We start from the raw sequence: 49,624 nt of genomic DNA on the forward strand, positions 1-49,624 counted from the left end.
GGCGCAGGATGCGTTCGCCGAGTCTGTCTAACCTGGCTTCTCGATCATCAACGGCCGCTGCCGTCGCCACCTGCTCCTGAATGCGCGCTTCGGCCTGGCGCTCACGCTCGGCGGCTTCCCGTTCGCGTCGGTAGTCCATTGCGCGCTCATGGATGCACACCGAAATATTCAGCAGCATCTCGGCCAGCTGCACGTCCCCTGCCTCGATCACCGTGCGGCCGGGGTCGCACAACACGACTAGCAGGGCGGCCAAGCGGGCGGTCATCGCCGGCCGGTGGGCATGCATTGGGTCTTCGTCGTCTGCCAGCCCACGGGCGCGGTGCAGTACCTCGGCGCGAACCTGCTGCTGTAGTTCGTCGCTGTACCGCAGTGGCCGCGTGGGCAGCTTCACTTCAAGCTGGCCGGGGTCGACGGGAGCATCGTCAGGGATTGCGGGGTCGGTGGCGGCCAGGTAGAGGAACCTCTGCGGTGTCCCGTATTCCATCTGTTCGGCGGTGGATAACGCGGCCAGGGCTTCGAGCTGGAAACCGGCCACCAGCCCCACGACGTAATCGCGGACCACGCGCCGCCGGTCCGCAGACGCGTTGCCGTCGCCTAGCACACTGCCAGTCCATGCGGCGCGTAGCACAGGACCGATGCGGTTGGCGTTCTTGGTGTCGAGGATGCCGGCGACCAGGCCGGCCCCCTCGTCGGAGTGCAGCAGCAGTTTATGGCCGACCTGCTCACGCCGCTTGATCTTTCCCGTGGGGTCACCGGGATCGACCACGGTGCCCATGAACGCCTCCGCGACACCGGGGCCGGTGCCGACCGGCCTCTCTACCGGCGTCTCGTGCGCGGCAATCAAGTTCGGGGTCAACGGGTCCGGCAGACACAGCTCCAACAGCCGTTCGGCGGCGGCGCACGCCGACGACTTACCGCCACCGGCAGAGCTGACCAGACCGACGAACATGCTCAGCGGCATGGGCGCCTTGATCCCGGTGTCCACGGTGACGGCGGGGTCCACGTGGGCGGCCAAACGCGCCAGGATCGCGCCGAGCACCGCGTCAGCCGAGTTGAGACCACGGTGCGCGGCATCGCGAATGTGGGTCAGCACAGGGTGCGCGGCCCAAAATTCTTCGGGAAGGTTCGCCGGCCCCCGACCCTCATCCCGGCACGTGCGTCCGTCGATGGTTACCGGTTCGTCGTGCAAGTCCAGCGCATCCATCGCGGCGGTGAGGTCACCGCCGTAGTCAATCCGTGTGACGGCCTGTAGCCGCGTCACCGTCGCGCCGAGCCCGGCGAACGGATCAACGTCGTGATCGGTCCAGATGTGCAACGGCGGATCGGGTGAATCGGTCCATTGCGTGCACCCGGGCTCGTGCGCGGTGGCCGACTTCGGGTCGGCGTGCGGACCGGGCGCGGTCCAAATCTCACAGCCACACGAATCGGTGCGGCTCGCTAGCGTCCAGTCAGTGCCGGCCAGAATCTCCGCCCACGTTATCGCCGCGCCCCACATGGCGATCGGCCCATCGGCGCAACCCTCGCTGCGCCCGGCCCGCTGTCGCCGGGCTGCGGCGTGCGTGGCGATCTCATCACGCAGCGTGGCCGGTAACGGGTGGACCTTTCCAACGGCCTTGTATGCGCCTTCGGGCCGGACGCTCGGCGGGATAAGCACGTACTTGCCTGGCCCCCACAGCACCGAATACCCGCCGCCGTCACCGGTGCCCATGGTGGCCGACTCCAAACACTCGGGCAGGTCGACACCATCGGGTACGACAAACCAGAAATGACCGCCGTCGCGGTGAACCATTGTCTCCCCGTCAGCGCCGAGCTGGCCCGGCGTGACGACCGTTGGCGCCGGGTCGTCGAGAGGTAACACCGCGAGGAACTCCGCCTGCTGCTCGGGGGTGTCGCAATCGACCACGACCAACCGGCTGCGCCCCAGCGCTACGGCGATATTGACCGCGCAGTCGGGGCCGAAGGCGGCGATGTAGCGGTCGAGGTAGCCGCCCAGCGCCGCGGCATCCCGGCTTGCCAGGTGGACCCCGGACGGGGACTTCACCTTGCGCCAATTGCGCTGTCCGGCCTTTTTAGCCGCGAGCTGAGCGGTCTTGTCATCGGCCAGTCGTTTGCCCGCGGTGCGCCCGTCGAAGGGCTCTTTGGTGCCCGGCTTGATCAGCAGGACCGACAGCCCAGCGTCGGCCAAGTTGTGCAGGTACTGGCGAACTCGTATGGGGTCGGCGGGGTCGGGCGCATCGTTGAGCAGTCTCGTCAGTAGATCGAGATCGGCCTCTGTGCCCTGGCGCGCGTTAGTCTGGTGCACGTTCTTCATCCTTTCGCGGGGATGGGGTTTCGGATGGATCGCACCGCGCCGAGGCAGAGGCCAATCTCCCGGCGCGGTGCATCTGTTTACGGCCAGAACGTCAGTCCCGCTGCGGCGGTGGTGATCCCGGCGTGACCGTGTTGGCGGCGAGGTAGGCCGCCAAGTCACCGGCCCGGTAGAGAACCCGGCCGCGATCCTTGACGTACGGCGGCCCGTTACCACGGTGCCGCTCGACGGCAAGAGCGTTCTCTGTTTTGCATCGGAGTGCGGCGACGTCCCTTGCTGGGAATAACGCATCGGGGTTGTCAAAGGTCACAGCCATCGGCACGCCGTCCTGTCTGTCGGTTTTCGATGTGTTTCCAGAGGTTACGAAATCGCGGTGCAGACACCGCGAAACGCCGAGCACAATGCCCACCAAAGTTGTTGTTGTGCTCGGCGTTTCGGTCACGGGCTACACGATCGGGTCATCGAGAGCCGCAGCCATCGCGGTGGCACGAATCTCGTCGTCGTCAACAGCGGTGTATCTCTCAGTCGTGGCGACGCTGCTGTGTCCCAACAGGGCTTGCACCGCGCGCAGGTTGCGGCCACCGTGCCGGTAGGCGCGCGTGGCGAAGCGGTGCCGCAGCTTGTGCATTGACCAGCCCGGGCCCAGGGCGGCGGCGACCAACTTGCCGACGTGCATTTCTGTCAGGTGCCCGGCGGCCGGCGCCGCCGGGAACAACCACCCGTCGCAGTCGCCGAAGGCGGCCAGCGTTGGTGTGTGCCCGGCAGCACCACGGCGGACCGCGGCCGCCAAGCTATCGCTGATGGGTACAGCACGGGTCCGTCCGCCCTTGCCGCGCACCATGAGTTGCGGCCCGCCGACGCCCTCGACAACGTCGCGGACGTTGACCCGCGCGACTTCGCCGCGGCGCAACCCGGCCTCGGCCGCGAGACGCATCATCAGCGCCGTCCGCGCGTCGGCGCGGGCGAGCGCTTGTTGCCAAGCGTCATCGGGCACCGGCCGCGGGACCGCCGGCGGCACCTTCACCGTGGGCAGCTCATCGGCAATGTGGTCCGGCACGAGGTGCTTGCGGTATGCCCACCTGAAAAATTCGCGCGCTGCGACTTGGTACGTCTTGCGGGTCTCGGGCTTCCATTGGGTCTGGCGACCGAACCACCCAACGAGGCGTTCGGCGGTCACCTGGGCCGGGGCGCAGCCCAGCTCGCGGCCAAGGCGTACCAACGCCTTACGGCGCGCGTCGACCGTGCGGGGTGACTGCCCTGCCGCCGCCAGGTGAAGGCAGTAGTCCTCGATCGAGTGCCGCCAAGCTGCCGGCACTGGTGCCTGTACCGGTCCCGGCCGGCGACGCACCGCAGCACCGGCCAGGTATGCCGAAATCGCGCTCAGGTCGCCTGAATCGACTACCTGGCCGTCAATGTCGTACAACGTGACTACGTTGCCGCGCTTGACCATCCGCAGGCCTAGCCGTTTGGCCCGCCGGCGTGCCATGCGTACCTGGCTCGCTGAGGCGTTGGTCATTGCCCCACCGGCGCAATGTCCAGCGGCACGACGTTGTCAGCCAGGCCGGCGGGATCGACAATGAAATCGGTTCCAACGCGGGCTAAAAGGTATTCGGGCTCGATGTCAGCGGCGTACACCTGCCCGCACTCGTGACCCCAGGGCCCGCGCCGGGCATACTGGCGTGCGGCACACAAATCGCTTGTCCACGCCATCCCGCGCGAGCTGTGCCACGCGCACGCGATCTCGCCGTAGGGGTCTGCCGGGTGCCCGTTGAAGTCGATGGCCACCAGGTGCCCAACCGCGTCAAAAGCGACGACGGCGGGAACGGTGCCTCGATACAACCGAACCGGCTCGCTCGGCTGCTCTGCGCGCTGGCCGTCGATACTGAAACCGTTGGCGTAGAACAGCTTCACCCAATGGCGACGACACAGCGCCGACTCGGCGAACTCCGAGGCTGCCCACACCTGCGGGACTACTCCGGCCATGTCCGGCCAGGCCAAGTCCAGCGTGCCTTCCGCTGCGAGGTCGTTCAACAACGCCGCGGCGTTGGGGTCAGCATGAAGGCATCGGTTAAGGGTGTGGCGGTCCAAGTGCTCGGCGCCCTCGAAGTGATAGCCGGTGGCGTCCTCGAACATCCCAGGCGGGAAATTCGGCCAGGTCCAGCGGCGGCGCTTGATCATCGGTACCGGGGTTGTTCTGGGCATGGTGAAACACACTCCTATCTCGGTTGAGGGTGGGTTGAGGTCTGGATTAAGAGGACGGAGCGATCGCGGGGAATGCACCGCGTGTGAAAGGTGTTGTGAGCGGCCTATTTCCGCCGCTGGCCAGCGTAAATGGTGTCGGGAATGACCGGCTTGAATAGCGCATCAACGTCTACGCGCCGGACTCGAATTGCTGCACCAGGCTTATCGGAGAATCTGTAGGCACGCAGCTCGCCGCTGGCAATTTTCTCTCGGAGAGTCCATACGGAGATTCCGGTTCGATTCGAGGCGTGCTTTAACGACTCGTATTCAGGAGAGTGAGTCATAGTCCTGCTTTCCTCGCTGTCACTTTGGCAGCGGGTGCAGTCCCAGCGTGACTGCCAAGATAGCTGGCAAGCCAACAGAATGCAACTAAATCCGTTGCATCCCAACGCATAATGCAGACTTAGGTAGGCAATGTGCTCGGCGTCGATGCCAGTGCGGATAGCCGCTCGGCCAATGCGTCGGCCCGCCCGGCGGCGACGTGCTGGTAGCGCATCGCGGCCGTGCTAGTGGTGTGGCCTAACCGGTCCATGACCTCCTTGGTGGTTGCGCCGGCCACCGCCGCCATGACACCGCCGAAGTGCCGCAGATCGTGAAAGTGCAAGTCCTCATGGCCGATTGCTGCGCGGGCGGCGAAGAACGGTGTGCGAAAACGCCCCTCGGTATAGAAGGAACCTGTCACCGGATCGGGGAAAAGCAACGCGGTCTTGGCGGCACCGACGCGCTCGCGCAGGTGCTCAGCGATCAAGGGCCGAAGATGGGTCGGCACCGTCACGGTGCGCCGTGATTCTTTCGTCTTTGTCGGGCCACAAATGTCGCGTCCTTCGCGTCGTGTCACCGCCTTCTCAATTCGTAGGGTTGAGCAGTCTGGGGCAACGTCGGCGCGAGTGAGGGCGAATAGTTCACCGCGGCGCAGTCCGCACCAGCCGGCCAGTAACACGGCGAGCCCGAGTCCGTCCGGCATCTTGTCGGCCAGCGCCGCGAGTTCCTCGGCCGTCAGCAGCACGACAGAACGCTTGGTGCGTTTGACGTTGCTAGCGCCCTTGACGCGGGCGGGGGAGCGGTCGATCAGGCCATCGTCCACGGCCGTGTTGAGCACAGCTGTCAACACCCCGTACGCCCGTGCATTGCGGGTCTCAAGCTGTTTGTCCAGCCCGGCGAACCATACGCGCACGTCCTCTGGGGTGATCCTGTCCAGCACTTTGTCTCCGAGCACCGGCAGGATGTTTTTGTCCAGGTGATAGGCGTAGTTCTCGCGTGTTCGGCGTGCGATGTTGCGTTGTTCTAGCCAGGTTTGCGCGTAAGTGCGCAACGTCATGTTGGCGGTCGCGGCTTTTCGGGCGCGCTCAGCCGGCGGTGTCCAGACACCGAGGTTGCGGCGGTCCAGGTCGATAAGGTCGCGTTCGTCTTCTAGCCATCGCTGCCCTGATGCCTTGGTGGGGAAGGTGGCCGGCGCGCGGTGCAACACGCCGTTGTGCAGATAGGCGGCCGACCACCGCCCCGACCGCTCTTGTCGGATGCGTCCGAACGCCTGTCGTTTGGGTGTTCCGCGCTTGCCGCGTGCCATGTCGCCGCTCCCTACATCTGCACAACATCTGCACAATAGTGAGTCCTACAGAACCCTACAGAATCCACCAGCCGGAACCCAGCCGGATCGCTAAAGATGCTGGTTAATAGTATTTTCTGCGCAATCCGGCGAGGTCAACGTAGATCCTGCAAATGTCTAATAAGGCTGGTTCGATCCCAGCCGGGACCACAACAATTACCGCAGGTCGTCGGCCGGGCTGTGCGGCATGGTCGGACCTGCCCCAGCCACCCTCCAGCCACCTCGGAAGCGTCAGCGCAGCGGGTAATGCCCTATCTGGGCGGAGAAATTCGAGTAACCGCGTACTGAGTACACGTCATCCAGAACTGGCGACGATTCCAGTACGGCGGTAGGGCCGCCAAAGGGCAGACAACCAAGCCGCAGGCTGAACTACCTCGGTTTGGATCCACGGCTATGTGCCGGTCATCGGGAACGCCGAGATCCACGGCGGAGGGACGCAAGATGCTCCACGGGATTGCTCGTCTGGCAATCAGGGCGCCACGACGAATCATCGTTGGAGCCGTCTTGGTCTTCATCGCCGCGGCGGCGTTCGGGATTCCGGTCGCCGAGAGCCTGTCCTCGGGTGGGTTCCAGGATCCGAACTCGGAGTCGGGCCGGGCGATCCGGATATTGACCGACAAGTTCGGGCAGAGCGGTCAGCAGATGCTGATCGTGGTAACCGCGCCAGACGGCGCCAACAGCGAGCAGGCGCGGAGGGTGGGTGCCGACGTCGTCGACCAGGTGCAGCGTTCGTCGTTGGCGTTCAACGTGACCTCGCCGTGGACAGCGCCATCGCAGTCGGCCGCCGATCTGATCAGCGCGGATGGCAAGTCGGGGTTGATCGTGGTCAACCTCAGGGGCGGCGAAAACGACGCGCAGAAAAATGCCCAAACCCTCGCCGGCGAATTCGTCCACGATCGCGACGGAGTCGCTGTTAGGGCCGGGGGTTCGGCGATGCAGTACGCGCAGATCAACAACCAGAACCGGGACGATCTTCTGGTCACGGAGGCAATCGCGATCCCGCTGAGCTTTCTGGTGCTGATCTGGGTGTTCGGTGGTCTGGTGGCGGCGGGGTTGCCGATTGCGCTCGGCGCGTTGGCCGTTGTCGGCTCGATGTCGGTATTGCGGCTGATCGCGTGTACCACCGAGGTGTCGATCTTCGCGCTCAACCTGAGCACCGCGCTGAGCCTGGCGCTGGCCATCGACTACACATTGCTGATCATCGGCCGCTATCGCGACGAGTTGGCCGAGGACGGCGACGCAGATCGGGCGTTGGTACGGACCATGGTCACCTCCGGTCGCACGGTGGTGTTCTCGGCGGTCACCGTGGCGTTGTCGATGTCGGCGACGGCGCTGTTCCCCATGTACTTCTTGAAGTCGTTCGCCTACGCCGGTGTGGCCTCGGTCGCCTTCGTCGCGACCGCGTCCATCGTGGTGACGCCGGCAGCGATCGTCCTGTTGGGCAACCGACTGGACGCGGTCGACGTGCGCCGTTTTCTCCGTCAAGTGGTGTTGCGCCGCCACGACCCGCTGCGCCTGACGGTCGAGGAGCATTTCTGGTACCGGTCGAGCAAGTTCGTTATGCGCCGGTGGGCGCCGGTCGGGTTCGCCGTGATGGCGTTCCTGTTGCTGCTCGGGCTGCCGTTCTTCTCGGTCAAGTGGGGCTTCCCCGACGACCGGGTGCTGCCGACTTCGGTGTCCTCGCATGAGGTCGGTAACCGATTGCGGAGCGGTTTCGCGCATGACTCCGCGACTGCGGTGGCCATCGTGATCCCCGACGCACGCAACTTGAGCATGGGGGAGATCGGCCGATATGCCGCCGACCTGTCACGGGTTCCCGATGTTTCTGCGGTGTCGGCCCCCGATGGGACCTTCGTAAACGGTCATCTCGACGGTCCCCCGGCCGCGGCCGCCGGAATGGCCGAAGGCAGCGCCTTCCTCACCGTGAGTAGTACGGCGCCGTTGTTTTCCGAAGCCTCCGACCTCCAGCTCAAGCGGTTGCACGAGGTCGCGGGGCCCGCCGGCCGATCCGTTGCGATGGCCGGTGTCGCGCAGGTCAATCGCGACAGTGTCGATGCGGTGACCGACCGCCTGCCATTGGTGCTGGCGCTGATCGCCGCCATCACGTTCGTGCTGCTGTTCCTGCTGACCGGCAGCGTGGTGCTGCCGGCAAAGGCGCTGGCGTGCAACGTGTTGTCACTGACCGCGGCGTTCGGTGCTCTGGTTTGGATCTTCCAGGACGGTCATCTCGGTGCGCTGGGCACAACTCCGAGCGGCACACTGGCGGCCAACATGCCAGTTCTGTTGTTCTGCATCGCTTTTGGCTTGTCCATGGACTACGAGGTGTTCCTGATCTCCCGGATCCGCGAGTACTGGCTGGCGTACCGGCCGGCACATCCGACCGCGACGGAGGAACACGCCGCCAACGACGAGGCGGTAGCGCACGGCGTGGCCTGCACCGGCAGGGTGATCACCGCGGCGGCATTGGTGATGTCGATGTCCTTCGCCGCGCTGATCGCGGCCCATGTGTCATTCATGCGGATGTTCGGTCTGGGCCTGACGCTCGCCGTGGCCGCGGATGCCACGCTGGTGCGGATGGTCCTGGTACCCGCCTTCATGCATGTGATGGGCCGCTGGAACTGGTGGGCGCCCAAATCGCTGCTGTGGCTGCACGCAAAGTTCGGCATCAGCGAGGCTGGCGAGGCCAGCGAGGCCAGCGAGGCCCACGCGAAACGATCCGACGAAGGGAGCAGCTTCGCCCAGCCGCTCAAGCGGCAAGCCGAGGTCGCGTCCGTCGTCTCGACTTCCCATAACGGGCGGCCAATCGAGGCCTCGGTGACCCGCGGCGGCTAGCGTCCCGCTGGACTGTCTGATCTGAGGCTCGCGTGCTGTCGCAACGGCAGTTGCTATCAGACGGGTACGGCTGCGCCGATCGCCTGCGCGAGCTGTTGGGGAAGGAATTGCAACAGGCCGGGAAGCAGACCCCCAAATGTCGCGCCGCTCAGCGTCAGTGAGCCCGGCCCAAGGATCGGAATTTCGAGAGCTGCGAAATCGAGCGGCGTGAGAATCCCGCCCAGGGGGATGTCGGTGAGCGTTTCGAGCCCAGAGAGTGAAACCGGTAACTGTAGCGTTGCGTGGCCATTGAGGAAGCCGTTCGCGACGACCGCGGGAGCGTTGATCAGTGCCGCGGCCGCCCCGAGCGCGTCGCCGGTTTGAATCGCGCCGACAAAAGCATTCGCGCTGGATCCCAGCGCTTGCAGTGTGGTGACCGGCGGCCCTATCGCGTCAAGTGCGAGCACTAACGGCAAGCCGACATGAAGAACACCCGTATTCAAGTCCAGGGTTTGCGACATATCCGTCAGCGCCGTGATTACGTTGGTCGCGTTCTGCGCCACCATCGCCGGAACGGATCCGGCGGGCAGCAGATCGGTGAAGTTCTGCGCCATCTGGCCCGGAATGCTGAAGATGGGCAACAAATCTCCGAAGGCGCCAAGCGGCGTTATCGAGATGAGGTTGGTAACGGGGTCGATGCTGGCGCCGAACCCCGTGAACAATGGGTTCAGGAGGCCGCCACCGATCTGCAGCAGCCCGCCGGTGACGTCGCCGGCCATGAAGGCTTGGGACGCCGCTTGCAAGCTGGCCGGGAAGGCGTTCAGCCCGGCCATGAAATCGTTGCCGGCGTTCTGCAGTGACGTCGCGATCACCTGGGCGTATCCGATTTGGTTGCTAACCAGCTGCTGCAGGATGGGCACCGGATTCGCGCCCGAGAGGGCCGCGCCGATGGTCGTCGGCAGATTGGCCAACTCGGCAGGCAGGTTCTGCACCGCATTTTGGAACCCGGTCGCGAGGGTCTGGGCGTAAGCCTGCTGATTGCTGAGGACCTGCCGTAGAAACGGTGCCGGATTGGCCGACAGGGCGTCGCGAAGACCCTGCAGGTTGGTGGCCGTATTCGAGACGAGTGCCCCGAAGCTGTCAAACAGCGCAGGTGACGCGGCAGCAGCACTGCCGTTCGATGCCATTCCCAACACAGCCTGTTCCGCGTTAGCGGCTTCAGCGCTCAGGTAGGCACCCGCTCCGGCCCGCACCAGGTTGGCGAACTGCTCGTGGTACGCCTGCGCTTCGGCGCTGACAACTTGGAATTCCCTGCCGAAGCTGCCGAATAGCGAGGAGATGGCGAACGACACCTCGTCTTGAGCCGCAGCCGCTATCGAGGTCGTGGGTCCCGCGACGGTCGCAGTTGCTTCGACCAGTGCCGAACGGATACCCGCCAGATCACGTGCCGCGTCCTGCAGCAACTCCGGCATCACGCTCACAAACGACATGCCCAACTCCTTGACTGTTTGCCCGATGACCAGTTCTTACTGGCAAGTAAGATCCTGTCGACGCCACCGACCAAGAACGTCAGTCACAGGACGTATAAGCGGTGGCAAGGGGTCGTAGATTGCGCACGCCGCGTCGTGACCGCTGCCCGAAACCGCAACGGCCGGTATCGTTTCCTAACGATCTGCAAACCCAAAGGGTGGACCACGATGAGCTTTGTTGAAGGCATCGGCACGCTGAAACTCGAGTGCCCGCAGATGCATCCCGTCGGCAGGATCCTGAGGGAAAGCGCGCATCAGGCCGTCCAGTTCGACCCAGGCGCCCAAGTGGGCCCGCGCCGGTTCTGGCCGAGCGAGGAAGACCAGCCGCGCTTCACGGCGCACTGCCGCTACTGCGACAAGCCGGTGGGGGAGACCACCGCGACGCTCGAGTCCAAATTCGCCGAGCTGCTCGCGCACACCTCCGAGACGGTCCGGACCACAACGCTGCCGTACGTGTAGAGATGCCGAGGCGCTAACCACGCGCTATTGAACACGAGTTAGCTGGGCGTCAACAGATGCGCGCATGTTCATATCGCGGAGTCTTTATTGATTTCGGAACGATCATGAGGAAACGTCTACAAAAGCGCACGAAAGCACGTCCCTACTAGCACGGAGTTCTCATGACGCTAACCCGCAGACACCCACTGGGCGTCCTCGCCGTGATCGTGGCAAGTCTTGCCACGATGGCATCGTTCGTCGTGTTCGCGCCTCGGGCTCAAGCGTTCTACGTCAAGTACCACGAGACGATCACGCGCAATGCCCTGCCGGCAGACCAGGTCAGCCAGCTGGCGGTCAACCAGATCCTCATCGGCCCGCCGCCCGGCGGTGGGGCGATGGGCAGTGACGCATTTGCCACCGACGAGTTCCGTCACCTCGACAACTCGGTGAACCCGGTCGAAATCTGCAACCGGGCGCGGCAGGCATGGGACACCTTCTCGCCCATCATCCTCAGCGGGTCGGTGGTCAACGGCAACACGGAGGTTGACGGCCCGGGTGCCCGAGCAGCGTTCGGCGCTCTGCTGCACACGCAGCAGGACTTGTACGCCCACTCCAACTGGGTCGACGACAACATCGCCATCGGTCAGCTCGACCGCCTGGCCCCGCCGATCTTCCCGGTGTGCAACCCGGCCGATTTTCCCGCTGACCTGCACACCGGCTACTTCAGCATCGACTTCTCGCAGCGGCCGCCCCTCGAGGGCTGCCCGGCGGGTGGTCCGCCGCCCGGCTTCCAGGAATGCCACACGACCTTGAACAAGGACGGCCCGCACACCCCGCGCGGTTCGATGCTCGTGCCGGGAACGAACATGAACGAGTACGACCTCGCGGCCAAGCTCGCCACCCAGGCCAGCACGAACCTGTACTTCCAGATTCGCGACTGGGTCGCCAGCGCCAACGGGGAGAACGCCGCCGTCCAGCTCTTCCAGCAGGGCGGTTCGTTGCCCGACTGGCACAACATCCCCAACCTGCCTGGAGTGCCATACCTGGGCGGCTGACGCACAGCGAGACCGCGAATGCCGATGTCGTCTACAGCGCCCCGCTAGAGCCCCCGGGCGCCGAGCCAGCTGCAGATCCGCTCGGCAACCGCGGGCCAGCCGGGTTCGAGCATCAGCATGTGCCCCATGCCGGTGAACAGTTCCACGTCGGCGCCGTAGACCCGGGCGGTGGTGCGGACCTCCTTCTGGCTGATCAAGCCGTCCTCGGTGCCGCCGAGCACCAGCAGCGGGGTCCGCACACGCTTAGGGTGCGGTAGGCGAAACGTCTGGTCGAGGAAGACCGCGCGCATGCTGTCGTGTTCGACGCGCGCGGCGCACGCGTCGACGATGGGCTGGGGAGTCTGTGGGCTGAAGAAAAAATCCCGCGCTAGGGGCGGGGTGTTGAAGATGTCACGCGCGCCGCCGGACATGTTGGCCCGCATGACTTGCACGGGATGCCGCAGCCACACCCTCACCGACGAAAACCCGATGCCGCGGGTCGGCGTGGAGGCCAACAGCACCCCGGCGGGCGCATCGCGCTCCATGAGGTACTTCTGCACGATGAAGCCACCGGTGGAATGCCCGATCAGCACGGGGTGCCCGCCCAATTGGTCAGCGGCCCAACGCACATCGTCCAGGTAGTCCGCGATGCCGCAGTTGCGCAGCGGAGTCGGGCAATTACTGGCCCCGTGGCCGCGCACGCTCACCGCAGCGGCGCAGAACCCGCGTTCGGCGAAGAAGTCGAGAAAGTGCTCGTCCCAGCACCACGCTGAGAGACAACCGCCATGCACGAACAGCAACGGAGCAGGATGGGATTTGCTGGCAACACCCTTGGTGATCACTTCGAGCACAACCGTCAATGCTGCCAGCCCAGTAGGGTTTTGGGGTGTCGATTTACCACATGCTGTTGATCGGACTGGCCGGGTTGGGTGCCGGTGCGATCAACGCGCTCGTCGGGTCGGGCACCCTGATCACGTTCCCGACGCTGGTGGCGCTGGGCTACCCGCCGGTCACGGCGACCATGTCCAACGCTGTCGGCCTGGTGGCGGGGGGAGTGTCGGCCACCTGGGGCTATCGCAACGAGCTGCAGGGTCAGCGGGACCGACTGCTCTGGCAGATGCCGGCGTCGTTGCTGGGCGCTGCGCTGGGTGCCTACCTGCTGCTGCATCTGCCCGAGAAGGTGTTCATCTCGATCGTTCCGGTGCTGCTGGTGCTGGCCCTGATCCTGGTGGTGATCGGTCCGCGGATGCAGGCGTGGGCACGCCGCCGGGCCGAGGAGGCGGGCCGCTCCGCCGAACACGTCTCGACGACCCGGATGATCGCCCTGGTGTTGGGAACGTTCGCAGTCGGTGTCTACGGCGGATACTTCACCGCTGCGCAAGGCATCTTGCTGGTCGGGGTGATGGGCGCATTGCTGCCGGAATCGGTGCAGCGCATGAACGCAGCCAAGAACCTGCTGTCGCTGTTGGTCAACATCGTTGCGGCCGTTGGCTATACGCTGGTGGCCTGGGATCGCATCAGTTGGCCGGTGGCTGGCGTGATCGCGGTGGGGTCGCTGATCGGGGGAGTGTTCGGTGCGCGGTACGGACGTCGACTGTCGCCAAACGCGTTGCGCGCCACCATCGTTGTGGTCGGGTTGATCGGTCTGTACCGCCTGCTCGCGGTGTAGTTACAAGTCGACGCCGGACAGGGTGGCCGCCGCGGCTTCCTCAAGGACGTCGCGCACATCTTCGCGCTGCCGCCATGCCCGTAGCTGTCGCATCGCTCCATTGCCTTGGGCGGCAATGCGTTCGAGTTCGTCGACGACGACATCGAACTCACCGAGGGCTTCGAGGGCCGGGCGCACCCGGCGCACCAACGCGGACAGCTGCTCGCGCGCCGGCACGGCTTTGCAGTCATCGAACAGATTCAGCGCGCGACCGGGCAATCCGTCATGAGAGGCCATCCAGTACGCCGCCCGTAGAGCCGCCGGCGCCAGCCGTCCGACGTCGTCGCGCTCCTGCAACGCTGTCATCACCGCAGCCCGAATCAAGGTGGCCAGCAACACCGTTTCCGCGACGGTCGCCGGCACATCGGCCACCCGAACCTCCACGGTCGGGAAGGTGGCCGATGCTCGCACGTCCCAATAGATCATGTCCGGATCCAGGATCACTCCGGTGTCGACCAGCATCCGCACCGTGCGCTCGTAGTCGTCGAGCGACGGGAAAAACGGTGGCGCACCGGCGGCGGGCCAGCGCCGCCACAGTACGCTTCGCCAACTCGCATAACCGGTTTCGGCGTTGCGGTAGATCGCCGAGTTGGCCGACAGCGCCAGCAGCGACGGCAGCCACGGCCGCAACCAATTGCTGACGTGGACCGCCGCCGCCCGGTCGGGGACTTGCACGTGGACGTGGCAGCCACTGATGCCCTGCTCGTGCGCAACCATCCCGTAGAGCGCCCCGATCTGCCGATACCGGGGAGTGTCGGTGACCGGAAACTTTTGCGGCGTGACGGGGGGAAGCCCCAGTGCTAACAGGCGAAGGCCGACGGCTTCCGCTGCCTGCGCCGCGGCCCGGCGCAACGCCAGCAGATCGTCGCGGAGCTCCGCGCTGGTGCTGGCCACGCCGGAGGTGGTTTCGACCTGGCAACTGCTGAGCTCGAGTTGCAGTTCGACGCCCCGACGCTTGGCCTGCGCGGCGACCTCGGCACTACGCGGGTCCGGTTCGCCGGATTGTGGATCGATGAGGAGAAACTCTTCTTCCACACCGACGGTCGGCAGCTCGCTCACCGGGCACCGGCTCTCATACCAGCAAAGTTACGCCGAGAATTGCCGAACTCTGGTCAAGCCGGCCGGCGAAAAGGTCTACGCGCGCGAGCGCGAAGCTGACAGGGCCTCATCCACGGTTTCGAAGATCGGCAGCAGCTCAGTCAAGCCGCATGCGTCGACGATTCGCCTGACGATCGCGTGCCCACTCACCACGCGTAGTTCGATACCACGACGGCGGCAGCGGTCGGCCTCGTCGGCCAACACCGCGAACGCGCAGCAGCCCATGAAGTCGACGTCGTTGACGTCAACCACGAACGGGCCGGGGACGCTGATCCCGGCGGCCGCTTCGCTGACCAGCTGTTGCCAGGTGTGCTCATTGCACGCGTCGATCTCGCCGCCTGCGTGAATGATCACCGCGTCGCCGCTGCGGTCGGTGGTCGCGCGCAGTGTGCTGCGCGGGTCGCCGAGCTCGTAAACCAGCCTCGGGCTCAGCTTCAAGCGGGTGGCGAAGGATTCGGCAATGACCAGGCTCATCGTGCGCTCCTAATCGGCTGGCGTTGGGCAACGCCGCGATGGAATGCCCGTCCTGCAAGTCTGAAGACAGACAGATGTGTTGCGTCGTAGATCTCATTTCTATAACAAGACAGGGCGGTCTGTCTACATAACTGACCTGTGAGTAGGTTAAGTATTGCGATGGCAACCCGTGATCTGGCGACGCCCGCTGTGCCGGCTCGTGAACGTATCCTTTTGGCCGCTTACGACCTGTTCAGCCGGCGTGGTATCCGCGCCGTAGGCACTGACGAGGTGATCGTGCGGGCCGGCGTCGCCAGGGCGACGCTCTACCGTCATTTCGCGACGAAAAACGAACTGGTTTTGGCGGTGTTAGAGCGTCGCGAGCAACTGTGGACGCATGGGCTGATCGAGCGCGAGTCCGAGCGCATGGGCGACACTCCCGAGGCGCAACTGCTGGCGATCTTCGACGTGATGGACCACTGGTTCCACAACCGCGATGGTTACGAAGGCTGCTCGTTCATCAACGTGCTGCTCGAACTCGGACCCGATCACCCGGCCGGACGCGCCAGCATTGCCCATATCGACCGGGTCCGCGAGATCGTCCGACAGCGTGCGATCGCGGCCGGACTGCACGACATCGAGGACTTCGCTCAGTCCTGGCACATCCTGATGAAAGGCGCCATCATCATGGCGGCCGTCGGTGACCTGAATGCCGCTCGGCGTGCGAAAAAGATGGCCCGTTCGCTCATCGAGGTGCATCGGGCGCCGGCGGCAGCCGTGGAGGGCGCCGCGCCAGACTAGTCAGGCGGCCGTGGTGCCCGTTTTTCGGTAGTGCTCTTCCTCCAGTTCGGCGATAGCGCGAGAGGTGCGCTCGCGTAACAAGATCGCCGCAGTGACGCCACAAGCTATGGCGATGACGAGCGCGATCCAGGAGAAGCGCGACAGCCACCGTTCGGCGGCGATGCCGGCGAAGTAGATGACCGCGGTGGTGCCGCCCGCCCAACAGATGCCGCCGGAAACGTTGGCCGCCAAGAAACGCGGGTACGGCATCTTCAGTGCCCCGGCCAGCGGCCCGGCGAAGATCCGCAGCAGTGCGATGAAGCGACCGAAGAACACCGCCCGCACGCCCCACCGGTTGAACGTTCGCTCGGCCAGTGCGACGTGTCCGGGACCGAAGTGCTTCGGGAAGCGCCTGCCCAGCCGGTCGAAAAGCGGCATACCAAACCGGCGTCCGATCGAATAGCCGATCGAGTCGCCGACCACCGCACCGACGACGGCGGCTGCGCCGACCCCGACCGGGTTGACGGCAAGCTCGTGATGCGACGACATCAACGCCGCACTCACCAGGACGATTTCCCCGGGCAGGGGAATGCCCAGGCTCTCGAGCCCGACCACCCCGCCGACCACCAGGTACACCGCCAAGGGCGGGATCGACTGCAGCAGGGCCTCGATATCCATGCGTAAAGAATGCCTGACGTGCAAGGCAGGCGCGCCGAGATCTATCGCCGAGTTTTGCGAGTCGCGTGATTGCTAGCGTCGACGGGACTCGAGGAGGCTGTGTTTCGTGGAGTTCAATCTCGCCCAGGTGTTCTCGGCGGTGGCCGCCGCAAACCCCGACCGGGACTGCATCGTTTTCGGTGATCTCCGTCTGACCTTCGCGCAGATCGACCGGCGCACCAACCGATTTGCCCAGGTGTTGAACGCCTGGGGGCTCGGTGCCCGCAAGGAACGTTCGGAATTGGCGCCGCACGAATCCGGGCAGAGCCACCTCGGCCTGTACATGGCCAACTGCAACGAGTTCATCGAAGCGATGATCGGTGCGTACAAGGCCAGGGTGGCGCCCTTCAACGTCAACTACCGCTACGTTGCCGACGAACTGGTGTACCTGCTCGACAACGCCGCCGCCGACGCCCTCATCTATCACGCCCGGTTCGGCCCCACGCTGGCACAGACATTGCCACGCCTGGGCCGGCAGCCGCGACTGATCCACGTCGACGACGACTCGGGCAACGATCCGCTGCCCGGCGCGACGCGTTACGAGGATCTGTTGGGCTCGGCTTCGGACGAGCCGCCCGCCGTCACACCGTCGCCCGACGACCTGTATGTGCTCTACACCGGCGGCACCACGGGAATGCCCAAAGGGGTGCTGTGGCGTCAGCACGACATCTACGTGAACGCCATGGGCGGACGGGTGTACGGCACGGGCGAGATGGTGACGAGCCTGGCGGAGATCGTCGAGAGGTCACGCGCGGAGGGGCCGGGTTCGATGACGGCCGCGCCGCTGATGCACGGCGCCGCCCAATGGGCCGCGTTCATAAATCTCCTCGCCGGACGGCCTTTCGTGATGGCGCCGACCACGACGCACCTCGATCCGGCCGAAGTGTGGTCGCTGGCCAGCCGTGAACGTGTGGTGACGTTGTCGATCGTCGGCGACGCATTCGGACGACCGCTGCTCGAGGAACTGGAGTCCGGATCCTATGACCTGTCCGGACTTGGCGTCCTGGTCACCGGCGGGGCCGCGCTCAGCGCACCGCTGAAGCAGCGGTTCGTCGAACTGCTGCCTCAGCTGACCATCCTGGACGCGGGTGGGTCGTCGGAGTCCGGATCGCAGATGGGCCAGGTCTCCAGCCGCGCACAAAGTGCGTCTGGCCGGTTCACCCCGAATCCGGGTGCGGTGGTGGTCAACGCGGACTTGACCCGAATCCTGACACCCGGCGACCCCGAGATCGGCTGGCTGGCGCAGCAGGGCCTGATTCCGCTGGGCTATCTGGGCGATCCGGACAAGACCGCGCGTACGTTTCCGGTCATCGACGGGATCAGGCATTCGGTGCCGGGTGACCGGGCGCGCTGGCACGCCGACGGCGGGATCGAGCTGCTCGGTCGGGATTCGGTCACCATCAACTCCGGCGGCGAGAAGATCTTCGCCGAGGAGGTCGAGGCCGCGGTGGCCGAGCACCCCGCGGTCTATGACGTGGTGGTCACGGGGCGGCCGAGCGCCCGGTGGGGAAGCGAGGTCGTTGCAATCGTCCAGTTGGCCCCGGGCGAGCAGCCTGATGCCGCGGGCATCATCGCCGAAGCAGCCCGCCACATCGCGCGCTACAAGCTGCCCAAGGACATCATCTTCGTCGACCGGGTGGTGCGTTCCCCGTCCGGCAAGGCCGACTACCGGTGGGCCAATACTCAAGTGGCACAGACTAATTGAAGAAACCAGCGTGCTCGTCGCCCTTGTTGTAGCCGCCGGAGTCGTACGAGCCCGAATTACCCATACCCGAGCTGGCGTAGCCGCTGTTCCAAATTCCGGAGTTGTATTCGCCGGCATTGTTGAAACCCGACAAGGCGAAACCGGAGTTGTAGAAGCCGACGTTTCCTCGACCGTTCTCGTTATGAATTCCTGAGGTGTAGCCGTAGGCGAATTCGGTTGAATTCTGGAAGCCCGAGCTATCGCTGCCGATGTTGTTGAAGCCGGAAAGATTGGTGCCGACATTGCCAAACCCGGAATTAACGACACCGACAGGAGTCTCCGAGCTGCCGATGCCCGTGTTCAGGCTGCCTGAATCAAACAGGCCGGTGTTGGTGCTCCCCGAACTGAAGAAGCCGGTATTCCAATAACCCGAGTTGAAGGCTCCCGTGTTCGTCCCGTAGTCGGCCGAGTTGAACAGGCCGGTGTTGCCCGAGCCGGCGTTGCCGAAGCCTACGTTGTAATAGAAGGCGTTGCCGCTGCCCGTGTTGCCATAGCCGGCGTTTCCCGAACCGAAGTTGGTGCCCCCCGCGTTCCCGAAACCGGTGTTGTCGTAGCCGCCGTTCCACATGCCGGTGTTGGTGATGCCCGCGTTCGCAAATCCGAAGTTGCCACTCCCAGAGTTGAACAAGCCGACGTTGTTGTCGCCCGCGTTGAACAGGCCGATGTTGTTGTTACCGGAGTTGCCGAAACCAAGGTTCCCGATGCCGGTGTTCAGCGCCCCGATGCCGACCTGGTGGTCGCCGGTGAGCCCGATCCCGATGTTGTAGTCGCCGGTATTGCCAAAACCGACGTTGAACTGCCCGTGGTTGGCGAAGCCGATGTTGTAGGACCCAAGGTTGCCTACACCCCGGTTGAAGGAGCCGAGATTGCCGCTGCCGTAGTTGGCGTCGCCGATGTTCCCACCGCCCCGATTGGCATTGCCGACGTTGCCAGAACCGAAGTTGAAGGCGCCTTGGTTTCCGCTGCCCAAGTTGCTATTGCCGACATTGCCGTTGCCGAGGTTGCTGTTGCCCCAGTTGCCGTTACCCGGATTTCCGTCTCCGCTGTTCCCGCTGCCCAGGTTGGAATTGCCCCAGTTGCCGCTGCCTAGGTTGCCGATGCCCAGGTTCCCGCTGCCCGCATTGGCGTCGCCGGTGTTGCCGCTGCCGAAGTTGTCATTGCCAGTGTTGCCGATGCCCAGGTTCCATACACCGTTGTTGCCGATGCTGGTGTTCCACGACCCTAGCTGCTCGACCGCGGCCGCAGCTGCTGAATGGTAGGCGGCCATCGCCGTTACGTCGGCGGCCCACATCTGTTCGTAAATTCCTTCAGCGGCAGCGATGGCTGGGGCGTTCTGACCGAACAGATTCGACACGACCAGCTGAACGAACGCACTGCGATTCGCGGCGACTTCCAGCGGATGAACCATTGCCGTGCGCGCGGCTTCGAATGCACTCGCCACAGTGTTGGCCCGCGTCGCGGCATCAACGGCCCGAGCCGACGCGGCGCTCAGCCAGCCGGCGTACGGTGTCGCCGCCGCAGCCATCGCCGTCGCCGCCGGACCCTGCCAGGCCTCCGTGGCAAGACCTGAGGTGATCGCTGCGAAAGATTTCGCGGCCGAGGTCAGTTCGTCGGCCAATGCATCCCATGCAACGGCGGCAGTCAACATCGGCGCTGTGCCCGCGCCGGAAATTATGCGCAACGAATTTAACTCCGGCGGCAATATAAAATAGCTCATGATGATGACCGTCCTCTGCTGGTAACCTGCTCGTCCGGCCACCCACCGCGAGACGGTACGCGTAGCTGCGCAATCCGGAAGCGTTTTGCGAATAAATTCGACGTGACGGAGTCGCCGCGTTTGGTGCAGAAATTGCAGGAGAATATTTCGGAGATTTGCCACAATTATTTCGTAAGGAGGATAGTATTCTTGGCCGCGACGCGGTGGCAGCTCTTCGATGTCGTTTGTGCCTGCGGCGCCGGGAAGGGTGACAACCGCGGCACGGTCCGGCGAACCGGATCCGCCGTCGGCGACGGCTGTCGCCGTGGGCGGTGCTGCCTACAACGGTGCGGGTGGTCGGGGCGGGGCAGACGGCAAGTCAGGAGTCATCGTCTGAGTTCGCGCGGTAGCGTCGCTGTCATGCGGAAAAAGTCGGTGCCGGCCGCCGATTCGTCTGCGCCGCAGTACCCCATCGAGTCGGTCGACAACGCGCTCAAGCTGCTCCTGCTGTTCGGCGAACGGCCGCAGGTCCGGTTGAGCGAGGCGACCCGCTATCTGGGGGTGGCGTCCTCCACGGCGCACCGACTGCTGGCGATGCTTACCTACCGAGGCTTCGTCCGGCAGGATCCAGCGTCGAAGGCGTATCTGCCCGGGCCGGCGCTCATGAGTGTGGCGTTCGCGATCTTCGGCCGCATCGACCTACAGCGAACGGCCACCCCGATAATGCGCAGCCTCAGCGAACGCCTGCGGGAAACGGTTCACCTCGGGATGCTGGACGGCACCAGCGTCCGGTTTGTTGCCGCCGTCGAGGGCCCGACCGCGGTCCGGGTGGCCTCGCGGCTGGGCCGCACGATGCCGGCGCACTGCACTTCGACGGGCAAGGCGCTGCTGGCCCAGCTCTCCGAACCCGAACTGCGACAACTACTTCCGCAGGAGAAGTTGGAGCGCATCACTCCGAACTCGATCGGCAGCCGCACCGAACTCGAAGCCGAGCTGCTGCGCGTTCGTGAGCGCGGCTACGCCGTGAACCGCGAGGAGAGCGAGGAGGGCGTCGCCTCGGTGGCAGTGCCGATACCGACCAGGGCGCCCGGCCTGCGTCTTGCCCTCAATGCGGCGGCACCGCAGAACCGGTTGGACAGCTCGCGGTATGGCGAGATGGCGGGTGCACTTAGCAAGGCGGCTAAGGAGATTGGCGATCAGCTGGGTTGACTAATTTGCTTCCGTGTCAATCGGTAATTCCGCATTCCACCCGATGGTGACGGGCATAGAGTGCGCTGATTGAAGGATGGTCGGCCCTCCGGCCCAGGTACGCGTCGCATCGTCCCAGATTGATGGGAGCGCGCCGTGTCCTACGTCATTGCCATGCCCGATTTGATGTCCGCGGCGGTCGCGGATTTGGCCGGTATCGGAACTGCGCTCGGAACGGCCAACGCGACCGCGGCGGCCGCCACGGCGGGCGTCTTGCCTGCGGCTGCGGACGAGGTGTCGGCGGCGATCGCCGCGGCGTTCGGTAGCCATGCCCTGACCTATCAGGAAGTCAGTGCCCAGGCGGCGGCGTTTCATGAGCGGTTCGTGCAACTCCTCGGTGGCGGCGCCGGCGCTTACGCGGCGGCCGAAACAAGCGGCGTCGAGCAGCTTCTGCTGAGCGCGGTCAATGCGCCGGCTCAAGCGTTCCTCGGGCGTCCGCTGATCGGGGACGGTGCAAACGGCGCCACGGGCAGCGGCGCAAACGGTGGTGCCGGCGGGTTGCTGTGGGGCAATGGGGGTGCCGGCGGTTCCGGCGCGGCCGGCCAGGCGGGCGGCATCGGCGGCGACGCGGGACTGTTCGGCACCGGCGGAGCCGGGGGCGCCGGTGGCGTGGGCGCACGCGGCGGCAGCGGCGGGTCCGGAGGCTGGCTCGGCGGCAACGGCGGCAACGGGGGGCTGGGCGGTGCCGCCGCCGCGGGCATCAACGGCGGCCTGCCCGGGCGAGGGGGCGATGGCGGCAACGCCGTGTTGTTCGGCGCGGGCGGCGCCGGCGGCCAAGGCGGCACCGGTCTGCCCGGCGCCAACGGCGTGAACCCGGTCATTACGGGTCAGGCTGCCACCGGCAGCAGCGGCAACGCCATCTTCGACGGGACCACGCGCAATTCCTTCGGCTTCACCGGCGGCGACGGGGCCGACGGCGGTTCCGCCGTCACCGGCGGCACCGGCGGTACCGGCGGAGAGGCGCTCGCGGGAGCGGGCGCCTCTGCGGTCGGCGGTAATGGCGGCGTCGGCGGCGCAGGCGGCAATGGGGGTGCCGGCGGCGCCGGCGGAAATGCGACGGCAGGCGGCGCGTCCGGGAGCTTCGCTTCGGCGAGCGCGGGGGACGGCGGCAACGGGACCAACGCTTCGGCCCCAGGTGGCGTGGGCGGCGCGGGCGGTACCGGCGGGTCAGCCACTGGATTCGGGTCCAGTTCGTTCGCCTTCTCGGGGAACGGCGGCGACGGCGGCGGCGGCGGCACGGGCGCGTCGGGAGGAACGGGTGGCACGGGGGGCGCCGGTGGCAACGGCGGTCATGGCGGAATGCTGGCCGGCACCGGCGGGGCGGGCGGGACCGGCGGCACCGGCGGCATCGGCGGCCTCGGAGCCGATGGCGGCAGCGGCGGTGCGGGCGGCAACGTGGCTTTTGCCGGCACGGCAGTCACTGGCTCCACGGCCCAAGGTGGTGTGGGCGGCGACGGTGGCGCAGGTGCCACCGGTGGCACGGGCGGCACCGGCGGGGCCGGCGGCGCGGGTGGTAACGGCGGCGCCGGAGGGCTGTTTGGCAACGGCGGTGCCGGCGGCAACGCGGGCGTCGGCGGCCACGGCGGCACTGGAGGCAGCGGAGGCCTTGGCGGCATCGGTGGCAATGGTGGTAACGCAAATTCCATCTCCGGCAGCAGCTTTGGCGGTGACGCTGGCAATGGCGGCACTGGAGGCGACGGAGGCGACGGAGGCAACGGTGGCGGCAGTGGCACCGGCGGTATGGGCGGCGGCGGTGGGCTGTTCGGTCAGGCCGGCATCGCCGGCACTGCCGGAGCCGGCGGTAGCGGCGGCGACGGAGGCAGCGGGGTCAGCGGCGGCGCCGCGGGCACGCCCGGCACTGCGCAAACGGGCGGAGGCAGTGGGACTGCCGGCGGGAAGGGTAACGACGGATCAGCCGGTGCTCCCGGTTAATCCCCCAGCCGGGCGACCTCGTGCCGCCAGGCCGCATCGACATTGAAGCCAGATCCCAAGTCGGGCAGGTCATCCCAGTCGGCCTCGTCGATATCGCGTAGGACGCCGCCGGCGGCGTTGACGCGCAACGACATTCGCGCCAGCTCGTTCAGGCTGATCGCCTGCAGCACGGTCTGCTCGACGGTGCTTGCGGCGCTGGTGATTCCGTGACCGCGCAGGATCACCACCGGTCTACCGCGCATCGCCGCCACCATGTCCTTGGCCAGCCGCGAGTTGCGGATCAGCACCGCACGCTCGTAGACGGGGACACCACCGCGGGCCAGCCAGGCGCCGGGAATGTCGTAGGCACCGTAGATCGGCCGGATGTCGATGCCGGCCAGGCTCGCCGCGACGGTGGCCGGCGGGTGCAAGTGCGCGACCGCCCGGTGCCCCGGGTCGGCCAGCAGGGTTTCGGTGTGGATGGGAAGTTCGTTCGGCACGCGATAGCCGTCGAGTTCGCCCGGTGCGCCCTCGTTACCGTCGAAGGTGATCAGCCGGATGTCGCTGGGGCGGGTGAATGCCAGCCCGTTGTCGGAGTCACTGCGGCAGCGAATGAGCAGGTGCTCGTCGTCGACGCGCAGGCTCACGTGTCCGAGGATGCCGTCGACCAGCGCTCGGGCTGCTGCGACCCGGCAGGCTTGGGCGACCAGTGCGCGCTGCTGATCAAACATTTCGACCAAGCCCGAATCCGCCGTCGGGACGCACGGTTTCGCCGGTGATGCCGCGAGACCGATCCGAGGCCAAGAAAACAAAGCTCCAGGCGTGGTCTGCGCCGCTGAGTGCCACGTTGAGCGGTGTGCGCGCGGCCAAGTCGGTTGCCCGGTTGGGAGAATCGTCGAGCCGGATGTCGTCCAGGCCCAGGCTGGCCAGGCCGCGCAAGTCAGTGTTCAGGGTGCCGCCCGGCGCCACCCCGTTGACCCGGATGCCTGGCGCCAACTCGTGCGCCAACGCCGCGACCAGCCCGCGTACGGCGAACTTCGACGACACGTACAGCACGCCGCCGCGTCCTGGGTAGAACGAGGATGCGGATTCGGTGAGCACGATCGAGGACCCGGTTGCGGCTTGCAACGCCGGGATGGCCGCCTTCACCGAATGCAGATGGCTGAGCACATTGGTGCGGAACGTTTCCTCGAACGCCGCATCGAGGTTGTCAGCGTCGATGTCCGCGATGCCCTTATAGAAGTCGAAGATGCCGACGCAGTTGACCAGCGTGTCGAGACCGCCGAACGCCTCCACGGTGGCCGCGACCGCGCGATCGTTGACCGCACGGCTGGTCGCGTCGCCTTCGATCACCGGAACCGCGGGCAGTTGCCGGCGCAGCGTGTCACACTTGCCGCTGTCACGTTCCAGGACAGCGACTTTGGCGCCTTCGGCCGTGAATGCGTCGACAACCGCGCGGCCGATGCCGGATCCGGCGCCCACCACGAGCGCGCGTTTGCCGTCAAGCCAGCCGGTCATCGCCGCCGTCTTGCTCGTCGGGCAGTAGCGGGGCGAACGAGTTGCCGACCATGGCTGCCAGCGTACGAGGGTTCTGCCACGTCAGCGCCTCGACCTCGAGCGCGTCCAGGCTGATCCACCGGCCGGTCCGGGGTGCGCTGATCAGCAGTCGCGACCCGTTGCGGGTGTCGACGCGCTGAACCACGACTTCGGTGAATTCGTTTGCGACGGTGATGGGCTCGCCAACAGGGTTCATAGAAACACCGCCAGGTTCTGCATCCGCAACACCGATTCGTCGGCGATGATGTTGCGCCGGGCCAGCTTCCACGTTTGCGCGTCGTCATCCCAGCGCAGCACGTCCTCGCGTCCGCAGGACAACAGTGCGCTTTCGTTGACGTCGCCACGGCTGCGAAACAGCAACTCGGCCGACTGGACAATCAGGTGTCGGTCGTCGTCGCCGGGGAAGGTCCGGACATTGGTGATGAAATGGCGTAGTCGCGACGGCGGGTCCTCGGTCCATGCGTGTTCGGTGCGAAAGCGCGCGACCCGCTGGGTCAGCGAGTATTTGTCCTCGTCGAAGTGGGCCATCCCGGGGGACATGTCGAAGCCGGACCCGCGTGCGGTGGTGACGCGGACCGGCATCACGTAGCGGATGTCGTCGGTCAATGTGTCCAGCCACGTCCCGTAGTCCTGGGTGTCCAGCAGGTAGGCCTCGTCCACCAGGAACTGATGCGCCTGCAGATGGCGGATGTCGTTGAACGGCAGCGGCTTTCTCGGTCCATTTCTCATGCCAGGTAGTCCGCCCACAGCTTGAGCAACTCGCGCTGGTTGTATTCGTTGTAGCCGACCTGAGCGCGTCCGGGTCCGTGGAACGATTCGGGCGGTAGGGCCTCGATCACCGGACGGTCGTCGTCCAGCAAGCCCATCCGGCTGTTCAGCAGCAGTCGACGTGCCATCGAACCGCCGGCGGTGGTGGTCAGCGAGACCCAGTTCTCCACGTCGTCCTGCTCGAACATGCCGGACGAACCGAAGCACATGAGATAGGCCTTGTACGAGTTCTCCTTGAAGTCCTCGGGTGCGGCCGCGTCCACCGCGAACCACGAGCACACCTCGGTCTCGTTCTCGCTGATCGGCTGCCACTGCCGGATCGAGATGAACGGCAGCACCTGGTCACTGCCGGGCAATTTCGGCCAGTTGTGTACGAAGCTGAGGTTGGGAAAGCAGGTGGCCGCCGAGATCATGAAGCCATCCTCGCTGACCACCTGCTGTTGCCGGGGCGACCAGGACTCTTTGATCCGCCCGATCATCTCGTCGGGATAGCCGACGTAGCGCATGCGCTCGTCGAAGTTTCCGGGCGGGAGCTTGTAGGTGGTGCCGCCCCCGCTGTGCGCCCAGTAGGTGGCGCCGTCCTTGCGCTTTTGGGCTTTCGGCTCGCGGAACAGGCCGATCTCGACGATCGACGCGTGGGTGTGCGGCGTGTGGTACATGTCGCCGGAAAAGTTCTCGGCCCCGATCTTCCAGTTGGCCTTGATCCGCCAGCGCTGCGGTCCCCGCACCTCCAGTCCTTGCGCGCTCTGTTTGGTGTAGTAGTCCAGATAGAACCTGAAGTCACCGAGGAAATCGGCCAGCGGCTGCGCATCCGGGTCCAGGTTGATGAAGATCAGACCGTTGTAGCTCGCCAAATTCGGTGCGGGGAGCAGGCTTTGGTTCTTGGCGAAGCCTTCGTCGCCGCCGTAGGCCTCGCGGTGAAACGGCAAGCCGGTGAGCCGTCCGTCGTTGCGGTAGGTCCAGCCGTGGTAGGGGCAGCGGAAGTTGGAGGCGTTGCCCATCTCAGCCCGACAGACCTGCATGCCGCGGTGCAGACACATATTGAACAGGGCGCGGACTTCGCCGTCCGAATCGCGCGCGATGATGAACGAGTCATCGAGTACGCGGCGCACCACGTAGTCGCCGTCCTGCGGGATCTCGGATTCGTGGGCGACGAACATCCACGCCTTGCTGAATAAGCGCTCCTTTTCCAGCGCGAACACATCTTTGTCGTTGTAGATGTGGGCGGGGATCATCCCGCGGCGGACGTCGGCAAAAACGTCGGTTTGAAGTGTCACTGGCTTCCCGCCGTCGGCTTTTCTGTCATGCAGAAATATATTCTAGTTAACAGAGCGCATTGGCAGAACCCTCCCCGCGAACTCACAGATCGTTCACATCGACGGGTGCTGCGGCGTGCATACGTTGGACTGGTGTCGATCGGATCACGAGTGCTCGCGGTTATCGGGCGCCAGGAGTGGCTGGATCGTCCCAGTTACCGCCTCGAGCACGTACTCACGCTCGTCTTCAATGGCCTGGGTTCGGCCCGCGACCGGGTGATGAACGCGCTGAACGGCGTCTGGCTGGGCCATCCGGTTCATCCGCCGTTGACGTCGTTCGCCAGCGGAGCGCTCGGTACGGCGGTGGCGCTGGATGGCATCAGCATGGTGTCCGGCCGTGCCGGCCGTTCAGGCGAAGCCGCCGACGCCGCGCACTTTGCGTCGCGGGCCCTGGAGCTGGGGATCCTGGCCAGCGTCGGATCCGCCGTCACCGGCGTCGCGGATTGGCAGCACACCCACCAGCAGGAGCGCCGCATCGGGCTGGTGCACGGCGTGGTGAACTCGGCCGCGACGGTCCTGTACGTGCTGTCGTGGTGGGATCGTCGGCGCGGCCGGCGCTTGCGCGGGATGGCGCTCAGTGCGATCGGTTACGGCGTCACGGTGGGTGGCGGTTACCTCGGTGGCGCCTTGGTGTTCGAGTCGGGAATCGGCATCGACCAGTCCGGTGAGCGGTTGCAGACCAACCGGTGGACGCCGGTGCTGCCGGCGAGCGTGCTGAACGGAAAGCCGGTCCGGGTCGAGGTTGACGGCGTCGGGCTGGTGGTGTGTCGGACCGGTCCGGGCGAGGTGTCGGCATTCGGTGAGTTCTGTCCGCATCTGGCCGCGCCGATGGCCGACGGCTGGGTCGACCGCGGTCGGATTGTATGTCCCTGGCACGGTTCGCGTTTCGCGCTGGAGTCAGGAGAGGTGTTGCGGGGACCCGCGGCGAGTGCGTTGCCGTGCTATCAAGCCCGGGTCGTCGATGGAATGGTCGAGGTAACTGGATCTGGAGCAACGAAGTGAACGCATACGACGTTTTGAGAGAACACCATGTAGTGCTCAAGGCGCTGGGCCGCAAGGTCAGCGAGGCGCCGGTGAATAGCGAAGAGCGCCATGCCCTGTTCGACGAGATGCTGATCGAGCTCGACATCCACTTTCGCATCGAGGACGACATCTACTACCCGGCCCTGGCGGCGGCCAGCCGACTGATTGCGATTGCCCACGCCGAGCACCGCCAAGTGGTCGACCAGCTGGGTGTGCTGTTGCGTACCCCGCAGAGTTCGCCGGGGTACCAGGAGGAATGGAACACCTTCAAGACCGTCTTGGAGGCGCACGCCGACGAAGAGGAGCGTGACATGATTCCGGCGCCGCCTCCGGTCGAGCTCAGCGACGAAGAGTTGGAGGAATTAGGCGCCAAGATGGCCGCGCGCATCGAGCAGTTGCGTGGCTCGAGCCTCTACCGACTGCGTACGCGGGGCAAAGCGGCATTGCTGAAGGCGATATAGGGGACGGATGCTGGTCCGGCGCGCTTACGCAGGTCACACCGCCGCCATCGTCGCACTAGTCGCATTCGCCACATTAGCCTCTCCGCCCGGCGGCATGCTTTGTGCCCGCCTTTGAGCGACAATTTCCCGACGGGGACAAGGGATTCCGCTTGGTGTGCAACACTGGCCACCTTCGTCGCACTGTCACATTCGCCATAGCAGGCGCATTCGCCACATCAGCCTCTCCGCTGGGCGGCATGCTTTGTGCCCGCCTTTGAGCGACAGTTTTCCAACGGGGAAACGGATCTGCGTCCCTGCCGAGTTGCGGCTACAAGCCGGGCAGCACGCCTGCCGCCGGCGGGAGAGGCTAGTGGGGCTGGTGTGACTACGGCACCGGCCTTCGGCGATTCTGCCCAGTTGTCGCTACAAGCCGGGCAGCACGCCTGCCCCCGGCGGGAGAGGCTAGTGGGGCTGGTGTGACTACGGCACCGGCCTTCGGCGATTCTGCCCGTTGTCGCTACAAGCCGGGCAGCACGCCTGCCGCCGGCGGGAGAGGCTAGTGGGGCTGGTGTGACTACGGCCGGCGCGACGGCGTGCGCGACGGGCCGGCGGTACGGGGCGGCGCCCCAGCCCGCCGGTGCCCTACGGCCTGCGGCCAATCCCCGCCACCATGGTCGGAGTAAACAACCGAACGTCCTCACCAAAGCGGCGTGCGGCCGCGTCGGCTTCCTCGGTGGAAAGCAACCCGGCGTCCACTACGACATCGCGCAGACTCTCGAAGGACAATCTGAAGAAATCGAAACCCGGTGCGCTGGAATCGATCACTCGGGCCCGTCCTTCGCCGCGGACATCGACCAATCCCGCGTCCGCCATGTCGGCGACGACGCGCCGACCGTAATTCGGGTCGAAGCCGGCCCGCTGCATGAAGCTTAGGAAGGTCGTGGTCACCCGCTCAAGGTCAGACGACGACTCACCCTCGAAGCCGAACGCGGTCCAGTCATAGTCTTCGTGCACCATCCACCCGCCTGGGCGCAGCGTCGCCACCAGCCGGTCGAGGATCTGCCGTCGGTCCGGTAGATGTTCGAGCACCAGCCGGGAGTGGACCAGGTCGAACTCGTCCTGCGGCAACTCGTCGCTGCGGATGTCGAGGCGCCTAACCTCAACCCGGTCGCTGGCCAGCGATTCGATGAACCGGGTGTCGATATCGACCGCGACCACCGTGGCCCCTCGATTGGCCATCCATTGCACGAGGGATCCGCCGCCGGCTCCGACTTCCAAACAGCGCCAGCTCTTTGCGTCACGGCCGAGGCCGAGTTCTTCCAGCACCGCCTGAGTGCCGGGATCCCAAAGGCTCTCGATGCTGGCCAACCGGGTGCGTTCTTCGGCAAAGCCCTGGTCATATACGTAGTCGTTGGTCACGAGGTCAAACCTATGCGAGTAGCCTCACGCTCGTGCCGTACGGTGACCAGCGTTCACGCGAGATCCAGCGTCTCGACTACCCGCCGTATCGCAGCAGCGTGCTCCGCCATCCCAAACACCCCCTGCTCGCCGTGAATCCCGAAGACATCGAACGCTGCGCGCCGGTTTTCGGCGACGGGGACGTCCACCCCGACGACGCCGACCTGACGACGGGCCACCTAGGCGAGCCGATCGGGGAGCGCATCATCGTGGCGGGGCGGGTGCTCGACGGACAAGGCAACCCGGTTGCCGGGCAACTCGTCGAGATCTGGCAAGCCAACTCCGCCGGCCGCTACCGACACGAAAACGACCAACACCCCGCGCCGCTGGATCCGAACTTCACCGGCGCAGGACGCTGCCTGACCGGACCCGACGGGTCATACCGCTTTCTGACCATCAAGCCTGGCCCTTATCCGTGGCGCAATCACCACAACGCCTGGCGGCCCGCGCACATCCACTTCTCGGTCTTCGGCACCGCGTTCACCCAACGCCTGGTCACCCAGATGTACTTTCCGGGTGATCCATTGTTGGACCTGGACCCCATCGTGGGATCGATCGCCGATCCCGCCGCGCGGCAACGCTTGATCGCGCGCTACGTCCACGAGCTCACCGAGCCCGAGTTCGCCACGGGTTACGGTTGGGACATCGTGTTGTCCGGAAGCAGCCGCACCTGGACCGAGGACGGTGAGAGTGCCTGAATCACGTTGCACACCAGGCCAAACCGTCGGGCCGTTCTTCAGCATCGGGTTGCCGTTTCCCGGCGACAACCAATTGGTGAAGGCCGCGCACCCCGGCGCCGTTCGGTTGCACGGGACGGTCTATGACGGCGCCAACGAGCCGATCCCGGATGCCCTGGTCGAACTGTGGCAGGCAGACGCCGACGGCCGCGCCCCGCGGGCGCCAGGCTCGTTGCTGCGCGCCGACCGCGACACGCGTGACGACCTGGCGTTCACCGGATTCGGTCGGTGCGCAACCGACGTCGACGGCCACTACCACTTCACGACGGTGGCCCCCGGCGCCCCGCGCTTCTTCGCCCTCACCGTCTTTGCCCGCGGGCTGCTGCACCGCCTGTTCACCCGCGCCTACCTGCCCGACGGGGACCTGACCGTTGATCCAGCCCTGTCGAGTCTCGACGCGGAGCGCCGGGCCACCCTGCTGTGCATTGCCGAAAACACCTCGGGCCGAACGAGTTACCGGTTTGACATCCACCTGCAAGGGCCACGGGAGACAGTCTTCCTGGTGTACCCGGGTGAGCTCGGATGACCAACCTGCTCTGGCCAGGGGAGGAGCGGGCCGGCGAGCACATGACCGACCAGGCGTTGCTGCGGTCGATGGTGGCAGTCGAATCCGCTTGGCTGAGCGCGCTCGCGGTCGCCGGCCTGGCACCGATCGATTGTGCCGGCGCGGATCTCTGGCACCTGATCCGCGGCAACGACCGCGAGTTGCTCGCCGTCACCGCGGAAGACGGCGGCAACCCGGTCATCGGCTTGGTCGGCCTGCTGCGTGAGCGTGCGGTCCCGGCCGTCGCTCCGTGGATCCACCGGGGACTCACCAGCCAGGATGTCGTTGACACCAGTCTGATGCTGCAGTTGCGTGGCGTGGTCGACCGTCTCAAAGAACTACTAGAAGAACAGATTTCGACACTGTCGGCACTGGCGACCAAACATCGGCGGACACTCATGGTCGCCCGAACCCTGACCCAGCCCGCGGCACCCACCACCTTCGGCGCCAAGGTCGCCGGTTGGCTCGACGGTCTGGTCGACTCCTACCAACGGCTTAACCAGCTGGTGATACCGTCCCAACTCGGCGGAGCCGTGGGAACATGTTCGGCGACAGTGGAATTGGCGACCCTGCTCACCCCTTCGTCCGATCCCGTTCATGTTGCCGAACGCGTATCCCACGCCACCACAACGACTTTGGGTCTCGACTTCCAAAACCCGTGGCACACCACGCGAATCCCGATCACCGCGGCCGCCGACGCCTTGGTCACCTGCACCGACAGCTGGGGCCGCATCGCATCGGACGTGGTCGCCCTGGTTCGACGGGAGATCGGCGAACTGAACGAGCCGGCCGGCGAGCAGCGCGGCGGATCCTCGTCCATGCCCCACAAGCGAAACCCGGTGTTATCCATTCTCATTCGACGCGCCGCGATCGCTGCGCCCGCACTGGCGGCGACCCTGCACACCGCCGCGGCGCTCAGCAACGACGAACGCCCCGACGGGGCATGGCACGCCGAATGGGACACCCTGCGCACGTTGGCCCGGCGGACGTTGATCGCCGGTTCACAGTGCGCCGAGCTGCTGGCCGGGCTGATCGTGCATTCCGAGCGGATGGCGGCCAACCTCAACGCGGTCGACGTGCTCGGTGAACAACGCGCGATCGCGGACCTGGTGGGCGCCGACCCGTCACCAACCTATCTCGGCGCCGTCGAAAGCCTCATCGATGCGAGCCTGGAACGAGCCCGTCAGATCAACCAGATCAGTTAAGCCGGCTTGTGGGCGATGATGGCGACGGCCGTCAATCGGTCGCGGTGTTTGCGGAACGTCTGACGCATGGCCAGGACCCGCTTGCGGGCACCGGGTTGCGTCAGCACATTCTTCGCGAACCGCAGCGCACCGAAGAGACCCTCGTCGGCGATGATGCGACGCGGTTGCAGCAGCGCCATCGGGGCGGTGGTGACGGTGTCGACGACCAGTCCGTGGCTGGCCAGCAACTGCGACCATTCGGCAATGGTCAGCGGCCGCGCGTTGACCTTGATGGCACGGGCCAGCGACTGCCGCACGTCGGTGCTGACCTCCTCGGGCACGTCGTCGGGGGTTAGCGCGAGTTCGTGGATGGCATAGCGCCCACGCGGCCGCAGTACCCGGGCCGCCTCGGCGACGATCGCGTGCTTGTTCGTATCGCCCTGCATGGTCAGCATCGCCTCGCCGATGACGACGTCGGCACTGGCCTCGGGCAACCCGGTGTCGGCCGCGTCCGTCGCCCGAACCTCGCCTTGCACGTTTGCGTATCCGGAGACGACGCTGCGAACCAGGTTGGCCGCGTCGGGGTCGGCCTCGGCGCCGACGTAGGAGCGGGGACGGCGGGCGAGGATCTCCGTGGCGGTCCGGCCCAGGCCCGGCGCCAGTTCGACCACGTCGGCGTCGGCCACGTCCGCCCGCGCCAGCAGGGTGCGGGTGAGCTCAACGCCGCCGGGGCGCAGCACTCGTTTACCCAAGCGCGCCAACAGCCAGTGCCCTTGCACGTGCTCGTCGTCGCGGGTTGCCAGCGGCAACGGCTGTTTCGGTTCGTCGCGCTTTCCGGTCATGAAAGTTCCGCACCTCGACTTCGAGTTTATACAAGATTTTTTGTGTAAAATCTTGCAGATGGCGCAGGAGCAGGTGAAGCCCGTCGGGCAAGGCAATCGTCGCAACGGGATCTTGCGGGTACTGCGTGCGTCCGGCGCCCCGCTGAGCATAGTGGCCATAGCTAATGAACTCGGCGTCCACCCCAACACCGTGCGGTTTCATCTCGACAGCCTCGTCGCCGATGGGCTGGTGGAACACGTCGAGCCCACTCAGCGCGGGCCGGGACGCCCAGCGCTGATGTTTCAAGCCGTCCGTCAGATGGACCGCGGCGGCACGCGGCACTACCGACTGCTTGCCGAGATCCTCGCCAACGGACTTGCCGTCCAACCGGATCCAGGTGCCGCAGCCCAGGCGGTGGGCCGGGTGTGGGGCGAAGGACTGGAATCGCCCGGCCCCAGCGCTACCGCGGAGGAAACCATCGACCACCTCGTCGGCATGCTCGACGACCTCGGGTTCGCCCCCGAGCGGCGCTCATCCGACGGCGCGCAACAGGTCGGCCTGCGCCACTGCCCGTTCCTGGAACTCGCCGAAGGCCGGCCGGGCGTGGTGTGTCCGGTTCACCTCGGCCTCATGCGGGGCGCCCTGGAAACCTGGGCGGCCCCGGTGACCGTGGAGCGGCTTGAAGCGTTCGCCGAACCCGACCTCTGCCTGGTCCACCTTGCGCCGGCGGAGGCGGCGTCATGAGGACCGGCGAGGCGATCGAGATCGCCATCACATTCGTCTGGCTGGGCATGGTGCTCGCGATCTCGTTTCTTGAGGCGCCCCTGAAATTCCGGGCGCCCAACGTGACGCTGCAAATCGGCCTCGGGATCGGCCGCCTGGTGTTCCGCGCACTCAATACCGTCGAGGTCGCATTCGCCCTGGTCATCCTCGCCATAGTGGTGGCCGGGCCGACGCCCAAGAGCATCATCGCCGCGTTTGCCGTCGCATTCGCCATGCTGGCCGCGCAGTTGGTCGCGGTGCGACCGCGGCTGACGAAGCGCTCCGACCAGGTGCTCGCGGGGCACGAAGGGCCCCGCTCGCGCGCCCACTACGTCTACGTCGCTTTGGAGGCGGTCAAGGTCGTGGCGCTGGTCGTTGCGGGGATACTGCTCCTGAATGGTTAATCGCGGCTGATAGGACTCTCGATGGAATCAATCTCGTTGACCGGTCTCGCGTCTGAAAAGCTGGCCGAGGCGCGCAACTCCAACAGCGGCCGCGCCGCTCACACCGTCCACGGTGGCCACGCCCACGAACTGCGGCAGACGCTGCTGGCCCTGTTGGGCGGGCACGGCCTGGGGGAGCACGAGAGTCCCGGCGAGGCGACCCTGCAAGTGTTGCAGGGGCACGTGCGCCTCACCGCCGGCGACGACTCCTGGGACGGCAAGGCCGGCGACTACGTCGCGATTCCGCCGGTGCGGCACTCGCTGGACGCGCTGGAAGACTCGGTGGTCATCCTGACCGTGCTTAAATCCCAACCCGGCGCATCGCACTAGGGGTGCTTGCCACCGCCTGGTCGCGGGCCTTCGGTCTGCGGGCCCCCATCGTCAACGCGCCCATGGGCGGGGTGGCCGGCGGCCGGTTGGCGACTGCGGTCAGCGCGGCCGGTGGTCTCGGCATGATCGGCATGGGCAGCACCGCGACCAGAGCGTCGCTCGGCGAGCAACTGCGTTTCGTCAACAGCAAGGCCGGCAGGTTCGGCATCGGTCTGGTCGACTGGGTCATGCGCAACGAGGCCGGCCTGCTCGATGACGCGTTGGCCGCAGGGCCCGCCCTGCTGTCGGTCAGTTTCGGTACCGACTGGTCCTGGGTCGACAAGGCGCATGACGCCGGAATCCCCACCGTCACACAGGTTTACGACGCCACAGGGGCTCGCCGGGCGGCCGACGCCGGCGTCGACATCCTGGTGGCCCGCGGCGCCGAAGGCGGCGGCCACGGCGAGGTGAGGCTCGCGACGCTGCCGCTGCTCGACGCGGTCCTGGACGCTGTCTCGCTGCCGGTGCTGGCCGCCGGCGGCATCGCCTCGCCGCGCAGCCTGGCCGCCGTGCTGGCCGCCGGAGCCAGCGGGGCATGGATCGGCACCCGGCTGGCGGCGTGCCCAGAGGCGCTGACGGGTGACGTCGCACGTCGGGCTCTCATAGACGCGGCCGCGACCGACACCAGGGTCACCCGTGTCTTCGACGTAGGGCAGGGCCTGCCGTGGCCCGCGCGATTCCCGTCCCGGGTTTTGGCCAACGACTTCGTCGCGCGCTGGACCGGCCAGGAAGACGCGCTGGCCGCGGACGAGAAGGTGCATCGAGAGTTGGCCGCCTCGATCGCGGCCGAGGACCCGCGGATCGCCCCGGTCGACGCCGGTCAGGGAGTGGGGATGATTCGGGAGGAAGCGTCGGTGGCGGAGGTCATCGAGCAGCTGTGCGCGGGCGCGCACAGCCTGCTCACCCGGTGGAGCGCGCCGGACACCTGAGCACCACGCAACACCGGTTCGCCCCCGGCTCCAGCCGGGCGTCGAGCTCGGGCGCCAGACTATCGGCGACGCCGGTGATCAGGGCGTGGTTCATGTTGCAGGCCAGCTCGGTCTGCTCCTGGGCCAAAGCGTGGAACGGGCAGTTTGCCAGCTCGATGTCCCCGGTGCGCTCGTCTTGGGGTCGCGGCTCATAGCCGTAGCGGCGCAACAGGCTCAGCGTCGCATCCAGGGATCCGACGGGCCCCTTGGGCCCGCCCGCGCTGGCCCCGATCGTCTCGCCGTATTCGTGAGCGAGGCGGTTGAGCAGTTCGACCACGGCCTCCCCGGTGGTTGCCGAGCGCGCGATGGCCGCGGCCATCAACCGCCCGGCCAACTCGTACTCCCGCTGCGGGAGGCTGATGGAGATGTCGCGGTCCGCCCGGCGATACAGCTTGGCCGTGCGTCCGGCACCCGGGCCGGACCGACCCGTCAAGCGCGCGTAGTCGCATTCCAGCAGGCCCTCCGCGGTGAGTCGGTCCAGATGGAATTTCGCCTGGTGGTGGGGCACGTCGAGGGCATCCGCGGCTTGCTCCCGGCTTACCGGTTCCGGCTGTGAACACACGAATCGGTAGAGCTGGTGACGCAGTGGATCGGCGAGGGCGGCGATGCCGGTCGCGTCGCGCTGCAGGTCCATGGTGAACCCCGTTTCTAACGGACGAAACTATTGACGTTACAGCTTACCCGTTCTAACGTACGAATTATCATCCGTTAGAAAAAGGAGTGAGGTAATGAGCACCAAACACGCGCCCCGCGCGCCCCACCAAGGCGCGGGAGCGGCCCTCGCGGACCACCTGAAGGACCCTGCGTACTCCGCATTCCTGTTGCTACGCACCGTGTTCACCGTCGCGCCGATCCTGTTCGGGCTGGACAAGTTCTTTAACCTGTTGCCCCACCCGCACCACTGGAACATGTATCTGGCGACGTGGATCGACAACCTGCTACCGGGGTCGGCCGATCAGGCCATGTACCTGGTTGGGGTGATTGAGATCGTCGCCGGGGTGCTGGTGGCAATAGCACCACGGATCGGCGCTTGGGTGGTCGCGGCATGGTTGGCCGGAATCATCATCAACCTGCTCACCGGACCGGGCTTTTACGACGTCGCGCTGCGTGACTTCGGGTTGCTGGTCGGCGCGGTCGCGCTGGCTCGGTTGGCCCAGGGTGTGCACGACGGCGCCATCGGCCGCACCGGCTCGAGTGCCTGAGCGGACGAACCGTCACACCCCGTGCAGGTAGCGCTTGGCGATGATCGGCTGGGCCAGCCGAACAGCCGGCCGGCCGATCTTGCTCCACCATGTCCCGGGCCGGGAGAACGCCGACACCTCCGCGTACACCGCAGACGTAGTCGGGTCGTAGCGCACGGCGAAGCGTTCCTCACCCGACTCGGGATGGCCGGGCAGCGTGCCGTAGGCGAAGCCACGCGCGTCGGGTTCGTCGACGACGTACACCACGCGGCACGGCGCGCGGAGCACGCCAAGCATCCGGACCACAACGATCGTCGAGATCTCGGCGGCATCGGAGCTGGCCTGTACCCGCAGGCCGGCTCCGCGCTGCATACCCCAGTGCATGACGGCGTCGGCCGCCTCCTCGAAGCGCTTTCGGCCGGTGCCAATTTGGGTCGACACGCTCAGGTGGTCGTAACCGGGGGGTAGCTGTGCCGCCGCCGTCGCACCCACCTCGGTGTAGGTGAGGGGCTGCTCGGCAAGCGCGTTCAGGTCCACCCGTTCAGCTTGCCACGGCGCGTGGCGCGGTCGCGGTAGCAGCGGCGTACGGTCGTAGTCGTGGGTTCATCAACCGTGGCAGCGGCATCGGGCACGTTCACTCTTGGCGATCTGACCGTCAACCGGCTGGGCTTCGGCGCCATGCGCCTCACCGGCAAAGGCGTCTGGGGACCGCCCGCCGACCGCGGGGAAGCCGTCCGGGTCCTGCGCCGCGCCGTCGAGCTGGGCGTGAACTTCATCGACACCGCGGACTCCTACGGCCCCTACATCTCGGAAGAGATCATTCACGAGGCGTTGCACCCCTATACCGACATCGTGATCGCGACCAAGGCGGGGCTGCTGCGCACGGGCCCTGATGTGTGGATCCCGCTGGGTAACCCCAGCTACCTGCGCCAAGAGTGCGAGATGAGCTTGCGACGGCTCGGGGTCGAGACCATCGACTTGTTCCAGTTGCACCGCATCGACCGCAACTTCCCGCTGGCCGATCAGGTCGGCGAGTTGGTCGCGCTGCAGAAAGAGGGCAAGATCCGGCACATCGGGCTCTCCGAGATCGATGTCGATCAACTCAAAGCGGCCCAGCAGATCACGCCGATCGCGTCGGTGCAGAACATGTACAACCTGACCGCCCGTGCCGCCGAGCCGTTGTTGGACGTCGCGACCGACGAGGGGATCGGGTTCATTCCGTGGTTCCCGCTGGCCGCCGGACCGCTGGCTGCCCCCGGCGGCCCGCTGCACAAGATCGCCGAGTCGCACGGTGCTACGCCGTCGCAACTGGCCCTGGCGTGGCTGCTGAAACGGTCGCCGGCGATGCTCCCGATCCCCGGTACGTCAAGCGTGGCGCACCTCGAGGAGAACGTCGCCGCCGCCGAAATCACGTTGAGCGACGAGGAATTCGAGGCCCTCTCGGCCGCCGGCGCCGCACAGTCCCGGTCCTGATACAGGCACCGTCCGGTCCTGAAATTTTTCGGCGCGGCAGCGAACGCGGCCAGGGCGCGTCCGGCCAACCCGGCTTGACCTTCGCGTAGGCAATACCGTGTCCTGGTGACCCAAGAGCAGGCATGGGAAAAAGCAGCGGCAGAGGCGCAACAGCAGACACCCCACCCCGGCGGAGGTTTCAACCCGCCCGAACCCACCACAAAGGGCGGCCCGGACTACGGCAGGTTCATCGAGGCGGTGCGCACGCTGCAGGATCATGCCCGCGCGGCCGACGCTCCCGACGAGGTGATCACCCAGGCGGCGGACATGATCGAGCAGGTGTCGGCGCTGCTCGCCCCGTTCTATGCCGACGAGTGGCAATCGCCGTCTGGACGCCGGATGGACCTGTTGGTGCGCGGCAACATCCTGACCGTGCCCATGTCGGCGAAGAAAGTGCCGACCGAGCAAGGAATGGACCGCATTGAGGGGTGGGCGCGGTTTGCCCGCTTTCATCTCGGCCGCAACGGAGCCGTGCACGGCGGGGCGCTCGGGTTGATGTTCGACACCGTGCTCGGGTTTACCGCGTCCGTGCTCACCGGCACCCCGCGCCAGCGCACCGCCTATCTCAAGGTCAACTACCGCAACATCGTGCCGATCGAGAAGAAGCTGCAGATCGCCGCCGGGATCGACCACATCGACGGCCGCAAGATCTTCGTCTCGGGTGGGTTGAGCGACGGCGACACCCTGCTGACCGAAGCCGACGCATTATTCGTGCGCCTCAAGCCGGGACAGCCGTAGAGCCCTTCGTCGGGGTCGGCCCGATAGCATGGCAACCGCCAGCCGAAGACCTTGCGAAACCTTCGCAAACACCTACTAGAACATGGAGACCGACCCGATGAGCGCCCCCGCAAAACCAGTCCCAGGATCCCCGATCAGGGTTCCTGCCGGGACTACCGCGGCCGCCGCCGTCGGCGAGGCGGGTCTGCCCCGGCGCGGCGCACCCGACGCGATAGTGGTGGTCCGCGACCCCGACGGCAAACTGCGCGACCTGAGCTGGGTGCCCGACACCGACGTCGAGGTCGTTCCGGTGCCGGCGAATACCGACGAGGGCCGCAGCGTCATCCGCCATTCCACCGCGCACGTGCTGGCCCAAGCCGTCCAGAACCTGTTTCCGCAGGCCAAGTTGGGCATCGGGCCACCCATCACCGACGGCTTTTACTACGACTTCGACGTGCCGGAGCCGTTCACGCCGGAAGATCTCGCGGCGCTGGAAAAGCGCATGCGCCAGATCATCAAGGAAGGGCAGCTGTTCGACCGGCGGGTTTACGAGTCCAAGGAGCAGGCCCGGGCCGAGCTGGCCAACGAGCCGTACAAGCTGGAACTCGTCGACGACAAATCCGGTGATGCCGAGATCATGGAGGTCGGCGGCGACGAACTGACCGCCTACGACAACCTCAATCCGCGCTCGCGCGAACGCGTTTGGGGAGACCTGTGCCGCGGGCCGCACATCCCCACCACCAAGCACATTCCGGCGTTCAAGCTCACCCGAAGCTCGGCGGCGTATTGGCGGGGCGACCAGCGCAACGCCAGCCTGCAGCGCATCTACGGAACGGCGTGGGAGTCGCAGGAGGCGCTCGACCGGCATCTCGAGCTGATCGCCGAAGCGCAGCGCCGCGACCACCGCAAGCTCGGCATCGAGCTGGACCTGTTCAGCTTTCCCGACGAAATCGGCTCCGGCTTGGCGGTTTTCCACCCCAAGGGCGGCATCATCCGGCGGGAACTGGAGGAGTACTCGAGGCGCAAGCACGAGCAGGCGGGCTACGAGTTCGTCAACACTCCGCACATCACCAAGGAGCAGCTGTACGTCACCTCGGGCCACCTGGAGTGGTACGCCGACGGGATGTACCCGCCCATGCACCTCGACGCGGAATTCAACGAGGACGGCACGGTGCGCAAGCCGGGCCAGGACTATTACCTCAAGCCGATGAACTGCCCGATGCACCATCTGATCTATCGGGCGCGGGGGCGGTCCTACCGCGAACTTCCATTGCGGCTCTTCGAGTTCGGCAGCGTTTACCGGTATGAGAAGTCGGGCGTGATCCATGGTCTGACCCGGGTCCGTGGCATGACCCAGGACGATGCTCACATCTATTGCACCCGCGAACAGATGCGTGACGAGCTCGCCTCGGTGCTGCGCTTCGTGCTCGATCTACTGGCCGACTACGGGCTCAACGACTATTACCTGGAACTGTCCACCAAGGACCCGGAAAAATACGTCGGCTCCGACGAGGTCTGGGAGGAGGCCACCGAGATCCTGCGCGAGGTCGGTGAGGCGTCCGGCCTGGAGTTGGTTCCGGACCCGGGCGGTGCCGCCTTCTATGGACCGAAGATCTCGGTGCAGGTCAAGGACGCGCTGGGGCGCAGTTGGCAGATGTCAACGCTGCAGATCGACTTCAACATGCCGGAGCGGTTCGACCTCGAATACACCGCCAGCGACGGTTCGCGTCAGCGGCCGGTGCTGATCCACCGTGCGCTGTTCGGGTCCATCGAGCGGTTCTTCGGCATTCTGACCGAGCACTACGCGGGGGCGTTCCCGGCCTGGCTGGCGCCCGTGCAGGTGGTCGGCATTCCCGTCGCCGACGAGCACGTGCCCTACCTCAAAGAGGTTGCCGCGCGGCTGCGGTCGCAGGGGGTGCGGGTCGAGGTGGACACCAGCGACGACCGGATGGCCAAGAAGATCGTGCACCACACCAACCAGCGGGTGCCGTTCATGTTGCTGGCCGGAGACCGCGACGTGCAGGCCGGCGCGGTGAGCTTCCGGTTCGGTGACCGCACGCAGATCAACGGCGTGCCCACCGAGAACGCGGTCGCGACCATCGTGAAATGGCTGGCCGACCGCGAGAACGCTGCGCCGACAGCGGAATTGGTGAAGGTGGTCGGGGCGTGACCGAGAACGGGGACACGATCTTCGACCGCGGTGTCGGCCGGCCTGACGAGCTGCAGCGGCTGTGGACGCCGTACCGGATGAACTACCTCGCCGAGGCCCCGCTGCGGCGCGACAACAGCAAGCCGGAAGAGCCGTTCACCGACATTCCCCAGATGTCCGACGAGGAAGGTCTGGTGGTTGCGCGCGGCGAACTCGTGTACGCCGTCCTCAACCTCTACCCCTACAACCCGGGGCACCTGATGGTGGTGCCGTATCGGCGGATATCGGAGCTGGAGGAACTGACGGAGGCGGAGAGCGCCGAACTGATGGCGTTCATCCAGAAGGCGATTCGCGTCATCAAGAACGTGTCGCACCCGCACGGCTTCAATGTCGGCATCAACCTGGGGACATCGGCGGGTGGGTCGCTGGCCGAACACCTGCACGTGCATGTCGTGCCCCGGTGGGGCGGTGACGCGAACTTCATCACCATCATCGGCGGGTCCAAAGTGATACCGCAGTTGCTGCGCGACACCCGTCGACTGTTGGCCGAGGAGTGGGCTAGGCAACCGTGAGTAGATTGCCCTTTCTGCGCAAGTCGTTCTTCGCCCGGGTCGCCGACCCGGTCGCGCGGGCTGCCCTGCGCACCGGATTGACGCCGGACGGCGCCACCATCATCGGCACCGTCGCCGCGGTCACGGCGGCGCTGACGCTGTTCCCGATGGGCAAACTGTTCATCGGTGGCTGTGTGCTCTGGTTCTTCACCGTGTTCGACATGCTGGACGGGGCGATGGCGCGCCAACAGGGCGGCGGCACCCGGTTCGGCTCCGTCCTGGACGCCACGTGCGACCGGATCAGCGACGGCGCGGTGTTCTGCGGTTTGTTGTGGTGGATCGCGTTCCACATGCGTGACATGCCCCTGGTGGTGGCGACGTTGATCTGTCTGGTCACCTCGCAGGTGATCTCGTACATCAAGGCGCGGGCCGAAGCGAGCGGGCTGGACGGCGGCGGCGGTCTCATCGAACGACCGGAGCGGTTGATCATCGTGCTGGCCGCGGCCGGCATCTCTCAATTCCCGTTCATCGCCTGGCCGCCTGCACTGCCGGTCGGCATGTGGCTGCTGGCGGTGGCCAGCGTCATCACCTGCGGTCAGCGATTGTGGCGGGCGCGCAGTTCAGCCGGCGCCACCGACCGCTTGCCGCTGTCCGGGCCCGGCGAGCCCGGAAAGAGTCAGTCATGACCTACACGTTTCCGGTACTGGGCCCTGGTCGGGGTCCTGATCGGGGGCTGGGTCTGCCGACGAGCCTGAAAATGCCCGGGAAGCTGCGCAGCTTCGTGACCGAACGGGCGACCGACCGGTTGTATGCGGCCGGCTGGATGGCGGTGCGGGCACTGCCAGAGTTCGCCGCGCGCAACGCGTTCGACGCCGGCGCGTGGTACGCGGCCCGCAACGGCGGCCCGGACCAGCTTCGGAAGAACTTGGCCCGTGTCATCGGGACGACGCCGGCGGGCGTGCCCGACTCGCTGATGCGGGCGTCGCTGGCGTCGTACGGCCGCTACTGGCGGGAGGCCTTCCGCCTGCCGACCATGGACCACGATGCGATCGCCCGCCACCTGGACCACGTGATTCAGGGACTGGACATTCTGGATGCGGCCCTGGCCGCCGGACGCGGTGCGATCGTGGCGCTGCCGCACAGCGGTAACTGGGACATGGCCGGGGTGTGGGTCGCCCAACGTCACGGGACGTTCACCACCGTCGCCGAGCGCCTCAAACCCGAATCGCTGTACCGCCGCTTCATCGACTACCGCGAAGGCCTCGGTTTCGAGGTGCTGCCGTTGTCCGGTGGCCCGCGACCGCCCTTCGAGGTGCTGTGCGAGCGGCTGCGCGACAACCACATCGTGTGCCTGATGGCCGAGCGTGACCTGACCCGCACCGGTGTCGAGGTGGAGTTCTTCGGCGAACCCACCCGGATGCCCGCCGGACCGGCCAAGCTGGCCGTCGAAACCGGGGCCGCGCTGTTGCCGACGCACTGTTGGTTCGAGCCCGACGGGTGGGGTTTCGAGGTCTACGCGCCGCTGGACTGCAGCAGCGGTGACGTCGGCGCGATCACCCAGGCGATGGCCGACCAGTTCGCCGTCAACATCGCCGCCCATCCCGAGGATTGGCACATGATGCAGCCGCAGTGGCTGTCGGACCTCTCTGAGGCTAAGCAGGCCCGGTTGAAGGAAGCTTGATGCGGATCGGAATGGTCTGCCCCTACTCGTTCGACGTGCCGGGCGGGGTGCAGGCCCACGTTCTGCAGCTGGCCGAGGTCATGCGCAGCCGCGGCCACGAGGTCAGCGTGCTGGCGCCGGTGTCGCCGCACACCTCGCTGCCCGACTACGTCGTCTCCGCCGGCAAGGCCATCCCCATTCCCTACAACGGCTCGGTCGCCCGGCTGCGGTTCGGCCCGGCGACCCACCGCAAGGTCAAGAAATGGCTGCTGGAAGGCGATTTCGACGTGCTGCACCTGCACGAGCCGAACGCGCCGAGCCTGTCGATGCTGGCCCTGAACATCGCCGAGGGGCCGATCGTGGCGACCTTCCACACCTCGACCACCAAATCGCTGACACTGACGGTGTTCGGCGGCATCCTGCGGCCGATGCACGAGAAGATCGTCGGCCGGATCGCGGTGTCCGACCTGGCCCGGCGCTGGCAGATGGAAGCGCTGGGCTCCGACGCGGTGGAGATTCCCAACGGGGTCGACGTCGATGCGTTCGCCTCGGCGTCGCCGCTGGAAGGGTATCCGCGAGCGGGTAAGACGGTGCTGTTCCTGGGCCGCTACGACGAGCCGCGCAAAGGCATGACGGTGTTGCTGGAGGCCATGCCCACGGTGGTAGAACGCTTCCCGGACGTGCAGCTGCTGATCGTCGGGCGCGGCGACGAGGACGAATTGCGGCGCCAAGCAAGCGGTTTCGTTGAGCACGTGCGCTTCCTCGGGCAGGTCGACGATGCGGGCAAGGCGTCGGCGATGCGCAGCGCGGACGTCTACTGCGCGCCCAACACCGGCGGTGAAAGCTTCGGCATCGTGCTGGTTGAGGCGATGGCCGCAGGCACCCCGGTGGTAGCCAGCGACCTGGACGCCTTCCGGCGCGTACTGCGCGACGGGGAGTGCGGTTGCCTGGTGACCGTCGACGACGGTGCCGCGTTGGCTCAAGGCCTGATCACCGTGCTGGAAGACGAGGCTTTGCGAGAACGCTACGTGGCGGCGGCGTCCGAGGCGGTGCGCCGCTACGACTGGTCGGTGGTGGCCACCCAGATCACCCGGGTGTACGAGACGGTCGCCGGCTCGGGCACCAAGGTTCAGGTAGCCAGCTAGTGACGTCGGCCACGATCGCCCTCATCGGCGTCGCATTGGTGCTGTTCGTGCTGCTGGCGGGCTTCGGCGCATGGAGTTATCAGACGGCCAACCGGCTGAACCGGCTGAATGTGCGCTACGACCTGTCCTGGCAGGCACTGGACAGCGCCCTGGCACGCCGCGCGGTGGTGGCGCGGGCGGTGGCGATCGACGCGTACGGCGGCGGCGCCAACGCCAGCTCGGACGGGCGGCGCTTGGCGGCGTTGGCCGATGCCGCCGAACGCGCGCCCCGGCACCTGCGCGAGGCCGCCGAGAACGAGCTTTCGGCCGCGCTGGCGATGGTGGATCCGGCGAAGCTGCCGTCGGCGCTGATCGCGGAACTTGCCGACGCCGAGGCGCGGGTGCTGCTCGCGCGTCGCTTTCACAACGACGCTGTCCGCGACACCCTCGCGCTGGGCGCGCGTCCGCTGGTGCGCAAGCTGCACCTCGGTGGAACCGCAACGCTGCCCAGCTACTTTGAGATCGCCGAGCGTCCGCACGGCTTGGCGCACGGTGACCGGGGAGCGCTGAACCATCGCCGGTCGGCGCGGGTGGTGCTGCTTGACGAGACCGGCGCCGTGCTGTTGCTGTCCGGTTCGGATCCGGCGATCACGGACGGCAGCGCGCCGAAGTGGTGGTTCACCGTCGGCGGGGAAGTGCGTGAGGGCGAGGAGTTGGCCGAGGCCGCCGCTCGTGAGCTGGCCGAAGAAACGGGTCTGCAGGTGAATCCGGCGGACCTGATCGGACCCGTCTGGCGGCGTGACGAGGTCTTCGAGTTCAACGGGTCGCTGATCGACAGCGACGAGTTCTACCTGGTGTACCGCACTCGGCGGTTCGAGCCGTCCATCGCGGGGCGTACCGAGCTGGAACGCCGGTACATCCACGGCGCTCGCTGGTGCAACCCGGACGACATCGCGGCCTTGGTCGCGGCCGGTGAACTGGTGTACCCGCAGCAACTCGGCGAGCTGTTGCCCGAGGCGAACAAACTGGCCGACGATTCGGTCGGGCGTGACGTGGTCATACCGCAGCCGATTCGCTGAGTTCAGGGCAACCGCTGTCCGTCGTTTCGCGCACTAGTTCCGCGGAATGGTCAACGAAGGTCGCGGTGGAAGCAAATACGAACGCCACCAAGCCAACTCGCGATTGCTGAACGGCCGCTCGGGCCGGGCGCAGTGGCGGTGGGCGCGCTTGAGCGCGAGCGCGGGGCGTCGGAAGAATCCGATTGGGAGCAATGTCGTTGTGCTCCAGTCGAACCCTTTGACCCTCAGGGGTTGAAACCGCCCTGTTAAAAGGGTGGTGGTTCGTCGTCGGGGTCTGGCGGTGGGCCTTGTTCGGCTTTGCCGGTGGATCCGATGGTGCGGGTTTTGGCGCGGGCGTCGTGGTTGCGTTTGCGTTCGGCCTTGATGCGTGCGGCCCGGTCTTGGGCGCGGGTGCGGCGTCGGCGGGGCATCATCGCGCTGCGCTGGCCGCAGTAGTCATCGGCGGTGTCGACTTCGGGACAGGGCATGCCGCCCACCGCGCCGCACAGGCTGGGGAACAACAACGCACTGCCCGGGGTGGTGACGTGGGTGTCCCCGCCCGGGGAGGTCAGGATGAGGGTGCCGTCGGCGAGTTGCTTCTCGGTCCAGCCGACGAACGTTTTCACCAAATGGTGTTTGCCATTTTGCAAAATACATTTAAAGGGTTGATAGCACTTGCATCGGGTGGCGGCTTGGTGAGTGACTACGACTTCGCCAGGTCACCAGCTTCCAACGCCGTCCAAGTCCTGGTGAGGCCGGTGTGGCACTTGGGCGTGAGGCCGATGTCTGTGCCCTCCGGGCAACTGCCTTCGCAATCCGGAACGAAGATTGCCGTGAGCTTGCTCGTCCCGACGCGGAAGGCGTCGGCGAACCACCAATTGACTGCGCCACCACATCGAGGACACTCCCGCTCCCAACTGGTGTGATCAATTCCCATGTACTGCGGCATGCACACAGGGTATGCAGGGGCAGCCGACCGTGTCGATGCCACCCGAATCGACGAGGGTGGAATGGCCTTGGTGCGGGCTACGCCTCGGTGTCGTTGATCTGGTTGAGCGCGCTGCTGTCCAGAAATCCCTGAAGGGTAAGTTCGCCCTCATCATCGCGAAGGAGTCCTGCCGACTCGCAACTATGGGCGAACTCAAGCCCAAGTTGGGTTGCGGCGAGCAGCACGCTGGCCCCGCGTGCGGACTCTGCGACTGTCCGCAGCACGTTCGCGACGGATTCGTGATCTCCGGCGTGCAGTGCCGCGTATAGCCGCCGCGCAGTGGCGAAGTCTTGGGAAATCTGTGTCAGGTCTCGATGGTCAGGCATTGTGTTCGTCCTTCATTTTGTGGCGATCTAGCTGGCAGGGGCGCTGCCGCGCGTTACGGATGCGGTCTTCAACGTTCTGCGCGTGCGTGCCCCACGCCAGGTTCTCCGCCGCGCAGTTCTCCGGCACGTCATCGAGGTGCCGGGCAACCTGCCCAGGTGGGCGCCGGCCGCTGAACGCCTCGCACACCATCTGGTGTACATACCGCTTGACGCCGTTGACGTTCACACGCAAGTAGTGATGCGAGGTGTCGAGGGCAAGCAGCCGCGCCACTCTGCCCCGGTCCGAGACGATGTGGTCGTCGAGTTCGAACGCGGGCATCCACTGCTCGGATATCTTGACGCCGAGGCGGTTCCGAATTACCAGGCGGCACTCGGCGCAGATCCCGCTGATGTTGTTGGGCAGCAAGCGCGTTCGGCACAGATCGCATATCAGCGACCCACAACCGCTCCCGGCCACCACCACGTCAGGGATCCTGCGCTGGTCAGCGAGCGGACGAATCCGCTGCCATGCCAACATCTCTGGCTCCTCGTCCCCGACGAGGCGCTCCCCGTACCGGTCGTAACGGCCGCTCATGGGGTCTCCATCCACGAGGCCACGTCGATCAGCCGCTGGCCCAGTTTGGCCGCGTTGGACGGCGTTAGTCGTAGCACATGGCTCCCCAGGCCGTCCTCGATGGCGATGAGCATGATGTGCCCGTCAGGGGTCGGGTCGACCTCAACGTGGCCTGGACGAATTTTCAACGCGTCACCCATCGCGTCGACCGAGGCTCATCGCCCAATGTCTGCCGCACAGCGATCCGGGCGAATCCGGGACGGCGGGTTGGTCGCAGTCTGGACGTGAACACCGTGGCGCGTCAGGATCGGCAACGACGTCCGCATCAATCACGTTTTGTGATATCGGTAGCGCCTTCCGCTGTTCGCGGGGTCGTTGCTGATCGCGGAAGAAAAGGCCCGCGAATGGGCTGTCGGGTGAACTGCCAGGAACGATGCTCGCACCCTGCTCTTTTGACCCTGTTCCATTTAGCCCTGTATGTACACCCTGTAGGGTCTGCCTTTCCGCTGGTAAGCGGTTGTTTGGATATGTGTTGGACGTACCTAATTCGGCCTCACGGCGTACATATTCTGGTCCTGTCCGCGCACCCATTTTTTCGTCGCCGCGTACTTCCTTCTTCGAAGATGTGCCTCTGGGCGTACGTATTTCCGGAAAGGCGAGTTGGTGGGTGTCGGCCTGGTGCCAGCCGCGCCCGCGCGGGCGCTTGCTAGCCAGCTTGAGGTAATCAAGCTCGCGACCACGACGCAGTGCATCGCCTACCGTCTGCCTGCGTTTGTGCAGTTTGTCGGCCACCGTCGACTGTCGAACGCAGAACAAGACGTCGCGACCACGCACATACTGGTTCGCGATGTAAATCAGGATGCGCGCCTGAGCGTCACTCAGCCTGCTGTCCTCGGCCACACGCGCCATCCAGGCGAACTTTGGATAGCCGTCGCCGCTCATGGCTGCGCCCACGTCGACTGTCCGAGTGGTGCTGTGGAACCGGCCTCAGCAGAGTTGGTGTTGGTCGGCGCCGAATTCACCTGCGGGGTTGCAGAACTTCCGGGGGAATCACCCACATGCTCGAAGATGGTTGCCAGCCTCTGCTGCTGATATCTGCTCAGCGGCGGTGCGTTAGCTATTTGTCGCCGGATCCACGCCTGTTGGTCAGGCGGCAAATCTGCGAACCGCTTCACAGGCGGCCGGCTTCGATGGCGCGTGCGGCTTCCTTCGCTGCCAACTCGGCGTCGATCGCGTCAGCCTCGATGACCAGCGCTTCGGCCTGTTCGCGTAGCCGGATAGCTTTGTAACGTCTCCTTGCTTCGCGACCGGACAGAGCGAGGTTTTCGTAGTATGTCTTCTGGTCCGCAGCGATCTGCTCGCGCTGGTCGGGGTTGAGTTCTTTGTAGTCGCAGCCGTACCGCTTGCGGGCTAAGCGGTTGGGGTTCCCTGCCCCGTACTTCAGCTGCGGATCCTGCGTCTCCATCGTTAGGTCTCCGTGGCCGCTCCCGGCCGGGGTCACTGGCGCAAATGGCAACGGGTTTGCCAAGCGCAACCCTTACCCTACTAGCAGCTACGTGACTAAATCCAGCTAAATATGTTGTTGTACAACATGTTTCGCAGCACGCTGCAAAGCTTGCGATGTGAATGCGCTGGTGCCGTTGCTGCACAAAGCCATTCGCCCACAGCGCGCTGGTGTGCTTCACGGGAAAGAGACCACCGGTACAGTTTTTCTGTTACCCCCACCCCCGCCCGCCTGGCCGCAATTCGGCTGTACGCGATGCTGCCGCCAGAACCCACGGTGGCCGCTATGCCACTGCTCCCCAACGGGTTTCATGCCGCTGCAGCCAACATGGCCGACACAACCTGCATCGGGTGGTTGAGCTTGAGCCCGCCGCCGCGACGGCCTACCATCAGGGAAGACGTGGTGAGATGAGTTGCACCGTTCCGCGCGACGCTCTGTCAACCAACTCCTCACCAACCGGCACGGTCCCGCGCAGGCGTCTCGGCAATCACCACCCCCCATCAGTCCGCTCACTGAACCGCCCCGGTGAGTTCGGAGACTTTCTGATTTGAGACCTCAGCCGGCGGCTGGTCTCCGGCGTTGAGCGTA

General features: G+C 66.0%; 54 protein-coding genes. 27 read left to right on the plus strand and 27 right to left on the minus strand.

Going from position 1 to position 49,624, the window contains the following annotated elements:
* The 5 genes from BST27_RS16800 to BST27_RS16825 all read right to left on the minus strand — a co-directional run.
* Positions 1-2,302: bifunctional DNA primase/polymerase (locus tag BST27_RS16800; RefSeq protein WP_170062333.1), on the minus strand; the 2,302-nt coding region annotated here is incomplete at its 3' end.
* A 100-nt stretch (positions 2,303-2,402) separates the two neighbouring features.
* Positions 2,403-2,624 carry a hypothetical protein gene (locus tag BST27_RS16805; RefSeq protein ID WP_069419624.1) on the minus strand — a complete coding sequence of 74 codons (222 nt, stop codon included), beginning with the start codon at positions 2,622-2,624 and terminating at the stop codon, positions 2,403-2,405.
* Between the two features lie 129 nt (positions 2,625-2,753).
* Complete coding sequence (locus tag BST27_RS16810; RefSeq protein ID WP_069419623.1) at positions 2,754-3,824, minus strand: tyrosine-type recombinase/integrase; 1,071 nt, start codon at positions 3,822-3,824, stop codon at positions 2,754-2,756.
* Positions 3,821-4,510: a hypothetical protein gene (locus tag BST27_RS16815; protein ID WP_139805198.1), complete on the minus strand. Its 690-nt coding sequence runs from the start codon at positions 4,508-4,510 to the stop codon at positions 3,821-3,823. Before BST27_RS16815 ends, BST27_RS16810 begins: the two co-directional genes overlap by 4 nt.
* 442 nt (positions 4,511-4,952) lie before the next feature.
* Positions 4,953-6,116, minus strand: a complete 1,164-nt coding sequence (locus tag BST27_RS16825) for a tyrosine-type recombinase/integrase (protein ID WP_069419621.1) — start codon at positions 6,114-6,116, stop codon at positions 4,953-4,955.
* Positions 6,117-6,596: 480 nt separating this feature from the next.
* Here BST27_RS16825 and BST27_RS16830 point away from each other — a divergent pair, with 480 nt between their 5' ends.
* A complete protein-coding gene (locus BST27_RS16830) occupies positions 6,597-8,987 on the plus strand; it encodes an MMPL family transporter (RefSeq protein WP_083148557.1) in 2,391 nt (796 codons plus the stop codon).
* 56 nt (positions 8,988-9,043) lie between these two features.
* Here the strand turns inward: BST27_RS16830 and BST27_RS16835 are convergent, their stop codons facing one another.
* Positions 9,044-10,456: a PE family protein gene (locus BST27_RS16835; protein ID WP_069419620.1), complete on the minus strand. Its 1,413-nt coding sequence runs from the start codon at positions 10,454-10,456 to the stop codon at positions 9,044-9,046.
* A 207-nt stretch (positions 10,457-10,663) separates the two neighbouring features.
* Here BST27_RS16835 and BST27_RS16840 point away from each other — a divergent pair, with 207 nt between their 5' ends.
* Together BST27_RS16840 and BST27_RS16845 are read left to right on the plus strand one after the other, a co-directional pair.
* A complete protein-coding gene (locus BST27_RS16840; protein ID WP_069419619.1) occupies positions 10,664-10,954 on the plus strand; it encodes a hypothetical protein in 291 nt (96 codons plus the stop codon).
* Positions 10,955-11,115: 161 nt separating this feature from the next.
* Positions 11,116-11,988: a hypothetical protein gene (locus BST27_RS16845; protein ID WP_197518113.1), complete on the plus strand. Its 873-nt coding sequence runs from the start codon at positions 11,116-11,118 to the stop codon at positions 11,986-11,988.
* A gap of 44 nt (positions 11,989-12,032) precedes the next feature.
* On the opposite strand, the gene BST27_RS16850 is transcribed toward BST27_RS16845, so the two are convergent.
* A complete protein-coding gene (locus tag BST27_RS16850; RefSeq protein ID WP_069419617.1) occupies positions 12,033-12,818 on the minus strand; it encodes an alpha/beta hydrolase in 786 nt (261 codons plus the stop codon).
* 50 nt (positions 12,819-12,868) lie between these two features.
* Between BST27_RS16850 and BST27_RS16855 the strand changes: the two genes are divergently transcribed.
* Positions 12,869-13,636 (plus strand): sulfite exporter TauE/SafE family protein, encoded by a 768-nt coding sequence (locus BST27_RS16855; protein WP_170062334.1) that lies wholly within the window; start codon positions 12,869-12,871, stop codon positions 13,634-13,636.
* Here BST27_RS16855 and BST27_RS16860 read toward each other — a convergent pair whose 3' ends face one another.
* Positions 13,637-14,734: a glutamate--cysteine ligase gene (locus BST27_RS16860; protein ID WP_069419615.1), complete on the minus strand. Its 1,098-nt coding sequence runs from the start codon at positions 14,732-14,734 to the stop codon at positions 13,637-13,639.
* 75 nt (positions 14,735-14,809) lie between these two features.
* Positions 14,810-15,247 carry an anti-sigma factor antagonist gene (locus BST27_RS16865; protein ID WP_069419614.1) on the minus strand — a complete coding sequence of 146 codons (438 nt, stop codon included), beginning with the start codon at positions 15,245-15,247 and terminating at the stop codon, positions 14,810-14,812.
* A 159-nt stretch (positions 15,248-15,406) separates the two neighbouring features.
* Here BST27_RS16865 and BST27_RS16870 point away from each other — a divergent pair, with 159 nt between their 5' ends.
* A complete protein-coding gene (locus BST27_RS16870; RefSeq protein WP_069419613.1) occupies positions 15,407-16,027 on the plus strand; it encodes a TetR/AcrR family transcriptional regulator in 621 nt (206 codons plus the stop codon).
* Here BST27_RS16870 and BST27_RS16875 read toward each other — a convergent pair whose 3' ends face one another.
* A complete protein-coding gene (locus BST27_RS16875; RefSeq protein WP_069419612.1) occupies positions 16,028-16,684 on the minus strand; it encodes a DedA family protein in 657 nt (218 codons plus the stop codon).
* A 106-nt stretch (positions 16,685-16,790) separates the two neighbouring features.
* Here BST27_RS16875 and BST27_RS16880 point away from each other — a divergent pair, with 106 nt between their 5' ends.
* Positions 16,791-18,428 (plus strand): acyl-CoA synthetase, encoded by a 1,638-nt coding sequence (locus BST27_RS16880; RefSeq protein ID WP_069419611.1) that lies wholly within the window; start codon positions 16,791-16,793, stop codon positions 18,426-18,428.
* Here BST27_RS16880 and BST27_RS16885 read toward each other — a convergent pair.
* Entirely contained in the window at positions 18,421-20,184 is a 1,764-nt protein-coding gene (locus BST27_RS16885; RefSeq protein WP_069419684.1) for a PPE family protein, read from the minus strand. The genes BST27_RS16880 and BST27_RS16885 overlap by 8 nt on opposite strands.
* Before the next feature lie 217 nt (positions 20,185-20,401).
* On the opposite strand from BST27_RS16885, the gene BST27_RS32460 reads away from it, so the two are divergent.
* From BST27_RS32460 to BST27_RS16895, 3 genes are all read left to right on the plus strand, one after another.
* Positions 20,402-20,560, plus strand: a complete 159-nt coding sequence (locus BST27_RS32460; RefSeq protein WP_156789268.1) for a hypothetical protein — start codon at positions 20,402-20,404, stop codon at positions 20,558-20,560.
* A 23-nt stretch (positions 20,561-20,583) separates the two neighbouring features.
* Positions 20,584-21,372, plus strand: a complete 789-nt coding sequence (locus BST27_RS16890) for an IclR family transcriptional regulator (protein ID WP_069419610.1) — start codon at positions 20,584-20,586, stop codon at positions 21,370-21,372.
* Positions 21,373-21,507: 135 nt separating this feature from the next.
* Positions 21,508-23,343 carry a PE family protein gene (locus tag BST27_RS16895; protein ID WP_069419609.1) on the plus strand — a complete coding sequence of 612 codons (1,836 nt, stop codon included), beginning with the start codon at positions 21,508-21,510 and terminating at the stop codon, positions 23,341-23,343.
* Here the strand turns inward: BST27_RS16895 and phtC are convergent.
* The 5 genes from phtC to BST27_RS16920 are packed head-to-tail and all read right to left on the minus strand — an operon-like array spanning position 23,340 to position 26,882.
* Positions 23,340-24,053: a 3,4-dihydroxyphthalate decarboxylase gene (gene phtC / locus BST27_RS16900; RefSeq protein ID WP_069419608.1), complete on the minus strand. Its 714-nt coding sequence runs from the start codon at positions 24,051-24,053 to the stop codon at positions 23,340-23,342. The two genes, BST27_RS16895 and phtC, sit on opposite strands and share 4 nt — an antisense overlap.
* Positions 24,046-24,840 carry a 3-(cis-5,6-dihydroxycyclohexa-1,3-dien-1-yl)propanoate dehydrogenase gene (gene hcaB / locus BST27_RS16905; RefSeq protein ID WP_069419607.1) on the minus strand — a complete coding sequence of 265 codons (795 nt, stop codon included), beginning with the start codon at positions 24,838-24,840 and terminating at the stop codon, positions 24,046-24,048. Before hcaB ends, phtC begins: the two co-directional genes overlap by 8 nt.
* The gene (locus tag BST27_RS16910) at positions 24,824-25,075 is read right to left on the minus strand and encodes a dihydrodiol dehydrogenase (RefSeq protein WP_069419606.1); all 252 of its coding nucleotides are present in this window, start codon (positions 25,073-25,075) and stop codon (positions 24,824-24,826) included. Before BST27_RS16910 ends, hcaB begins: the two co-directional genes overlap by 17 nt.
* Positions 25,072-25,608 (minus strand): 3-phenylpropionate/cinnamic acid dioxygenase subunit beta, encoded by a 537-nt coding sequence (locus BST27_RS16915; RefSeq protein WP_069419605.1) that lies wholly within the window; start codon positions 25,606-25,608, stop codon positions 25,072-25,074. Before BST27_RS16915 ends, BST27_RS16910 begins: the two co-directional genes overlap by 4 nt.
* Positions 25,605-26,882, minus strand: coding sequence for an aromatic ring-hydroxylating dioxygenase subunit alpha (locus BST27_RS16920; RefSeq protein WP_079219915.1), 1,278 nt, complete (start codon positions 26,880-26,882; stop codon positions 25,605-25,607). Before BST27_RS16920 ends, BST27_RS16915 begins: the two co-directional genes overlap by 4 nt.
* Before the next feature lie 171 nt (positions 26,883-27,053).
* Between BST27_RS16920 and BST27_RS16925 the strand changes: the two genes are divergently transcribed.
* Positions 27,054-27,965: a Rieske (2Fe-2S) protein gene (locus BST27_RS16925; RefSeq protein WP_232007301.1), complete on the plus strand. Its 912-nt coding sequence runs from the start codon at positions 27,054-27,056 to the stop codon at positions 27,963-27,965.
* Entirely contained in the window at positions 27,962-28,447 is a 486-nt protein-coding gene (locus BST27_RS16930) for a hemerythrin domain-containing protein (protein ID WP_069419602.1), read from the plus strand. The genes BST27_RS16925 and BST27_RS16930 overlap by 4 nt, the downstream gene beginning before the upstream one ends.
* Before the next feature lie 621 nt (positions 28,448-29,068).
* Here BST27_RS16930 and BST27_RS16935 read toward each other — a convergent pair.
* Positions 29,069-29,845 (minus strand): class I SAM-dependent methyltransferase, encoded by a 777-nt coding sequence (locus BST27_RS16935; RefSeq protein ID WP_069419601.1) that lies wholly within the window; start codon positions 29,843-29,845, stop codon positions 29,069-29,071.
* Positions 29,846-29,877: 32 nt separating this feature from the next.
* Here BST27_RS16935 and pcaH point away from each other — a divergent pair, with 32 nt between their 5' ends.
* From pcaH to BST27_RS16950, 3 genes are read left to right on the plus strand one after another with little or no spacing between them, the layout of a single operon-like run.
* On the plus strand, positions 29,878-30,582 hold the full coding sequence (gene pcaH, locus BST27_RS16940) for a protocatechuate 3,4-dioxygenase subunit beta (protein WP_069419600.1): 705 nt from the start codon (positions 29,878-29,880) through the stop codon (positions 30,580-30,582).
* Positions 30,575-31,147, plus strand: coding sequence for a protocatechuate 3,4-dioxygenase subunit alpha (gene pcaG, locus BST27_RS16945; RefSeq protein ID WP_069419599.1), 573 nt, complete (start codon positions 30,575-30,577; stop codon positions 31,145-31,147). The genes pcaH and pcaG overlap by 8 nt, the downstream gene beginning before the upstream one ends.
* Positions 31,144-32,370, plus strand: coding sequence for a lyase family protein (locus BST27_RS16950; RefSeq protein WP_069419598.1), 1,227 nt, complete (start codon positions 31,144-31,146; stop codon positions 32,368-32,370). Before pcaG ends, BST27_RS16950 begins: the two co-directional genes overlap by 4 nt.
* Here BST27_RS16950 and BST27_RS16955 read toward each other — a convergent pair.
* Positions 32,367-33,191, minus strand: coding sequence for a class I SAM-dependent methyltransferase (locus BST27_RS16955; RefSeq protein WP_069419597.1), 825 nt, complete (start codon positions 33,189-33,191; stop codon positions 32,367-32,369). The two genes, BST27_RS16950 and BST27_RS16955, sit on opposite strands and share 4 nt — an antisense overlap.
* A gap of 58 nt (positions 33,192-33,249) precedes the next feature.
* Here BST27_RS16955 and BST27_RS16960 point away from each other — a divergent pair, with 58 nt between their 5' ends.
* Genes BST27_RS16960 through BST27_RS16975 form a run of 4 tightly spaced genes read left to right on the plus strand, consistent with a single transcriptional unit; the run spans position 33,250 to position 35,674 of the window.
* Complete coding sequence (locus BST27_RS16960) at positions 33,250-33,915, plus strand: helix-turn-helix transcriptional regulator (protein ID WP_069419683.1); 666 nt, start codon at positions 33,250-33,252, stop codon at positions 33,913-33,915.
* On the plus strand, positions 33,912-34,337 hold the full coding sequence (locus BST27_RS16965) for a hypothetical protein (protein WP_069419596.1): 426 nt from the start codon (positions 33,912-33,914) through the stop codon (positions 34,335-34,337). Before BST27_RS16960 ends, BST27_RS16965 begins: the two co-directional genes overlap by 4 nt.
* A 21-nt stretch (positions 34,338-34,358) precedes the next feature.
* Complete coding sequence (locus BST27_RS16970) at positions 34,359-34,706, plus strand: cupin domain-containing protein (protein ID WP_069419595.1); 348 nt, start codon at positions 34,359-34,361, stop codon at positions 34,704-34,706.
* 2 nt (positions 34,707-34,708) lie between these two features.
* On the plus strand, positions 34,709-35,674 hold the full coding sequence (locus BST27_RS16975; protein ID WP_069419594.1) for an NAD(P)H-dependent flavin oxidoreductase: 966 nt from the start codon (positions 34,709-34,711) through the stop codon (positions 35,672-35,674).
* Here the strand turns inward: BST27_RS16975 and BST27_RS16980 are convergent.
* The gene (locus BST27_RS16980; RefSeq protein ID WP_069419593.1) at positions 35,646-36,347 is read right to left on the minus strand and encodes a helix-turn-helix transcriptional regulator; all 702 of its coding nucleotides are present in this window, start codon (positions 36,345-36,347) and stop codon (positions 35,646-35,648) included. The two genes, BST27_RS16975 and BST27_RS16980, sit on opposite strands and share 29 nt — an antisense overlap.
* A 94-nt stretch (positions 36,348-36,441) precedes the next feature.
* Here BST27_RS16980 and BST27_RS16985 point away from each other — a divergent pair, with 94 nt between their 5' ends.
* The gene (locus BST27_RS16985) at positions 36,442-36,915 is read left to right on the plus strand and encodes a DoxX family membrane protein (RefSeq protein ID WP_069419592.1); all 474 of its coding nucleotides are present in this window, start codon (positions 36,442-36,444) and stop codon (positions 36,913-36,915) included.
* A 12-nt stretch (positions 36,916-36,927) separates the two neighbouring features.
* Here BST27_RS16985 and BST27_RS16990 read toward each other — a convergent pair whose 3' ends face one another.
* On the minus strand, positions 36,928-37,431 hold the full coding sequence (locus tag BST27_RS16990) for a DUF1990 domain-containing protein (protein ID WP_069419591.1): 504 nt from the start codon (positions 37,429-37,431) through the stop codon (positions 36,928-36,930).
* A gap of 75 nt (positions 37,432-37,506) precedes the next feature.
* Here BST27_RS16990 and BST27_RS16995 point away from each other — a divergent pair, with 75 nt between their 5' ends.
* The 8 genes from BST27_RS16995 (at position 37,507) to BST27_RS17030 (ending at position 45,686) form a co-directional block, all read left to right on the plus strand.
* Positions 37,507-38,367, plus strand: a complete 861-nt coding sequence (locus BST27_RS16995) for an aldo/keto reductase (protein WP_069419590.1) — start codon at positions 37,507-37,509, stop codon at positions 38,365-38,367.
* A gap of 105 nt (positions 38,368-38,472) precedes the next feature.
* The gene (locus BST27_RS17000) at positions 38,473-39,144 is read left to right on the plus strand and encodes a PaaI family thioesterase (RefSeq protein WP_069419589.1); all 672 of its coding nucleotides are present in this window, start codon (positions 38,473-38,475) and stop codon (positions 39,142-39,144) included.
* Positions 39,145-39,241: 97 nt separating this feature from the next.
* Entirely contained in the window at positions 39,242-41,293 is a 2,052-nt protein-coding gene (gene thrS / locus BST27_RS17005) for a threonine--tRNA ligase (RefSeq protein WP_069419682.1), read from the plus strand.
* Positions 41,230-41,844 (plus strand): ATP adenylyltransferase, encoded by a 615-nt coding sequence (locus BST27_RS17010; RefSeq protein WP_079219914.1) that lies wholly within the window; start codon positions 41,230-41,232, stop codon positions 41,842-41,844. The genes thrS and BST27_RS17010 overlap by 64 nt, the downstream gene beginning before the upstream one ends.
* A complete protein-coding gene (gene pgsA / locus BST27_RS17015; protein WP_069419588.1) occupies positions 41,841-42,509 on the plus strand; it encodes a phosphatidylinositol phosphate synthase in 669 nt (222 codons plus the stop codon). Before BST27_RS17010 ends, pgsA begins: the two co-directional genes overlap by 4 nt.
* 71 nt (positions 42,510-42,580) lie before the next feature.
* Positions 42,581-43,504 (plus strand): phosphatidylinositol mannoside acyltransferase, encoded by a 924-nt coding sequence (locus BST27_RS17020; RefSeq protein ID WP_069419587.1) that lies wholly within the window; start codon positions 42,581-42,583, stop codon positions 43,502-43,504.
* On the plus strand, positions 43,504-44,628 hold the full coding sequence (locus tag BST27_RS17025) for a glycosyltransferase family 4 protein (protein WP_069419586.1): 1,125 nt from the start codon (positions 43,504-43,506) through the stop codon (positions 44,626-44,628). The genes BST27_RS17020 and BST27_RS17025 overlap by 1 nt, the downstream gene beginning before the upstream one ends.
* Before the next feature lie 14 nt (positions 44,629-44,642).
* Positions 44,643-45,686 carry an NUDIX hydrolase gene (locus tag BST27_RS17030; RefSeq protein ID WP_069419680.1) on the plus strand — a complete coding sequence of 348 codons (1,044 nt, stop codon included), beginning with the start codon at positions 44,643-44,645 and terminating at the stop codon, positions 45,684-45,686.
* A 245-nt stretch (positions 45,687-45,931) separates the two neighbouring features.
* On the opposite strand, the gene BST27_RS17035 is transcribed toward BST27_RS17030, so the two are convergent.
* The 7 genes from BST27_RS17035 to BST27_RS17060 all read right to left on the minus strand — a co-directional run bounded on the left by BST27_RS17035 (position 45,932) and on the right by BST27_RS17060 (position 48,997).
* Entirely contained in the window at positions 45,932-46,291 is a 360-nt protein-coding gene (locus BST27_RS17035; RefSeq protein WP_069419585.1) for a hypothetical protein, read from the minus strand.
* Between the two features lie 77 nt (positions 46,292-46,368).
* Positions 46,369-46,614, minus strand: a complete 246-nt coding sequence (locus BST27_RS17040; RefSeq protein WP_069419584.1) for a hypothetical protein — start codon at positions 46,612-46,614, stop codon at positions 46,369-46,371.
* Between the two features lie 77 nt (positions 46,615-46,691).
* Positions 46,692-46,979, minus strand: a complete 288-nt coding sequence (locus BST27_RS17045; RefSeq protein WP_069419583.1) for a hypothetical protein — start codon at positions 46,977-46,979, stop codon at positions 46,692-46,694.
* Positions 46,972-47,553 (minus strand): HNH endonuclease signature motif containing protein, encoded by a 582-nt coding sequence (locus BST27_RS17050; protein WP_069419582.1) that lies wholly within the window; start codon positions 47,551-47,553, stop codon positions 46,972-46,974. Before BST27_RS17050 ends, BST27_RS17045 begins: the two co-directional genes overlap by 8 nt.
* Complete coding sequence (locus BST27_RS32465; RefSeq protein ID WP_156789267.1) at positions 47,550-47,720, minus strand: hypothetical protein; 171 nt, start codon at positions 47,718-47,720, stop codon at positions 47,550-47,552. The genes BST27_RS17050 and BST27_RS32465 overlap by 4 nt, the downstream gene beginning before the upstream one ends.
* 4 nt (positions 47,721-47,724) lie before the next feature.
* Positions 47,725-48,474, minus strand: coding sequence for a hypothetical protein (locus tag BST27_RS31410; RefSeq protein ID WP_139805201.1), 750 nt, complete (start codon positions 48,472-48,474; stop codon positions 47,725-47,727).
* A 229-nt stretch (positions 48,475-48,703) separates the two neighbouring features.
* Positions 48,704-48,997, minus strand: a complete 294-nt coding sequence (locus tag BST27_RS17060) for a hypothetical protein (protein ID WP_069419580.1) — start codon at positions 48,995-48,997, stop codon at positions 48,704-48,706.
* Between the last annotated feature and the right edge of the window lie 627 nt (positions 48,998-49,624).

Origin of the sequence: Mycobacterium intermedium (genome assembly GCF_002086275.1) — a bacterium.
GTDB lineage: Bacteria > Actinomycetota > Actinomycetes > Mycobacteriales > Mycobacteriaceae > Mycobacterium > Mycobacterium intermedium.

Bases quoted from the DNA above. Each gene is read 5' to 3' on its own strand.
- BST27_RS16980 (WP_069419593.1), bottom strand. From the start codon at position 36,347: ATGGACCTGCAGCGCGACGCGACCGGCATCGCCGCCCTCGCCGATCCA.
- BST27_RS16960 (WP_069419683.1), top strand. From the start codon at position 33,250: ATGGCGCAGGAGCAGGTGAAGCCCGTCGGGCAAGGCAATCGTCGCAAC.
- BST27_RS16965 (WP_069419596.1), top strand. From the start codon at position 33,912: ATGAGGACCGGCGAGGCGATCGAGATCGCCATCACATTCGTCTGGCTG.
- BST27_RS16955 (WP_069419597.1), bottom strand. From the start codon at position 33,191: ATGACCGGAAAGCGCGACGAACCGAAACAGCCGTTGCCGCTGGCAACC.
- BST27_RS16810 (WP_069419623.1), bottom strand. From the start codon at position 3,824: ATGACCAACGCCTCAGCGAGCCAGGTACGCATGGCACGCCGGCGGGCC.
- BST27_RS16830 (WP_083148557.1), top strand. From the start codon at position 6,597: ATGCTCCACGGGATTGCTCGTCTGGCAATCAGGGCGCCACGACGAATC.
- BST27_RS17045 (WP_069419583.1), bottom strand. From the start codon at position 46,979: ATGCCTGACCATCGAGACCTGACACAGATTTCCCAAGACTTCGCCACT.
- BST27_RS31410 (WP_139805201.1), bottom strand. From the start codon at position 48,474: ATGAGCGGCGACGGCTATCCAAAGTTCGCCTGGATGGCGCGTGTGGCC.
- BST27_RS16970 (WP_069419595.1), top strand. From the start codon at position 34,359: ATGGAATCAATCTCGTTGACCGGTCTCGCGTCTGAAAAGCTGGCCGAG.
- thrS (WP_069419682.1), top strand. From the start codon at position 39,242: ATGAGCGCCCCCGCAAAACCAGTCCCAGGATCCCCGATCAGGGTTCCT.
- BST27_RS16835 (WP_069419620.1), bottom strand. From the start codon at position 10,456: ATGTCGTTTGTGAGCGTGATGCCGGAGTTGCTGCAGGACGCGGCACGT.
- BST27_RS17025 (WP_069419586.1), top strand. From the start codon at position 43,504: ATGCGGATCGGAATGGTCTGCCCCTACTCGTTCGACGTGCCGGGCGGG.
- BST27_RS16950 (WP_069419598.1), top strand. From the start codon at position 31,144: ATGACCAACCTGCTCTGGCCAGGGGAGGAGCGGGCCGGCGAGCACATG.
- BST27_RS16865 (WP_069419614.1), bottom strand. From the start codon at position 15,247: ATGAGCCTGGTCATTGCCGAATCCTTCGCCACCCGCTTGAAGCTGAGC.
- BST27_RS17010 (WP_079219914.1), top strand. From the start codon at position 41,230: ATGGCTGGCCGACCGCGAGAACGCTGCGCCGACAGCGGAATTGGTGAA.
- BST27_RS16915 (WP_069419605.1), bottom strand. From the start codon at position 25,608: ATGAGAAATGGACCGAGAAAGCCGCTGCCGTTCAACGACATCCGCCAT.
- BST27_RS16840 (WP_069419619.1), top strand. From the start codon at position 10,664: ATGAGCTTTGTTGAAGGCATCGGCACGCTGAAACTCGAGTGCCCGCAG.
- BST27_RS17020 (WP_069419587.1), top strand. From the start codon at position 42,581: ATGCCCGGGAAGCTGCGCAGCTTCGTGACCGAACGGGCGACCGACCGG.
- BST27_RS16845 (WP_197518113.1), top strand. From the start codon at position 11,116: ATGACGCTAACCCGCAGACACCCACTGGGCGTCCTCGCCGTGATCGTG.
- BST27_RS16815 (WP_139805198.1), bottom strand. From the start codon at position 4,510: ATGCCCAGAACAACCCCGGTACCGATGATCAAGCGCCGCCGCTGGACC.
- BST27_RS16920 (WP_079219915.1), bottom strand. From the start codon at position 26,882: ATGATCCCCGCCCACATCTACAACGACAAAGATGTGTTCGCGCTGGAA.
- BST27_RS16870 (WP_069419613.1), top strand. From the start codon at position 15,407: ATGGCAACCCGTGATCTGGCGACGCCCGCTGTGCCGGCTCGTGAACGT.
- BST27_RS16825 (WP_069419621.1), bottom strand. From the start codon at position 6,116: ATGGCACGCGGCAAGCGCGGAACACCCAAACGACAGGCGTTCGGACGC.
- BST27_RS17060 (WP_069419580.1), bottom strand. From the start codon at position 48,997: ATGGAGACGCAGGATCCGCAGCTGAAGTACGGGGCAGGGAACCCCAAC.
- hcaB (WP_069419607.1), bottom strand. From the start codon at position 24,840: ATGACCGGCTGGCTTGACGGCAAACGCGCGCTCGTGGTGGGCGCCGGA.
- BST27_RS16885 (WP_069419684.1), bottom strand. From the start codon at position 20,184: ATGAGCTATTTTATATTGCCGCCGGAGTTAAATTCGTTGCGCATAATT.
- BST27_RS32460 (WP_156789268.1), top strand. From the start codon at position 20,402: ATGTCGTTTGTGCCTGCGGCGCCGGGAAGGGTGACAACCGCGGCACGG.
- BST27_RS16910 (WP_069419606.1), bottom strand. From the start codon at position 25,075: ATGAACCCTGTTGGCGAGCCCATCACCGTCGCAAACGAATTCACCGAA.
- BST27_RS16890 (WP_069419610.1), top strand. From the start codon at position 20,584: ATGCGGAAAAAGTCGGTGCCGGCCGCCGATTCGTCTGCGCCGCAGTAC.
- BST27_RS17040 (WP_069419584.1), bottom strand. From the start codon at position 46,614: ATGCCGCAGTACATGGGAATTGATCACACCAGTTGGGAGCGGGAGTGT.
- BST27_RS16855 (WP_170062334.1), top strand. From the start codon at position 12,869: ATGCTGTTGATCGGACTGGCCGGGTTGGGTGCCGGTGCGATCAACGCG.
- BST27_RS16805 (WP_069419624.1), bottom strand. From the start codon at position 2,624: ATGGCTGTGACCTTTGACAACCCCGATGCGTTATTCCCAGCAAGGGAC.
- BST27_RS17050 (WP_069419582.1), bottom strand. From the start codon at position 47,553: ATGAGCGGCCGTTACGACCGGTACGGGGAGCGCCTCGTCGGGGACGAG.
- phtC (WP_069419608.1), bottom strand. From the start codon at position 24,053: ATGTTTGATCAGCAGCGCGCACTGGTCGCCCAAGCCTGCCGGGTCGCA.
- BST27_RS16875 (WP_069419612.1), bottom strand. From the start codon at position 16,684: ATGGATATCGAGGCCCTGCTGCAGTCGATCCCGCCCTTGGCGGTGTAC.
- BST27_RS16985 (WP_069419592.1), top strand. From the start codon at position 36,442: ATGAGCACCAAACACGCGCCCCGCGCGCCCCACCAAGGCGCGGGAGCG.